At 62.6% G+C, this 56,213-nt stretch carries 53 protein-coding genes (1 of these 53 running past the window's edge); 24 read left to right on the forward strand and 29 right to left on the reverse strand.

Going from position 1 to position 56,213, the window contains the following annotated elements:
* Positions 1-206 precede the first annotated feature (206 nt).
* A complete protein-coding gene (locus tag AC07OP_RS15720; RefSeq protein WP_098479831.1) occupies positions 207-983 on the reverse strand; it encodes an ABC transporter substrate-binding protein in 777 nt (258 codons plus the stop codon).
* A 264-nt stretch (positions 984-1,247) separates the two neighbouring features.
* Between AC07OP_RS15720 and AC07OP_RS15725 the strand changes: the two genes are divergently transcribed.
* Positions 1,248-2,930 (forward strand): AMP-binding protein, encoded by a 1,683-nt coding sequence (locus AC07OP_RS15725; RefSeq protein ID WP_495101947.1) that lies wholly within the window; start codon positions 1,248-1,250, stop codon positions 2,928-2,930.
* Between the two features lie 54 nt (positions 2,931-2,984).
* On the opposite strand, the gene AC07OP_RS15730 is transcribed toward AC07OP_RS15725, so the two are convergent.
* Both AC07OP_RS15730 and AC07OP_RS15735 read right to left on the reverse strand, forming a co-directional pair.
* Positions 2,985-4,259: a glucarate dehydratase family protein gene (locus AC07OP_RS15730; protein WP_115489155.1), complete on the reverse strand. Its 1,275-nt coding sequence runs from the start codon at positions 4,257-4,259 to the stop codon at positions 2,985-2,987.
* Positions 4,256-5,620 carry an MFS transporter gene (locus AC07OP_RS15735; RefSeq protein ID WP_495101946.1) on the reverse strand — a complete coding sequence of 455 codons (1,365 nt, stop codon included), beginning with the start codon at positions 5,618-5,620 and terminating at the stop codon, positions 4,256-4,258. The genes AC07OP_RS15730 and AC07OP_RS15735 overlap by 4 nt, the downstream gene beginning before the upstream one ends.
* Positions 5,621-5,726: 106 nt before the next feature.
* Here AC07OP_RS15735 and AC07OP_RS15740 point away from each other — a divergent pair, with 106 nt between their 5' ends.
* Positions 5,727-6,629 carry a LysR family transcriptional regulator gene (locus tag AC07OP_RS15740; protein WP_495101945.1) on the forward strand — a complete coding sequence of 301 codons (903 nt, stop codon included), beginning with the start codon at positions 5,727-5,729 and terminating at the stop codon, positions 6,627-6,629.
* A gap of 152 nt (positions 6,630-6,781) precedes the next feature.
* On the opposite strand, the gene AC07OP_RS15745 is transcribed toward AC07OP_RS15740, so the two are convergent.
* The gene (locus AC07OP_RS15745) at positions 6,782-8,689 is read right to left on the reverse strand and encodes a methyl-accepting chemotaxis protein (RefSeq protein WP_495101949.1); all 1,908 of its coding nucleotides are present in this window, start codon (positions 8,687-8,689) and stop codon (positions 6,782-6,784) included.
* Positions 8,690-9,100: 411 nt separating this feature from the next.
* Between AC07OP_RS15745 and AC07OP_RS15750 the strand changes: the two genes are divergently transcribed.
* The 4 genes from AC07OP_RS15750 to AC07OP_RS15765 all read left to right on the forward strand — a co-directional run bounded on the left by AC07OP_RS15750 (position 9,101) and on the right by AC07OP_RS15765 (position 13,726).
* Complete coding sequence (locus tag AC07OP_RS15750; protein ID WP_495101944.1) at positions 9,101-9,559, forward strand: (2Fe-2S)-binding protein; 459 nt, start codon at positions 9,101-9,103, stop codon at positions 9,557-9,559.
* Positions 9,559-11,790, forward strand: a complete 2,232-nt coding sequence (locus AC07OP_RS15755) for a xanthine dehydrogenase family protein molybdopterin-binding subunit (RefSeq protein ID WP_495101943.1) — start codon at positions 9,559-9,561, stop codon at positions 11,788-11,790. Before AC07OP_RS15750 ends, AC07OP_RS15755 begins: the two co-directional genes overlap by 1 nt.
* Before the next feature lie 16 nt (positions 11,791-11,806).
* A complete protein-coding gene (locus AC07OP_RS15760; RefSeq protein ID WP_495101942.1) occupies positions 11,807-13,147 on the forward strand; it encodes a c-type cytochrome in 1,341 nt (446 codons plus the stop codon).
* Between the two features lie 327 nt (positions 13,148-13,474).
* On the forward strand, positions 13,475-13,726 hold the full coding sequence (locus tag AC07OP_RS15765) for a hypothetical protein (protein WP_053139889.1): 252 nt from the start codon (positions 13,475-13,477) through the stop codon (positions 13,724-13,726).
* Positions 13,727-13,799: 73 nt separating this feature from the next.
* Here the strand turns inward: AC07OP_RS15765 and AC07OP_RS15770 are convergent, their stop codons facing one another.
* From AC07OP_RS15770 to pstS, 6 genes are all read right to left on the reverse strand, one after another.
* Positions 13,800-14,408, reverse strand: a complete 609-nt coding sequence (locus AC07OP_RS15770) for a hypothetical protein (RefSeq protein ID WP_495101941.1) — start codon at positions 14,406-14,408, stop codon at positions 13,800-13,802.
* A complete protein-coding gene (locus AC07OP_RS15775; RefSeq protein ID WP_065939674.1) occupies positions 14,408-15,106 on the reverse strand; it encodes a hypothetical protein in 699 nt (232 codons plus the stop codon). The genes AC07OP_RS15770 and AC07OP_RS15775 overlap by 1 nt, the downstream gene beginning before the upstream one ends.
* Positions 15,107-15,161: 55 nt before the next feature.
* Complete coding sequence (gene pstB, locus AC07OP_RS15780) at positions 15,162-15,923, reverse strand: phosphate ABC transporter ATP-binding protein PstB (protein ID WP_010210300.1); 762 nt, start codon at positions 15,921-15,923, stop codon at positions 15,162-15,164.
* A gap of 76 nt (positions 15,924-15,999) precedes the next feature.
* Entirely contained in the window at positions 16,000-16,911 is a 912-nt protein-coding gene (gene pstA / locus AC07OP_RS15785; protein ID WP_027603518.1) for a phosphate ABC transporter permease PstA, read from the reverse strand.
* Positions 16,911-17,876 carry a phosphate ABC transporter permease subunit PstC gene (gene pstC / locus AC07OP_RS15790; RefSeq protein WP_027603517.1) on the reverse strand — a complete coding sequence of 322 codons (966 nt, stop codon included), beginning with the start codon at positions 17,874-17,876 and terminating at the stop codon, positions 16,911-16,913. The genes pstA and pstC overlap by 1 nt, the downstream gene beginning before the upstream one ends.
* A 74-nt stretch (positions 17,877-17,950) precedes the next feature.
* Positions 17,951-18,979, reverse strand: a complete 1,029-nt coding sequence (pstS, locus tag AC07OP_RS15795; protein WP_027603516.1) for a phosphate ABC transporter substrate-binding protein PstS — start codon at positions 18,977-18,979, stop codon at positions 17,951-17,953.
* 189 nt (positions 18,980-19,168) lie between these two features.
* Here pstS and ppk2 point away from each other — a divergent pair, with 189 nt between their 5' ends.
* Entirely contained in the window at positions 19,169-20,086 is a 918-nt protein-coding gene (ppk2, locus tag AC07OP_RS15800; RefSeq protein WP_065939673.1) for a polyphosphate kinase 2, read from the forward strand.
* A gap of 208 nt (positions 20,087-20,294) precedes the next feature.
* Here ppk2 and AC07OP_RS15805 read toward each other — a convergent pair whose 3' ends face one another.
* From AC07OP_RS15805 to AC07OP_RS15845, 9 genes are all read right to left on the reverse strand, one after another.
* A complete protein-coding gene (locus tag AC07OP_RS15805) occupies positions 20,295-22,094 on the reverse strand; it encodes a glycosyl hydrolase family 28 protein (RefSeq protein WP_495101940.1) in 1,800 nt (599 codons plus the stop codon).
* A 191-nt stretch (positions 22,095-22,285) separates the two neighbouring features.
* The gene (gene kdgD / locus AC07OP_RS15810; protein WP_065923974.1) at positions 22,286-23,197 is read right to left on the reverse strand and encodes a 5-dehydro-4-deoxyglucarate dehydratase; all 912 of its coding nucleotides are present in this window, start codon (positions 23,195-23,197) and stop codon (positions 22,286-22,288) included.
* Between the two features lie 198 nt (positions 23,198-23,395).
* The gene (locus tag AC07OP_RS15815) at positions 23,396-24,172 is read right to left on the reverse strand and encodes an ABC transporter ATP-binding protein (protein WP_141157340.1); all 777 of its coding nucleotides are present in this window, start codon (positions 24,170-24,172) and stop codon (positions 23,396-23,398) included.
* An 11-nt stretch (positions 24,173-24,183) separates the two neighbouring features.
* A complete protein-coding gene (locus AC07OP_RS15820; protein WP_065923972.1) occupies positions 24,184-25,023 on the reverse strand; it encodes an ABC transporter ATP-binding protein in 840 nt (279 codons plus the stop codon).
* 14 nt (positions 25,024-25,037) lie between these two features.
* A complete protein-coding gene (locus AC07OP_RS15825; RefSeq protein WP_027603510.1) occupies positions 25,038-25,955 on the reverse strand; it encodes an ABC transporter permease in 918 nt (305 codons plus the stop codon).
* A 42-nt stretch (positions 25,956-25,997) separates the two neighbouring features.
* Entirely contained in the window at positions 25,998-27,608 is a 1,611-nt protein-coding gene (locus AC07OP_RS15830) for an ABC transporter substrate-binding protein (protein WP_495101939.1), read from the reverse strand.
* A 45-nt stretch (positions 27,609-27,653) separates the two neighbouring features.
* The gene (locus tag AC07OP_RS15835) at positions 27,654-28,691 is read right to left on the reverse strand and encodes an ABC transporter permease (RefSeq protein ID WP_065923970.1); all 1,038 of its coding nucleotides are present in this window, start codon (positions 28,689-28,691) and stop codon (positions 27,654-27,656) included.
* A gap of 20 nt (positions 28,692-28,711) precedes the next feature.
* The gene (locus tag AC07OP_RS15840; protein ID WP_495101938.1) at positions 28,712-30,322 is read right to left on the reverse strand and encodes an ABC transporter substrate-binding protein; all 1,611 of its coding nucleotides are present in this window, start codon (positions 30,320-30,322) and stop codon (positions 28,712-28,714) included.
* 72 nt (positions 30,323-30,394) lie between these two features.
* Positions 30,395-31,549, reverse strand: a complete 1,155-nt coding sequence (locus AC07OP_RS15845; protein WP_495101937.1) for a mandelate racemase family protein — start codon at positions 31,547-31,549, stop codon at positions 30,395-30,397.
* Between the two features lie 359 nt (positions 31,550-31,908).
* On the opposite strand from AC07OP_RS15845, the gene AC07OP_RS15850 reads away from it, so the two are divergent.
* Together AC07OP_RS15850 and AC07OP_RS15855 are read left to right on the forward strand one after the other, a co-directional pair.
* Positions 31,909-32,634, forward strand: coding sequence for an oligogalacturonate-specific porin KdgM family protein (locus AC07OP_RS15850; protein ID WP_092359640.1), 726 nt, complete (start codon positions 31,909-31,911; stop codon positions 32,632-32,634).
* Between the two features lie 81 nt (positions 32,635-32,715).
* Positions 32,716-33,549, forward strand: a complete 834-nt coding sequence (locus AC07OP_RS15855) for an NAD-dependent epimerase/dehydratase family protein (RefSeq protein ID WP_027603504.1) — start codon at positions 32,716-32,718, stop codon at positions 33,547-33,549.
* On the opposite strand, the gene AC07OP_RS15860 is transcribed toward AC07OP_RS15855, so the two are convergent.
* The gene (locus AC07OP_RS15860) at positions 33,489-34,268 is read right to left on the reverse strand and encodes a FadR/GntR family transcriptional regulator (protein WP_027603503.1); all 780 of its coding nucleotides are present in this window, start codon (positions 34,266-34,268) and stop codon (positions 33,489-33,491) included. The two genes, AC07OP_RS15855 and AC07OP_RS15860, sit on opposite strands and share 61 nt — an antisense overlap.
* A 221-nt stretch (positions 34,269-34,489) precedes the next feature.
* Between AC07OP_RS15860 and AC07OP_RS15865 the strand changes: the two genes are divergently transcribed.
* Positions 34,490-35,353: a sensor domain-containing diguanylate cyclase gene (locus AC07OP_RS15865; RefSeq protein ID WP_098480011.1), complete on the forward strand. Its 864-nt coding sequence runs from the start codon at positions 34,490-34,492 to the stop codon at positions 35,351-35,353.
* Between the two features lie 62 nt (positions 35,354-35,415).
* Here AC07OP_RS15865 and AC07OP_RS15870 read toward each other — a convergent pair whose 3' ends face one another.
* The 6 genes from AC07OP_RS15870 to hpaA all read right to left on the reverse strand — a co-directional run bounded on the left by AC07OP_RS15870 (position 35,416) and on the right by hpaA (position 41,774).
* The gene (locus tag AC07OP_RS15870; RefSeq protein ID WP_495101936.1) at positions 35,416-36,864 is read right to left on the reverse strand and encodes an amidase; all 1,449 of its coding nucleotides are present in this window, start codon (positions 36,862-36,864) and stop codon (positions 35,416-35,418) included.
* A gap of 16 nt (positions 36,865-36,880) precedes the next feature.
* On the reverse strand, positions 36,881-38,113 hold the full coding sequence (locus AC07OP_RS15875; RefSeq protein ID WP_495101935.1) for an MFS transporter: 1,233 nt from the start codon (positions 38,111-38,113) through the stop codon (positions 36,881-36,883).
* Between the two features lie 10 nt (positions 38,114-38,123).
* The gene (locus AC07OP_RS15880) at positions 38,124-39,056 is read right to left on the reverse strand and encodes a SphA family protein (protein ID WP_175472343.1); all 933 of its coding nucleotides are present in this window, start codon (positions 39,054-39,056) and stop codon (positions 38,124-38,126) included.
* Positions 39,057-39,124: 68 nt separating this feature from the next.
* Positions 39,125-40,105, reverse strand: a complete 981-nt coding sequence (locus tag AC07OP_RS15885; RefSeq protein ID WP_065939661.1) for a helix-turn-helix domain-containing protein — start codon at positions 40,103-40,105, stop codon at positions 39,125-39,127.
* A gap of 167 nt (positions 40,106-40,272) precedes the next feature.
* The gene (gene hpaR, locus AC07OP_RS15890) at positions 40,273-40,695 is read right to left on the reverse strand and encodes a homoprotocatechuate degradation operon regulator HpaR (protein ID WP_027603497.1); all 423 of its coding nucleotides are present in this window, start codon (positions 40,693-40,695) and stop codon (positions 40,273-40,275) included.
* 173 nt (positions 40,696-40,868) lie between these two features.
* Positions 40,869-41,774: a 4-hydroxyphenylacetate catabolism regulatory protein HpaA gene (hpaA, locus tag AC07OP_RS15895; protein ID WP_495101934.1), complete on the reverse strand. Its 906-nt coding sequence runs from the start codon at positions 41,772-41,774 to the stop codon at positions 40,869-40,871.
* Positions 41,775-41,935: 161 nt separating this feature from the next.
* Between hpaA and AC07OP_RS15900 the strand changes: the two genes are divergently transcribed.
* From AC07OP_RS15900 to hpaI, 8 genes are all read left to right on the forward strand, one after another.
* A complete protein-coding gene (locus AC07OP_RS15900; RefSeq protein WP_065939659.1) occupies positions 41,936-42,604 on the forward strand; it encodes a fumarylacetoacetate hydrolase family protein in 669 nt (222 codons plus the stop codon).
* Positions 42,601-43,371 carry a fumarylacetoacetate hydrolase family protein gene (locus tag AC07OP_RS15905; protein ID WP_027603494.1) on the forward strand — a complete coding sequence of 257 codons (771 nt, stop codon included), beginning with the start codon at positions 42,601-42,603 and terminating at the stop codon, positions 43,369-43,371. The genes AC07OP_RS15900 and AC07OP_RS15905 overlap by 4 nt, the downstream gene beginning before the upstream one ends.
* Positions 43,372-43,376: 5 nt before the next feature.
* The gene (hpaE, locus tag AC07OP_RS15910) at positions 43,377-44,837 is read left to right on the forward strand and encodes a 5-carboxymethyl-2-hydroxymuconate semialdehyde dehydrogenase (protein WP_053139653.1); all 1,461 of its coding nucleotides are present in this window, start codon (positions 43,377-43,379) and stop codon (positions 44,835-44,837) included.
* Between the two features lie 148 nt (positions 44,838-44,985).
* The gene (gene hpaD, locus AC07OP_RS15915; RefSeq protein ID WP_074845900.1) at positions 44,986-45,843 is read left to right on the forward strand and encodes a 3,4-dihydroxyphenylacetate 2,3-dioxygenase; all 858 of its coding nucleotides are present in this window, start codon (positions 44,986-44,988) and stop codon (positions 45,841-45,843) included.
* A 45-nt stretch (positions 45,844-45,888) separates the two neighbouring features.
* Positions 45,889-46,281 carry a tautomerase family protein gene (locus AC07OP_RS15920; protein ID WP_495101933.1) on the forward strand — a complete coding sequence of 131 codons (393 nt, stop codon included), beginning with the start codon at positions 45,889-45,891 and terminating at the stop codon, positions 46,279-46,281.
* Positions 46,282-46,332: 51 nt separating this feature from the next.
* Positions 46,333-47,637, forward strand: a complete 1,305-nt coding sequence (locus AC07OP_RS15925; RefSeq protein WP_495101932.1) for an MFS transporter — start codon at positions 46,333-46,335, stop codon at positions 47,635-47,637.
* 12 nt (positions 47,638-47,649) lie between these two features.
* Complete coding sequence (gene hpaH / locus AC07OP_RS15930; protein ID WP_053139661.1) at positions 47,650-48,453, forward strand: 2-oxo-hept-4-ene-1,7-dioate hydratase; 804 nt, start codon at positions 47,650-47,652, stop codon at positions 48,451-48,453.
* A 13-nt stretch (positions 48,454-48,466) separates the two neighbouring features.
* Entirely contained in the window at positions 48,467-49,270 is an 804-nt protein-coding gene (gene hpaI, locus AC07OP_RS15935) for a 4-hydroxy-2-oxoheptanedioate aldolase (protein ID WP_027603488.1), read from the forward strand.
* 41 nt (positions 49,271-49,311) lie between these two features.
* Here hpaI and hpaR (AC07OP_RS15940) read toward each other — a convergent pair whose 3' ends face one another.
* Entirely contained in the window at positions 49,312-49,734 is a 423-nt protein-coding gene (gene hpaR, locus AC07OP_RS15940) for a homoprotocatechuate degradation operon regulator HpaR (RefSeq protein ID WP_027603487.1), read from the reverse strand.
* Between the two features lie 239 nt (positions 49,735-49,973).
* On the opposite strand from hpaR (AC07OP_RS15940), the gene AC07OP_RS15945 reads away from it, so the two are divergent.
* The 6 genes from AC07OP_RS15945 to AC07OP_RS15970 all read left to right on the forward strand — a co-directional run bounded on the left by AC07OP_RS15945 (position 49,974) and on the right by AC07OP_RS15970 (position 54,849).
* The gene (locus AC07OP_RS15945; protein ID WP_027603486.1) at positions 49,974-51,272 is read left to right on the forward strand and encodes an NAD(P)/FAD-dependent oxidoreductase; all 1,299 of its coding nucleotides are present in this window, start codon (positions 49,974-49,976) and stop codon (positions 51,270-51,272) included.
* Between the two features lie 31 nt (positions 51,273-51,303).
* A complete protein-coding gene (locus AC07OP_RS15950) occupies positions 51,304-51,669 on the forward strand; it encodes a cupin domain-containing protein (RefSeq protein WP_141606040.1) in 366 nt (121 codons plus the stop codon).
* Between the two features lie 57 nt (positions 51,670-51,726).
* Positions 51,727-52,386: a response regulator transcription factor gene (locus AC07OP_RS15955; RefSeq protein WP_495101931.1), complete on the forward strand. Its 660-nt coding sequence runs from the start codon at positions 51,727-51,729 to the stop codon at positions 52,384-52,386.
* A gap of 85 nt (positions 52,387-52,471) precedes the next feature.
* Positions 52,472-53,293, forward strand: a complete 822-nt coding sequence (locus tag AC07OP_RS15960) for a molybdenum cofactor biosynthesis F family protein (protein WP_495101930.1) — start codon at positions 52,472-52,474, stop codon at positions 53,291-53,293.
* Positions 53,286-54,086 carry an SDR family NAD(P)-dependent oxidoreductase gene (locus tag AC07OP_RS15965; RefSeq protein WP_495101929.1) on the forward strand — a complete coding sequence of 267 codons (801 nt, stop codon included), beginning with the start codon at positions 53,286-53,288 and terminating at the stop codon, positions 54,084-54,086. Before AC07OP_RS15960 ends, AC07OP_RS15965 begins: the two co-directional genes overlap by 8 nt.
* Positions 54,079-54,849 (forward strand): SDR family oxidoreductase, encoded by a 771-nt coding sequence (locus tag AC07OP_RS15970; protein WP_495101928.1) that lies wholly within the window; start codon positions 54,079-54,081, stop codon positions 54,847-54,849. The genes AC07OP_RS15965 and AC07OP_RS15970 overlap by 8 nt, the downstream gene beginning before the upstream one ends.
* 23 nt (positions 54,850-54,872) lie before the next feature.
* On the opposite strand, the gene AC07OP_RS15975 is transcribed toward AC07OP_RS15970, so the two are convergent.
* Both AC07OP_RS15975 and feaR read right to left on the reverse strand, forming a co-directional pair.
* On the reverse strand, positions 54,873-55,502 hold the full coding sequence (locus AC07OP_RS15975; RefSeq protein ID WP_495101927.1) for a TetR/AcrR family transcriptional regulator: 630 nt from the start codon (positions 55,500-55,502) through the stop codon (positions 54,873-54,875).
* Between the two features lie 15 nt (positions 55,503-55,517).
* Positions 55,518-56,213: the 3' portion of a transcriptional regulator FeaR gene (gene feaR, locus AC07OP_RS15980; protein ID WP_065939648.1), read on the reverse strand. It continues 267 nt past the right edge of the window; the window shows 696 of its 963 coding nt (coding positions 268-963); its start codon lies beyond the right edge, outside the window — the gene reads right to left on this strand; it ends in the stop codon at positions 55,518-55,520.

Below are 56,213 nucleotides of genomic sequence, written 5' to 3' on the forward strand. Positions count from 1 at the left end.
GAATAAAAAGGCGCGTTCAGGCAAGGAAAATCAGACACCCGGTGGGGAGGGGCGTCTAGCTGTCAGAATTGACAGTGGCGATGAGTGGTTGCCGGCGTTGACCTGCAGGAGCCTGCACGCTTGTGCGCGTGCAGGCAACGTCGGCAGGTGTAACTGACCCACCGCCATCGGGGTGCCCCCTCCCATATTGTGCCCGCGCAGGATGCTCAATCGCCGTAGATGTCGGCCTTGAAGTACTGCTGTGAAATCTTCTGGTATTCCCCACTGGCGCGAATGCCGTCGATGGCGCTGTTCAGTTCGCTGACCAGTGCGGTATTGCCCTTGCGCACCGCGATCCCGGCGCCCTCGCCCACGTATTTCGGGTCCTTGAGTTCCGGGCCGACAAACCCATAGCCCTTGCCCCGAGGCATCTGCAAAAAGTCATTCAAGGGAATGGTGTCGGCAAAGATTGCATCCAGCCGGCCTGCCGCCAGGTCCATGTAGATCTCTTCGTTATTGCTGTAGCGCTTGACGTTGATGCCCTTGGGTTCGAACACCTCGGTGGCGTAACGGTCGGTGGTGGTGGCGCGCTGCACACCCACGGTCTTGCCCTTGAGGCTGGCGTACTGGTCGTCCACCACGGCACCGTCCTTCATCACCAGGCGCGACGAGGTGAAGTAGTACTTGTGGGAGAAATCCACCGACTTCTTGCGATCGTCATTGATGGTCATGGACGACAACGCCATGTCGATTTTCTTCACCTTGAGGGAAGGAATCAGGCCGTCGAATTCACCTTCGACCCACACACACTTGACCTTCATCTGCGCACACAGCGCATTGCCGATGTCGTAGTCGAAGCCGACGATCTTGCCCTCTTCGGTCTTGGACGCAAACGGTGGGTAAGCCGCTTCGATGCCGATACGCAGGGTTTTCTCGGCGGCCAGCAGCTGGCTGGAGGCGATCAGGCCCAAGGCCAGGGCGGTGATGAGGGGGAGTTTCTTCATGGTCGTGTCTCGCGAGTTGTTATTGGTTTTGGCAAGCGTGAAGAAAAAGCTGGAGCGGGATTTTTTGTACTTATAATTCCATACTGGACTTTTACGTATCACCCGTCAATCACCCCTCGCCAGCCCTTATCGCCCATGACTTTTTTGCACAACGCTCCGGTGTTTTTGAGCGTTTTGCTCTTATTTATGCGTGCCTATACTCGGTCCAGCCTCTCGGTGCACCCGAGGGGGTCAGTCCCACAACAATAATTAAGGACACCGACCATGACCCAGTCCTTCCTGGCTGCCCGGGATTTCCTGCTCGCGCACCGCACCGACTACGCCACCGCCGCCCGCGACTTCCGCTGGCCGCAACTGGACGCCTTCAACTGGGCCATGGATTACTTCGATGCCATGGCCGAGGGCAATGCCGCCGACGCGCTGTGGATCGTCGAAGAGGACGGCAGCGAGCAGCGCTACAGCTTCCAGCAACTGGCCGCGCGTTCCAACCAGGTGGCCAACCACCTGCGCGCCCTCGGCGTGAAGCGTGGCGAGCGCGTGCTGCTGATGCTCGGCAACGATGTGGCGCTGTGGGAAACCATGCTGGCGGCCTTCAAGCTCGGCGCGGTGGTGATACCCGCCACCGCCCTGCTCAACCCCGTCGACCTGCACGACCGCATCGAGCGAGGCCAGGTCCGCCACCTGGTGGTCGGCGCGGCGCATGTCGGCAAGTTCGAGGGCCTGGGCGAAGGTTGCAGCCGCGTCTGCGTGGGGACGGCGCCGACTGGCTGGGTCGCGCACAGCGCCGCCTTCGAATACCCCGAGCGGTTCGAGGTCGAGGGCCGTACCTTGGCCACCGATCCGATGCTGCTGTATTTCACCTCCGGTACCACTTCAAAGCCGAAGATGGTGCTGCACAGCCACCAGAGCTACCCGGTCGGCCATCTGTCGACCATGTACTGGATCGGCCTGCAACCCGGCGACCTGCACCTGAACATCTCCTCGCCAGGCTGGGCCAAGCATGCCTGGAGCTGCCTGTTCGCACCGTGGAATGCCGGCGCCTGCATCTTTATCCATAACGTCGCGCGGTTCAGTGCCCATGCATTGCTCGGCGCGCTGGAGCAGTACCGGGTGACCAGCCTGTGCGCCCCGCCCACGGTGTGGCGCATGCTGATCCAGGAAGACCTGGCCAGCTACAAATCGCGCCTGAACCTGCGCGAACTGGTGGGTGCCGGTGAACCGCTGAACCCGGAGATCATCGAGCAGATCCAACAGGCCTGGGGCCTGCCGCTGCGCGACGGCTTCGGCCAGTCGGAAACCACCGCCCTGGTCGGCAACACGCCGGGCCAGTTGCTCAAGCCAGGCTCCATGGGCCGCCCATTGCCGGGCTACCAGGTGGCTCTGCTGGACGCCGACGGCGTGCCGGGCACCGAGGGTGAAGTCGCCCTGCCCCTGGATATACGCCCACTGGGCCTGATGCTCGGCTACGAAGACAGCCCGGAGAAAACCGCCGAGGTGATGCGCGACGGTTACTACCGCACCGGCGACACCGCGCAGATCGACGCCGACGGCTACATCACCTTTGTCGGGCGCGCCGACGACGTGTTCAAGGCCTCCGACTACCGCATCAGCCCCTTCGAGCTGGAAAGCGCACTGATCGAACACCCGGCGGTGATGGAAGTGGCCGTGGTACCCAGCCCCGATCCGTTGCGCCTGGCGGTGCCCAAGGCGTTCCTGATCCTGGCCCACGACGCCCCTGGCAGTGCCGAGCTGGCACGCCACATCCTTGAGTTCGCCCGCGAGCACCTGGCGCCCTACAAGCGGGTGCGGCGGATCGAGTTTGTCAGCGAATTGCCCAAAACCATTTCCGGCAAGATTCGCCGGGTGGAGTTGCGGCAGATGGAGGTGGTGCGACGCCAGGGCGATACGCGGGGTGAACAGGAACACTTCGAAGAAGATTTCAGCTGAAAAAAAGCCCGGCGGCCGCTAAAGGTTCCACCGGGCAAAACGAAGCGACCAGCTTCAGAAACGCGGTTTGACGGTCTTCCAATCCGGTTGATAGCGCTGCATCTGCTTCACGTCGTCGCGCTGGCGAATGCCGCAGCTGAGGTATTGGTCATGCAGCTTGCCCAGTTGATCAGGGTCCAGTTCCAGGCCCAGCCCCGGTGCGCGGGTGATCTTCACGCAGCCGTCGACAATCGGCAGTTTGCCGCCCTTGATCACTTCTTCGTCCGGTTCTTGCCAGGGGTAGTGGGTGTCACAGGCGTAGTCGAGGTTGGGCACCGACGCGGCCACGTGGGCCATGGCCATCAGGCTGATGCCCAGGTGTGAGTTGGAGTGCATCGACACGCCCAGGCCAAAGGTCTGGCACATCTTCGCCAATACCTGGGTGTCGCGCAGGCCGCCCCAGTAATGATGGTCGGCGAGCACGATCTGCACGCTGTCCAGGGCCACGCTGCGGCGGAACTCGTCGAAATCGGTGACCACCATGTTGGTCGCCAGGGGCAAGCCGGTGCGTGTGTGCAACTCGGCCATGCCTTCCAGGCCGGGGGTCGGGTCTTCGTAATACTGCAGGTCATCGCCGAGCAGTTCGGCCATGCGGATCGAGGTTTCCAGGGACCAATTGCCATTCGGATCGATGCGCAGCGGCACGCCGGGAAAGGCCTTTTTCAAGGCCTTGATGCACGCCACTTCATGCTCAGGGTCCAGCGCACCGGCCTTGAGCTTGATGCTTTTGAAGCCATAGGTGTCGATCATCCGCCGCGCCTGGGCGACGATCTGTACTTCGTTGAGGGCTTCGCCCCAGCTGTCGGGTTTATAGGGCGAATCGATGTGCTCGGCGTACTTGAAGAACAGGTAGGCGCTGAACGGGATCCGGTCGCGGATCGCGCCGCCCAGCAGGTCCACCAGCGGCACATTCAATGAGTGCGCCTGCAGGTCGAGAAACGCCACCTCAAACGCCGAATAGGCATTGCTCACTGCCTTGCTCGCATGGGAACCGGGGGCCAGTTCGGCGCCGGCAATGCTTGCGGGTTTGTGCGCCGCCACGGTGGCCTGCACGATGGCGCGCAGGTGGTTGAGGTTGAACGGGTCGAGGCCGATCAGTTGGTCCTTGACCTGTTGCTGGATCGCCAGCGCCGGGGCATCGCCGTAGCTCTCGCCAAGGCCGATGTAGCCGGTGTCGCTCTCGATTTCGATGATCGAGCGCAGCGCGAAGGCTTCGTGGATACCGCTGGCGTTGAGCAGCGGCGGGTCGCGAAACGCGATGGGGGTGACGGTGACGCGGACGATTTTCAAGAGGCGGCTCCCTGTGGGCCTGGACGCAAGGCGTGATGATGAGTCGGTTTGGAGGTGGGCGGCACACCGGGCCGTGGTGCGGTACGCGCAAAGAACACCACCACCGCGGCCACCAGCGAAGTCGCGGCCAGGCCGTACAGCCCGCCTTCAATCGAACCGGTGGTCTGCTCCAGCAGGCCGAAGGTGGTGGGGGCAACAAAACCGCCGAGGTTGCCGACCGAATTGATCAAGGCAATCACCGCTGCGGCGATGCGCGCATCCAGGTAACCCTGGGGAATCGGCCAGAACAGCGCCGAGGCGGCCTTGAAGCCAATCGCGGCAAAACAGATGGCGACAAACGCAAACACCGGCCCGCCGGTGGTGGACATGAACATGCCGACGGCGGCGATCACCAGCATCAGCGCCACCCACGCCTGCTGGTGTTTCCACTTGCTCGCCAGGGCAGCGAACCCATACATGGCGACGATGGAAATCAACCACGGGATCGAGTTGAACAACCCCACCTGGAAGTCGCCCAGGTTGCCCATTTTCTTGATCATGCTCGGCAGCCAGAACGTGGCGCCGTAGATGGTCAGGGCGATGGAAAAGTAGATAAAGCAGAACAGCGCGATCTGTTTGTCGGCCAGCAGCTTGAACACCGACGGCCGCACGCTTTGGGTGGCTTCGCGGGCCGTTTGCTCAAGCGCGATGGCCGTCACCAACGCGTGTTTTTCTTCGTCGCTGAGCCACCTGGCCTGATGGGGGTGAGACTGCAACCAGAACCACACAAACCCGCACAACACGATGGAAGCAAAGCCCTCGATCAGGAACATCCACTGCCAGCCATGCAGGCTCAAGCCGCTGACGTTGAGCAACGCCCCCGACACCGGCCCGGAAATCACCGAGGCGACGGCCGAACCGCTGAGGAAAATCGCCATCGCCTTGCCGCGCTCGGCGGCCGGCAACCATTGGGTGAAGTAGTAGATGATGCCGGGGAAAAAACCGGCTTCGGCAGCGCCGAGCACGAAGCGCAGGATATAAAAGCTGGTTTCGCCTTGGACAAAGGCCATGGCCATCGCAGCCGCGCCCCAGGTGAACATGATGCGCGTCAACCAGGCCCGTGCGCCGTAGCGCTGCAGCAGCAGGTTGGACGGCACTTCGAAGATCGCGTAACCGATGAAAAACAACCCGGCACCCAGGCCATAGGCGGCGGCGCCAATGCCCAGGTCGGTCTCCATATGACTGCGCACGAAGCCGATATTGACCCGGTCGATGTAATTGACGATGAACATCACCACGAACAACGGCAGTACATGGCGCTTGACCTTGGCGGCTGCGCGGGCGAGCACGCTCGGGTCGGGCGGATTCTGGACGGTATCCAAGGGCAACTCCCACTCATTGTTTTTTTAGGGACGCACCGATGATGGACGCCGAGGATTGTTCCCGTCTAATCTAACTTGGCATTCGATTGATACCTGGATTAGATCAATGTTCGAACTGACGCAACTGCGCTGCTTCACCACCGTGGCCACCGAGCTGAATTTTCGCCGCGCCGCTGAACGCCTGAACATGACCCAGCCGCCCCTCAGCCGGCAGATCCAATTACTCGAACATCATCTGGGCGTGGAGCTGTTTGCCCGCACCACCCGCAGCGTGGCCCTCACCGCCGCCGGGCGCGCGTTTTTCATCGAGGCGCAGAACCTGCTGGAGCGCGCCCAGCAGGCAGCCGTGACCGCACGGCGCTTTGCCGAGGGCGATATCGGCACGGTGAATATCAGCTTCGTCGGCAGCGCGGTGTATGAGTTTTTGCCCAGGGTCATCGCCGAGGCACGGCTCAAGCAGCCCCAGGTCAAGATCGACCTCTCGGAGATGAACACCTACCAGCAATACGAAGCCCTGCGTGCGCGCCGCATCGACCTGGGCATCGTCCGCGCGCCCCTGCTGGAACCCGGTTATGCCACCGAATGCCTGGTGCGCGAGCCCTTCGTGCTGGCGGTGCCGAGCAGCCATCGACTGGCCAGCGCAGAAAGCGTCAGCGTCCACGACCTCGACGCCCAGCCCTTCCTGATGTATGCCCATGCGGCCTACCCGCCGTTCAACGAACTGCTCACCGGCCTGCTGCGCTCGGCCCGTGTCGCCCCCGAATATGTGCAGTGGCTGGGCTCGTCCCTGACCATCCTGGCCCTGGTCAACGCCGGCATGGGCTTGGCGTTGGTACCGCGTTGCGCCAGCAGCGTGGTGTTCAAGAACGTGGTGTTTCGCGATATCGACCTGGGCGAAGGCGCCCAGAGTGAACTGCACCTGATCTGGCGCGAGAACAATGACAACCCGGCATTTGCGATGTTGCTGGAGGGGATTCGTAGTGCGGTGCGTGACGGGTGGGCGGACTGACTGCAGGAGCAGGCTTGGACGACATCAAGGCCTTGCTGCCATCCACCCATCGCCACCAAACAACTGTGGCAGGGGGCTTGCTCCCGATAGCGGAGTGTCAGTCACTGTAGAGGTCGACTGACCCACCGCCATCGGAGCAGGCCGCCCTCGCCTCACGCCACCTTGAACCGATTGACCAGCCGCTGCTGGTGCTCGGCCAGGCGCGCCAGTTCCTGGCTGGTGATTGCGGTTTGCTCGGCGCCGGCACTGACCTGGATGACCAGGTCGTTGATCTCGTTGACGTTACGGTTGATGTCTTCTGAAACCGCACTCTGCTCTTCGGCCGCCGAAGCAATCTGCAGGTTGCGATCACTGATACTGGCCACGCCTTCGGCGATCTCCAACAACAATTCACCTGCACGTTCGACCTTGCGCGCGCCGTCCTGGGCCTTGCCCAGAGTCTCCTGCATGGACGAGCTCGCCCGATCCGAACCACTTTGCAGGTTGCTGATCATCTGCTGAATGTTCCCGGTGGACTCCTGGGTCTTCTGCGCAAGTACCCGCACCTCGGACGCCACCACGGCAAATCCGCGCCCATGATCCCCCGCCCGCGCCGCTTCGATGGCCGCGTTCAAGGCCAGCAGGTTGGTTTGCTCGGCAATGCCGCGAATGACGTCGAGCACGGAGGAAATCCCATCGCTTTCCTGCTTGAGTTCGCCAATGATCAGCGCGGTGTCCTCGGCCTGCCCCGAGAGCTGGCGGATCAGGGTGATGGTGCCTTCTATCTCGGTGCGCCCTTGGGTGGTGCTGGTATTGACCCGCTGCGACAGTTGCGCCGCATCGTTGGTGCTGTGCGCCACCTCGCGCACGGTGGCGCTCATCTGGTTGATCGCCGTGGCCACCAGCTCGGTGCTTTGACGCTGTTGCTCGACGCTCTGGCTGGTCTGCATCGTCACCGTGGAAGACTCCTCCGCCGCCGTTGCAACCTGTGCGGTGGCGTTGCCGATTTCCTGCACCACGCCACTGATCTCTTGCGCCATGCGGTTAAGGTTGCGCGAGATCTGACCGAATTCATCCTTGCTGTCATAAGTCGCCCGCGCACTGAGATCGCGCTGCGCCAGGTCATTGAGCACACGGTTGAGGTCGCGCACCGCCGAATCGATCATGCGGATGATCAGCCAGGACAACACCGCCACCGCCAGCAGGGACACGATCACTGCGCCAACGGTCAGCCACAGGGCGCGGCGGGCGTCATCCCGCTCGTGCATCGCCAGGCTGCTGACACTTTGGCCCAGGGCTTCCTCCACTTGGCTCATCAGGTCAATGCGTTGGGTAGAGGTTTCAAACCAGGCTTCGGGTTTGATCCCCAGCGCCTGCCCCATCGGCACCTCAAACGCCAGGCGCTGCAACTTGGCGACTTCGACAGCGGCAGGTTGCTGCATTTGCGTATCGAACTGCGCCAGCGAGGCCGCGGGTGCTTTGCGTCGGAACGCATCGTAGTAGGCGCCGAACTCGCCCAGGTTGCGGCTGAAGCGCGACAACAGCGCTTCATCGAAATGCTCCTGGGCGAAGACCAGGCCCAGCACCACGCGCTCACGCCCGGCCCGCTCTTTCATTTCGATAAATTGATTCAGTGCGCCGAGTGCGTAAACGATGGTCGCGTTGTTGACGCTCGCTTCCAGGGAATGGGTGTAACCGGTCAGCACTTGAATGATCTCGGTATACCGCGCGCCGGATTCGGTGCTGTCGATACTCAGTTTATCGACCTGCCCACGCATCGCCGGCAACTGGTCCAGGGCCCGCAGGACGTTGTCCAGGTTCGCACCGCCGGAAGTGGACAAACCGCGCACCACCTCGACCGCCGCGCTGGAGTCCCTGCGCATCTGCACCATCCGCTCGCCCATGGACTTGCCGCCACTGCCGAGGAACACGCCACTGGCACCGCGCTCGCGCTGCAGCGTGGTAATCAATTGGCTCAACTTCTGGGCGGTGGCGCTGGCCATCACCGTGGTGTTCATGTCACGCAGCGTTTTGTAATTGTCCACCACAAACACGCCGGCCAGGGTCAGGAACCCGAGCATGGGCAGCAGCAGAATCAACAACAGTTTCAGACGCAGCGGAGCGTTCTTAAGCATTTCCCTAAAGCCTCATGTCCATGGATCAGACTGGCGCCTGTCACGCCAAGATAGTGGCGCCATAATATCACCCATAAAAACGGCGCTACCGCTCTCGGACGGTCATCTGGAGCCAATAGGGGATTGTACTGACCCAGATCAATAAACCCTCACAAACCAATCGGCTGCCGGCCCCTGTGTTGATCAACCACCTTGATTGACTGACTCAATCCTCTCGAATACTTGCCTGATCCTCCGAATGTTCGGTTTTTTCGTAGATGGCCCTTGTGCCCTGATCTAGAGTTCGACAATGGGCGCCCGTCGCCTTTCTTATAAGAAACACGCCATCCCGACCGATGATCAGCAGGTGAGCCAGCCATGGAATTACGCATCAACCAAAAGACCTATCAGGTCGACGCCGACGCCGACACGCCGCTGCTGTGGGTGATCCGCGATGACCTCGGGCTGACCGGCACCAAGTACGGCTGCGGCCTGGCCCAATGCGGCGCCTGCTCGGTGCTGGTGGACGGCAATGTCGTGCGTTCGTGCGTCACGCCGGTGGCCGGGGTGGTCGGGCGTGAGATCACCACCATCGAGGCCATCGAAGCCGATGCAGTCGGCAAGCGGGTGGTCAGTGCCTGGGTCGAGCATCAGGTGGCGCAATGCGGTTACTGCCAGTCCGGGCAGGTGGTGGCGGCCACCGCGCTGCTCAAGCACACCCCCGCGCCGACCACTGCGCAAATCGACGCGGCCATGGTCAACCTGTGCCGCTGCGGTACCTACAACGCCATCCATGCCGCCATGCATGACCTGGCCGCCGGGAAGGAGAACGCCTGATGAACACGCCTGACGTCATCCCCGGCCTCACCCTGGGCGAGCCGATCAACCTGTCGCGTCGACGCTTCCTCGCCAGCACGGCCGTAGGGGCGCTGGTTATCGGTTTCGGCCTGCCGCTGGGCTCGGCCCGAGTGCAGGCCGCCAGCACCACAGAACGCGGCACCCAGGTACCGGCATTCCTGGAGATTCGCCCGGACGGTACGGTGCGCCTGCTCAGCCCCTTTATGGAAGGCGGCCAAGGCACCCACACCGCCATGGCGCAGATCGTCGGCGAAGAGCTGGATGCCGACCCCGCCACCTTTATCGTCGAAGCCGCACCACCCGGTGAGGCCTACGTGGTGATGGAGAACGGCATGCGCATCACCGGCGGCAGCATGTCGGTACGCATGAGTTACCCGGTCATGCGCCGCCTGGGCGCCCTCGCCCGCGCCATGCTGTTGCAGGCCGGCGCCGAGCAGCTCGGTGTGCCGGTGGCCCAACTGACCACCCAACCCGGCCGCGTGGTGCACACCGCCTCCGGCCGTTCCCTGGGCTACGGCGAGTTGGCCGGCCGCGCCCTGGACATGCCGGTGCCCGACCCGGCCAGCATCACCCTGCGCGACCCGAGCCAGTTCCGCTGGATCGGCAAACCGGTCAAACGCCTGGATGCCTACGACAAATCCACCGGCAAGGCGCAGTACAGCATCGACATCAAGGTCGACGGCATGCTCCACGCCGCCGTACAACATGCGCCGCGCCTGGGCATGACCGTGGGCAGCCTTCGTAACCAATCCCAGGTCGAAACCATGAAAGGCGTGCACTCAGTGCATGTGCTGCCCGGTGCGGTAGCCGTGGTGGCCGAACGCTGGTGGCACGCCAAGCGTGCGGTGGAGGCGATTCAGGTCGACTGGCAGGAACCGGCGGCCGACTCAAAGGTGCGCGGCATGCCCGCTGATTTTTCCAGCGACGGCTTTCGCGATTTCCTCGCGGCCCAGCAAGGCCCGGCCCGTGACGACGAGAACGAAGGCGATGTGGCCGGCGCGTTGAAAAACGCCAAGACCCAGGTCGAAGCCACCTACCACAACCAGTACCTCAACCATGGGCAACTGGAGCCACCGTCAGCCCTGGCGCGCTTCAACCCCGACGGTTCGTTGGAGATCTGGCTGCCCAACCAGGCACCCGATCTGTTCCGCGCCGACATCGCCAAGCGCGCCGGGCTCGACCCCGCGCAGGTGACCCTGCACTCGCCGCTGCTGGGCGGTTTTTTCGGCCGGCACTTCCTGTATGACTCGGCCAGCCCCTACCCCCAGGCGATTGCATTGGCCAAGGCGGTGGGCCGTCCGGTCAAGCTGATCTGGAGCCGTGAGGAAGAGTTCCTGCGCGACGTGCTGCGCCCGGTGGCGGTGGTCAAGTTCCGCGCCGCGCTGGACGCTGACGGCCTGCCGGTGGCGATCGAAGCGGTGAGCGCCACCGAAGGCCCTACCGAGGCCATCGCCGGCAAGCAGGGCGAAAAACTCGACCCCACCGCCCTTGAAGGCCTGTCGGGCAAGAGCTACGCCATCCCCAACAAACGCATCGCGCAGATCTACGTCAAGGGCCCGGCCATGCTCGGCTACTGGCGTTCGGTGGGCAATTCGTTGAATGACTTTTTCTACGAAGCCTTCCTCGATGAGCTGGCGGACAAAGGCGGCCGCGATCCCTATGAGCTGCGCCTGCACCTGCTGCGCGACAACCCACGGCTGACCACCCTGCTCAAGGCCGTGGGCGAGTTGTCCGGTGGCTGGAAACGGGGCCCCTACACTGCCGAAGACGGCACCCGGCGCGCACGCGGCGTGGCCATGGCCTCGCCGTTCGGCTCCCACGCGGCGGTGATCGCCGAAGTGTCGCTTGAAAACGGCCAGGTCAAGGTGCACCACATCTGGGAAGCCATCGACCCCGGCAGCATCGTCAACCCGGCGATTGTGCAAGCCCAGGTCAATGGCGCGGTGGCCTTGGGCTTATCGCAGACATTGCTGGAGGAAGCGGTGTACGTGGACGGTAAGCCACGGGCACGCAACTACGACCTTTACCCGATCCTGCCGCCCTCACGGATGGCGCAGGTGCACGTAAAGATCGTCGAGAGTGGCGAGAAGATGGGCGGCATCGGTGAGCCTCCGCTCCCCGCTGTGGCGCCAGCCGTGGTCAATGCGGTAGCGCAGTTGACCGGCCAGCGTGTTCGCAGCCTGCCATTAAGCCGACACACCTTCAGCTAACCGAGCGAGACCGCCCATGAACAACCGTCGATTCGCAAGAACCGCAGGCTGGCTGGTGCTGCCCTGCCTGGTCGCCGCCGGCCTGCTGGCCTGGTATGTCACCCGCCAGCCCGCCACACCGTTTGAGCAGGAACAGGCCGCCAGCGTCGACCCGGCACAGGTCAGTCGCGGCGAGTATGTCGCCCGCCTCAGTGACTGCGTCGCCTGCCACAGCCTGCCGGGCAAGGCGCCCTTCGCCGGGGGCCTGGAAATGGCCACGCCGCTGGGCGCCATTCACGCCACCAACATCACCCCGGACCGCACCCACGGCATCGGCACCTACAGCCTCGCCGACTTCGACCGTGCAGTGCGCCACGGCGTGGCACCGGGCGGCCGCCGGCTCTACCCGGCGATGCCCTACCCGTCTTACGCCAAGCTCAGCGACGACGATATCCGCGCGATGTATGCGTTCTTCATGCAAAGCGTACAACCGGCCAACGAGCCCAACATCCCCAGCGATATTCCCTGGCCGCTCAATCTGCGCTGGCCCATCGCCTTGTGGAACGGCCTCTTCGCGCCGACCGCCACTTACGCGGCCAAACCCAATCAGGACGCGCTATGGAACCGTGGCGCCTACATCGTCCAAGGCCCTGGCCACTGCGGCAGCTGCCACACGCCGCGCGGCCTGGCCTTCAACGAAAAAGCCCTGGACGAATCCGGCAAGCCGTTCCTCGCCGGCGCCCTGCTCGACGGCTGGTACGCACCGAGCCTGCGCCAGGACCCCAACACCGGCCTGGGGCGCTGGAGCGAGCCGCAGATCGTGCAATTCCTCAAGACCGGGCGCAACGCCCATGCGGTGGTCTACGGTTCGATGACCGAAGCCTTCAACAACTCCACGCAGTTCATGGACGACGACGACCTGGCCGCCATCGCCCGTTACCTCAAGTCACTGCCCGGCGACCCACAGCGTGACGGCACGCCCTGGCAGTACGTAGCCGCCGATACACCCCAGGACGTCCCCGGCGCCCACACCTACGCGACCCGCTGTGCCTCCTGCCATGGCCCGGACGGCAAGGGCCAGCCCGAATGGATGCCACCCCTGGCCGGCGCCACCTCGGCATTGGCCAAGGAAAGCGCCTCGGCGATCAACATCACCCTCAACGGCTCACAGCGGGTAGTCGCCGCCGGCGTACCGGACGCCTACCGCATGCCGGCGTTTCGTGAGCAACTGTCCGATGAGGAAATCGCCCAGGTGCTGACCTACGTGCGCAGCACCTGGGGCAACCACGGGGAGGCGGTCGACGCCACGGCAGTCGGCAAGCTGCGCGGGCATACCGACCCGGCCAGCAGCAGTCCGATTATTTTGCATATGCGTTGAACAGGTGCACTGAGGCCTACCCCCACTCCCGCTTGAGTTGTTCAAGGTCCAGTGCCCTATCCCTTCGGGCAAGAGTGGTTGAAGATGCATTTTCCGTTGCCAACCCCTAACGGACTCAGCGCTCGGCAACTGTTACGGGGGCGCGGAAATAGTGAGGCAGTGCCCCCCGAACTAATTTGAACGAACCCCCACGTTTATCCATCAACATTGAAGGACCTATCAGACACGAGAACGGCTTGTGTCGCTCCTACGCGAGCAACGAACCCGGCGGCCTCGACCAGGCCCCTGCTCTCTTCGCTCGCACATGACGACCTTGGGGTGAAGGCCATGGCAGCGAATAGGCGTGAAGCGTCGAAACAAACCGGCTGGGAAGCAGAGCTGGCCAGGAACACCGAACTGTTCTACGAGGCCGACCGCCTGGAAACACAGGCCTACGCCATCATAGGCAGCAGCCTGGCCGACGCCGGTGACTGGCTGCGCTTTACCGAAGCGAAACAGATAGCCGATGCAAAGCGCACCGAGGCGTATCAGGACCTGATGCGGATCCGGCGCGGCATGGAGGCTGCGCGTTCCGACTGAGGTCGCTCGGGGCGGCTGCGGCAAGATAAAAAAACCACTCGTTCGAGTGGCTTTTCTGGATTTTTACAGCGCCTCAGGAAGAAAAAACCTCCGCGCGCTGCCTTGTTGACTTTTTGTACCGGAGCGGCTGCTGCCAGGCCAACTGCGCCTGAACCTGCGCGACCGCATCCAACACCCGCTGCGCCCAGTTTTCGTCTTGAGGGTCCACCACTACCACGCGAAAACCGTGGTCATGGCCTTCACTGCGCACGCCTTCGGAGTCATCCACATGCAGGTCGATGTCGAAAGCCGGCGGGAATTTCGAGGGTGCGTTCGACAGCCCGCGTGCCGTCAGGGCATGGTTGTGCAGCACGCTATTGACCACGCCGTCGATGCGGATACCGTAGAGCATCAGCCAGCGGCGGATATACGACGGCGTGCGACCGGACGAGGTGTAGACCCAGATGCTGCAGCCCTGGCGGCGTAGCTCGCGGGTCAGGGAGCGCGTGCCGATACGCAAGGGCTCACCCAGCCAACGGTGCACGCAGGCCGGCAGCCGGCTCGGCTCGACGTCGCAGTGGTGGAGCTGGCAGGCCAGGGTGTCGTCGATATCGAAGGAAATACGGATACGCGGGCGCTGCTGCATCGGCAGGAGGCGCTGGAGGACCCGCCCTGCCCTGGCGAATACCGGAGAACCGCTCATCAATGGCCCCCTTGAGAAACGGGCTGCCGCGGGTCCTTGAGAAAAAACTTGTGCGGATCCGGCGCCTGTTCTTCCAGGAATGCGGCGTATTTTTTCTTGATCTTGGGCAATTCGTACAACGCCTTGACTCCATGTTTGGCTGAGTTGCGGATCACCGACGAAGGGTTGAAGTAGCCCTCGGCGTTCTCCAGCGTCAGCACGAACGGCGGCAGTCCTGCACGCATCAGCAAGTAGCTGACGATCAGCGAACCGCTGCGGTTGTTGCCTTCAATGAACAGCTGCGGCTTGCTGAGGATGCGTACATACACCCCGGCGGCGCGCTTCCAGACTGATTCACTGCGGTACGCGCAGTACCAGTTGTACAAGTCCTTGATGCCACCTTCGACATTGTTGAAGAAGTGTTCTTCGGTCGCCGCCAGGTGGTGGGCGTATTCCAGGCGCCGTGCCGGGTCGCTGCCACAGAGCACGGTGGCGTTGATCTCCAGCATCAGGTCCAGCTGCTGCAGGTCGAACAGGTCGACGCCCCGCGCCACATAGTCGTCAATCAGCGCGTAGCCTTCAAGCACGTTGTGCAGCACTTCGTCGGTCAACGGGTCGCGCGGCTCGGTAAAGTCCCGGCTGAGCTCGGCAAAGCGCTGTTGCACCTCACGCAGTGCGCGTTCAATCGCGGGCAAATCAAGGCGTCGTGTTGCAGGCATCGGCATTCCCATAAGCAGTGGAAAATACGGGAGCATCCCAGCTCCCGCAGGGGCATCAGCTGAACTTGCCGCTGATGTAGTCCCCGGTCATTTGTTCACGCGGGTTCTCGAAGATCTGCGCCGTCGGGCCCATCTCCACCAGGTAGCCGGTGCGCGTGCCCTGGGAAATATCCACCGAGAAAAACGCCGTGGTGTCGGCCACGCGGATGGCCTGCTGCATGTTGTGGGTCACCAGGGCGATGGTGTAGTCCTTCTTCAACTCGACCATCAATTCCTCGACGCGACGGGTGGCGATCGGGTCCAGCGCCGAGCACGGCTCGTCGAGCAACAACACTTCCGGCTCGGTGGCGATGGCGCGGGCGATGCACAGGCGTTGCTGCTGGCCACCGGACAGCGACAGGCCGCTGACCTTGAGCTTGTCCTTGACCTCATCCCACAGCGCGGCGCCTTGCAGGGCGTGCTTGACGCGGTCGCCCAGGTCGCCCTTGTAGCGGTTCAGGCGCAGGCCGAAGGCGACGTTGTCGAAGATGCTCATCGAGAACGGGTTCGGCTGCTGGAACACCATGCCGATGTAGCGGCGCACGACCACCGGGTCCACGCCCTTGCCGTAGACGTCCTGGCCGAGGAAGTGCACGTGGCCCTCGAAACGGAAGCCCTTGACCAGGTCGTTCATGCGGTTGAGGCTACGCAGCACGGTACTTTTACCGCAGCCGGAAGGGCCGATGAAGCCGGTGATCTTGTTCTTTTCGATCGGCACATGGCTGTCACGCACGGCCATGAAGTTGCCGTAGAAGATCTTGTCCAGCTTGCAGTCCATGACCACAGGCGCCTGGGTGACAAACGGAGCGGCTATTTGCGCAGTTGATACGTTCAAGATTCAGATGCTCCCGTTTTCAATACTTTGGCTTGCCGAAGATACGGCTCACGATATTCACGACCAGCACGATCATTACCAGTACCAGCGACGCCGCCCATGCGAGTTCAAGCTGGTTGTCGAAGGGCATGCCGGAGAAGTTGTAGATCAGCACGGCCAGGGAGGCCGTCGGGTTCATCACCGCCAGGCTGCCGTCGTGGTAGATCCAGTAGTTGCTGAACAGCGCGGTAAACAACAGCGGCGCGGTTTCGCCGGCGGCGCGGGCCACGGCGAGCATCACGCCGGTGAGGATTGCCGGCAGGCCGGTGGGCAGGACGATTTTCCAGATCACCTGGGAGCGGGTACAACCCATGCCGTAGGCGGCGTCCTTCATGATCTTGGGCACCATGCGCATCGACTCTTCAGCCGTCAGCACCACGATCGGCAGCATCAGCACCGCCAGTGCCACGCCACCGGCCGGGGCCGAGTAGGTGCCGGTGGTCATCACCACCAGGGCGTAGGCAAACACACCGGCCAGAATCGACGGCAGGCCGGTGAGCATCTTCGCGGCAAAACGCGCGGCGTTCGCCAGCTTGCTGTCCGGGCCCAGTTCGGCGAGGAAGATCGCCGCCATGATGCCGACCGGCACGGCGATGGCAGCGGCAATGCCGACCATCACGAAGGTACCGGCCATCGCGTTGCCGAAACCGCCGCCGGTCTCGAAACCGGTGGGTGGCAGCTCGGTGAACACTTCAAGGCTCAGGCGCGCACCGCCGCGGGTGATGAGCATGTAGAGCACGGAAATCAGCGGTACGCTGGCCAGCAGCGCGCCCGCCCAGACCAGGGTGGTCAACACCAGGCTGCGCAGGGCACGGCCTTCGAACCGGCGCTGGAGGCTGGGCATTGCGCCTGCGGGGGACGTCAGGTCGGTTGCAGCAGTGAGGTCAGTCATCACTTATTACCCCGTTGGGCGTACATCATGATCATGGAGCCGAAGATGTTGACGATCAGCGTGATCAACATCAGCACCAGTGCGGCGTACATCAATACTTCGATCTCGTTCGGCCCGGCTTCGGGGAAGTTCAGCGCCAGCAAGGCCGCCAGGGTGTTGGCCGGTGCGAACAGCGACAGCGAGATGTTGTTGGCGTTGCCCACCAGCATGGCCAGGGCCATGGTTTCACCGAGTGCGCGGCCCAGGCCCAAGACCAGGGAACCGAAGATGCCGGTGGCGGCGGACGGCACCATCACCTTGAGAATCGCTTCCCAGTGGGTGGTCCCCATGCCGTAAGCGGCTTGCTTGGTTTTCATCGGCACGGCGGTGAGCGCATCCTGCGACACGGCGGCGATGGTCGGCAAAATCATGATGGCCAGTACCAGCGCCGCCGGGAGCAACCCCGGCCCGCTCAGGGACGTGCCGAAAAAGGGGATCCAACCAAGTTCAGTGTTCAACCATGCGGTCAACGGCCGGATCGCCGGGATGACCACGTAAATGCCCCAGAGGCCGTAAACGACGCTGGGGATGGCCGCGAGCAGTTCGACGATGGTACGAAACACCGCCGCCAGCTTCGCCGGCAAAAAATCCTGGGTGAGGAAAATCGCCATGCTGACGCCGAAAACACCTGCGATCAGCAACGCGATAAAGGCACTGTAGAGCGTGCCCCAGATGGCCGGCAGAATGCCGTACTTGCCTTGGTTGACATCCCAGACGCTGCCCAGCAGCACGTCAAACCCATGCTTTTCCATGCCTGGAAGGGCCTTGCGCCCGACTTCGAACACCAGGGCAAACACCAACGCCAGCACCAGAACCACGCCTATTCGTGCAAGCGCACGGAAGGTGCGATCAACCAGGAAATCCTTCGCAGAAGGTGGCTGGCAGGCAGAATCCGGGTTACCCGGTACGACAAACGGTGTGTTCATTGGCTAATTCCGGAACAGGGGGGTAACCCTCCCGGCCGGGCTGACAGCGCCCGCCGAGAGAGGCCTCACAAGCGTTACTGGATGTTGGCGGACGCTTTACGAACCTGATCGACCACCGACTTCGGCAGCGGGATATAGCCCATCGAATCGGCGATTTTCTGCCCTTCGGTCAGGCTGTACTCGACCATTTCACGCATGGCCTTGGCCTTGGCCGGGTTGCCGTTGTCCTTGCGGAAGATCATCCAGGTGTAGGACGTGATCGGGTAGGACTTGGCGCCGTCCGGGTCCGGCAGCCAGGCCACCAGGCTTTCCGGCATTTTCACTGCCGCCAGGGCTTCGGCACCGCTTTCGGCGTTAGGTACCACGTACTTGCCGGCCTTGTTCTGCAACTGGGCAAAGTCAACCTTGGCCAGCTTGGCGAAGCCGTATTCGATGTAGCCAATCGCGCCTGGGGTCTGGCGTACGGTGGCGGTCACACCATCGTTCTTCGGCGACTTGATGAATTTGTCGCTGGCTGGCCAGTTGACGGTGTTGCCTTCACCCAAGTCCTTCTGGAACTGCGGGTTGATGGCCGCCAAGTGCTTGGTGAATACGGCTGTGGTGCCGCTGGAGTCTGCACGCACGACCACGGTGATCGGCATGTCCGGCAGTTTCAGGCCAGGGTTGGCGGCGACGATCTGCGGATCGTTCCACTTGGTGATCTTGCCCAGGAAGATGTTGGAGTACACATCCCGTGGCAACTTAAGTTCTTTAGGATTGCCCGGCAGGTTGAACGCCAGGACGATTTCGCCTGCGGTCATCGGCAGCAACTGCACGCCTTCGGCGACCTTGGCGATGTCTTCGTCCTTCATGGCCGAGTCACTGGCGGCGAAGTCCACGGTTTTGTTCAGGAAGTCCTGTACACCCGCGCCACTGCCTTTGGACTGGTAGTCAACCGTGACGCCTTCGGTCTTCTTGCTGAAATCCTTGAACCAGGTGAGGTAGATCGGCGCTGGGAAACTGGCGCCAGAACCTGTCAGACGGACGTTCTCGGCAGCAAATACCGAGGTGGCACTTAGAGAAACCGCAACGGCGAGTGCAGCTGACTTCATCAGACGTTTCATTCAGGGAAATCCTTGTGATTACGGGCTCCCGGAACTTTGCAGCAGCTTTGTTACGCTTTTATGAAAATTGGGTGGCAAACCGCTATTTCGTCCCGTCTTTCCGCCGCAGCCACGTATTTCGATGTAATTGGTTGGTAACAAAATGCGACTAAGACTTTGCCATCTCCCCCCACGACGCGAGTGCCTCCCATGTCTGCAGTAGACGACGCCTTGATCCAGCGCATCCACCGAGAGCTGCTGGATCACAGTGACGAAGAGCTGGAACTGGAATTATCCGAAGACGGGCACGATCTCAACGCACTGTTCGACGAGCACGTCGAGGAAAGCCCCGAGAAGGCCGCGCGCAGGATTTACTTCAGCGAACTGTTCCGCCTGCAAGGTGAACTGGTGAAGCTGCAAAGCTGGGTAGTCAAGACCGGCGCCAAGGTGGTGATCCTGTTCGAAGGGCGTGATGCCGCCGGCAAAGGCGGTGTGATCAAGCGCATTACCCAGCGCCTCAACCCGCGGGTCTGCCGCGTCGCCGCCCTGCCCGCGCCCAACGACCGCGAACAGACGCAGTGGTACTTCCAGCGGTATGTCTCGCACCTGCCAGCCGCGGGTGAAATCGTGCTGTTCGACCGCAGCTGGTACAACCGCGCGGGTGTCGAACAAGTCATGGGCTTTTGCAACGAAGACCAGTACGAGGAATTCTTCCGCACCGTGCCGGAGTTCGAACGCATGCTCGCCCGCTCCGGCATCCAGTTGATCAAATACTGGTTCTCCATTTCCGATCAGGAACAGCACCTGCGCTTTCTCAGCCGCATTCACGATCCGCTCAAACAGTGGAAACTCAGCCCCATGGACCTAGAGTCGCGCCGGCGCTGGGAGGCGTACACCAAGGCCAAGGAAGTCATGCTCGAGCGCACCCACATCGCCGAAGCGCCATGGTGGGTGGTGCAGGCCGACGACAAAAAGAAAGCCCGCCTCAACTGCATCCACCACCTGCTCGGGCAAATGCCTTATGAGGAAGTGGAACTGCCGGTGATCGAGCTGCCGCAACGGGTCAGGCAGGAGGACTACTCGCGCAATCCGACACCGGTGGACATCATCGTGCCTCAGGTCTATTAACGCAGGACGCAATAGATTCCCCAGGGGTAGTTAAGCGCGAACACCGTATGTGGTGAGCGGGCTTGCCCCGCGCTGGGCTGCGTAGCAGCCCCAATAAGAACGCTGCAGTGTGCCAGACAGTTCCGGGGCTGTGTTTTGGGGCTGCTGCGCAGCCCAGCGCGGGGCAAGCCCGCTCACTACAAGGGTCCATTCGCCATAACGTTTGCGCTTACGGTGACGGCTGCACATCCTTGAACACGAGCCCTTGGCTATCGCTGACCTGCCATGGGTTGGCAGCGCCGGTCTGGCTGAAGACCACGTGGTCGAAGCGTGAGTCTTTCAGTCCATCGATACGCGCCTTGGCCGCGCCGCGAAAGCGCACGCGCTCGAACACCAGGCCCTGATGGTAGGCGTTGTGCAAGGCATCACCCTTGACCTCGATCGCCGCTCCCTGGGCATTCTCGACGCTCACGTCGCTCACCCGGATGTCCTTGAACTGCCCCGCGATGGTTGAGCGCTGATAGTCGAGCTTGGCGTTCGGGTCGTTGTAGTCGAGGGTAAAAATGAACGCCTGCTTGACGGTATTGCGGATCGCCGAGTCGCGGAATGTGACGTTGCGCGCGCCGCCGCCCATGAAGTTGGTGCTCTTCATGCGCAGCCCGGCATCGGTACCGTCCGACACGTTGTCTTCGGCCAGGATGTTCTGGATCCAGGCGCCGGTGTGGCTGCCGGCGACCACCATGCCATGACCCTTGCGGAAGTAGTTGTTGAAGATCCACGCGTCTTCCTGCGGCGGCTGGTGCACGGCATCGGCACCGGTGCCGGCCGCGAAATTCACGCAGTCATCGCCGGTGTCGAAGAAGTTGTTGAACACCATCGCGCCCTTGCTGTTGGCGAACTCGATGCCGTCGCCGTTGTTGGCGTCGTAGGTCGTGTGGGTGGTGTTGGCCAGCACCACGTTTTCGGTCTCCAGGTTCATGATGCCGTGGAACGCCGGGTTCACCACGGTGAAGCCGCCGTAGAACACATTCTTCACATTGCGCAGGGTGATCAGCGAGGAGCGCATCTGCCCGTAGGCATCCTTGACGTTCATGCCGCGCGCCACGGCCTGTTCCACCTGCGCCTTGGCGAGGATGCCGTCCCGGGCATAGCGGGTATTGTCGCTGGGCAGGTAGAACGGCAGTGCCTGGCCACGTTCGTCGACGACATCGGCGTTGCGCTTCCAGCCATTGCCATCGAGGGTGCCCTGGCCGACGATGCGGATGTTTTCGAATGACTGATGCTGGCGCGGATCACGGGGCAACGCGTTGATCAGCGAGGCCGGGCGCACAGTGGTGGAATACGGATACTGGATGTAGCCGGCCAGCGGGTAATCTTCGGCGCGCTCGGAGCCGAGCAGGGTCGCGCCTTCGGCGATCTCCAGGGTCATGTTGCTCTTGAGGTAGAGCGCGCCGCTTTTGTAGGTGCCTTCAGGCAACAAGACTTTGCAACCGACGGTGCAGGCATCGATGGCGTTCTGGATCGCCTGGGTATCGAGGTGACTGCCGTCGCCTTTGGCGCCGTACTTTTTCACGTCAAATACCGCCGCAACCGGGGTGGTGCGTTGCAGCACCGGGGCGCTGTCCGCGGATTCCTTGCCGTTGCCGTCCACCGAACGCACGGTGAAACGGTACGCCGTGTCGGGCTTCAAGCCTCGGGCAGTAAAGCTGTGAATGCCGATGCGATGGTGGAAGTTGGCGGTGTCTTGCCGATAAAACTGGTCGATATAGGGTTTGGCCGGTGACACCTGGTCATTATTGGCATTGGCGCTGCCCAGCAGCGTGCCGTTGGCGTAGACCCGGTAATCCTTGATGCCGGCATGCTCGGCAGGTTTTTCCCACACCAGGATGATTTGCCGGTCATCAAAGGCCAGGGTCGGTACTTGCAGTTTTGACGGGGCTTGCAGCGCCCATGACAGCGGGCTGCAACCGAGGACCACCAGGGCCAGCGCGCAACGCACCGGTCTTTTTTCCGAGGGTTGATACGGCATGTTGTTCTCCTTGTTTTTGCCGGTATTCACACCGAGGGGCGCTACATCTGCCGCCCGGTTTTTTCGAGGTAGTTGATAAGGCGGTTGCAGGAGCGGGCTTGCCCGCGAAACGCGTCAACGAACACACGCGTTACCGGGTGGCCCGAGTCGTCTGTGGTTTTTTCGCGAGCAAGCTCGCTCCTACAAGGGGCTTACTGGGCGCCCAGCGCCTTGATCAGCACGTCCAACTGCTCCACTTCTTCAGGCAGCAAGTCGGTCAACGGCGCGCGCACCGGGCCGGCGTCATGACCGACCAGGCGTGCACCGGCCTTGACGATACTCACGCCATAGCCTTCGCAGCGGTTGCGGATCGCCAGGTACGGCAGGAAGAAATCATCGATCAAGCGGCCCACGGTGGCGTGGTCGTCGGCGGCCACGGCACGGTAGAAATCCATCGCGGTTTTCGGGATGAAGTTGAACACCGCCGAGGAATACACCGGCACGCCCAGGGCCTTGTAGGCCGCAGCATAGACTTCGGCGGTCGGCAGCCCGCCGAGGTAGGTCAGGCGGTCGCCGAGGCGACGACGGATCGACACCATGGATTCGACTTCACCAATGCCATCCTTGAAGCCGATCAGGTTCGGGCAGCGCTCGGCCAGCTGCTCGAGGCTGTCGGCATTGAGACGGCACAGGTTGCGATTGTACACCACCACGCCGAAATCCACCGAATTGCACACCTGCTCAACATGGGCCACCAGGCCTTTCTGGCTGGCTTCGGTGAGGTAGTGAGGCATCAGCAGAATACCGGCGGCACCGAGGCGCTCGGCCTCCTGGGCATAGGCGATGGCCTGGCGTGTCGGGCCCCCTGCCCCGGCGAGGATGGGCACCTGGCCCCTGCAGGTGTCCACCGCAGTCTTGATGATCTGCGTGTATTCCTTGGCTTCCAGGGAGAAGAATTCCCCGGTGCCCCCGGCCGCGAACAACGCGCTGGCGCCGTAGGGTGCCAGCCATTCCAGGCGGCGGGCATAGGTGTCGGCACGGAAGTCACCGGCCGCGTCAAAGTCGGTAACCGGGAACGAGAGCAAGCCGGAAGACAGGACTGTTTTTAGTTCTTGTGGCGTCATGTTCGCAAACCTCAAATCAAAAAATAAAGGGATACCTTAAGAGGTACGTCATCGTACAACTATAAATGATTGTTAGCTAGCCCTAAGTGCCTTAGTTCGCACCTTTAAGATTTAATTCAATAAAAACAGCACATTAATCGCAATCCATAGGAATTAGCGCATTACCATTCAAGCATAGTCATACGATGACTACAGAAATCAGCCGACCCGCCGTCGCTCAGACTCCTGGCTGAAGTCACGACTGGCCTGCACCAGCATGCGCGTGTAGTCGTGCACGGCCTGGTCCTGGCTCAAAGCCTGGCAGTCGAGCAATTCGACGATCCGGCCGTGCTGCATCACCGCCACCCGGTCGCACAAGTGAGTGACCACACCCAGGTCATGGGTGACCAGCAGATAGGTGAGTTTCTCGCGCTGGCGCAGGTCCGCCAGCAAGTTGAGGATCTCGGCCTGGACCGACACATCCAGGGCCGAGGTCGGTTCATCCAGCAACAGCACGCGGGGCTCAAGGATCAACGCGCGCGCAATCGCCACCCGTTGGCGCTGCCCACCGGACAACTGATGGGGATAGCGAAAGCGGAAGCTGTCGTTGAGGCCGACCTTGAGCAGGATCTCCTTGATCCGGTCGTCCTTGTCCCCTACCCCGTGAATAATCAGCGGTTCGCGCAGGGCGGTGTCGATGGTGTGCCTGGGGTGCAGGGAGCCGTAGGGGTCCTGGAAGACCATCTGCACTTTGCGAAAGTGCTCCTTGGGAATCTTGTGCTGCAACGGCGCGCCGGCGATGCTCAGCTCGCCATTCCAATGCCGGTATTGCCCGGCCAGGCAGCGCAGCACGGTGGTCTTGCCCGAACCGGACTCCCCCACCAGGCCGAACGATTCGCCGTCGGCGACACTCAGGCTCACATCGTGCAGCACCTGGTTGATGGCAGCGCCGGTGCCGAAACTCAGGTTCAAGGCGTGCGCTTGGATCATGGGCATGGTCAGGTTCCTTATTGAGTCAGCCAGAGTGGATCGCGCTTGAGCACCGGCAGGTGCACGCGACGGTTATCCATGCTCGGCAGCGCGGCCAGCAGGCCACGGGTGTAGGGATGCTCGGCGTATTGCAGGTCGCAGGCAGCCAGGGATTCGACGACGCGCCCGGCGTACATCACCAGCACGCGGTCACAGTAGTTGCGCACCAGGTTGAGGTCGTGACTGACAAAAATCAGCCCCATCTGCTGCTGGTCGACCAGTTCTTCCAGTACGTTGAGCACTTGCTGGCGCACCGAGACATCCAGGGCCGAGGTGGGCTCATCGGCAATGATCACTTCCGGACGCGTGATCACCATCATCGCGATCATGATGCGCTGGCCCATACCGCCGGACACTTCGTGGGGGTACAGGTTGTAGACCCGCTTCGGATCGCGGATATGCACCTGCTCGAGCATCTGCATGACTCGTTCGCGCGCATCACTGCGACTGGCCTTGTGGTGGGCCAGGTAGGCTTCGGCAATCTGGTCGCCCACCTTGACCACCGGGTTCAGCGAGTACTTGGGGTCTTGCATGATCATCGAGATACGCTGGCCGCGAATCTTCTGCATCGCCTTTTCACTGGCCGAGAGCAGGTCGACCTCGCCAAACGCCATGGCCTTGGCGGTGATTCTGGCGCTGGGCGGATGCAGCTTGAGCAGGCTGCGCCCGACGGTGGACTTGCCTGAGCCGGACTCACCGACAATCGCCAGTTTCTCCCGCCCCAAGGTAAAGGACACATCACGCACGGCGTGGGTTTCTTTCTGGCCACTGACGAAGCGCACATTCAGCCCTTCCACATTCAGCTTGATGGCAGACATAAGGTGTTCTCCGATTATTCGCTGCGCGGATCAAGGATGTCCCGCAGGCCATCGCCCAACAGGTTGAAGGCCAGGCTGACCAACATGATCGCCGCCCCGGGAACCGCCACCAGCCACCAGCACTCGAGCATGTAGCGGCGCCCGGTGGAAATCATCGCGCCCCACTCCGGCAGCGGCGCCTGGGCACCCAGGCCGAGAAAGCCCAACGCGGCGGCGGTGAGGATGATCCCGGCCATGTTCATGGTCAGGCGGATGATCACCGAGGACAGGCACATCGGCACGATATGGCGCAGGATAATCCGCGCCGGCGACGCGCCTTGCAGTTCCACGGCGACAACAAAGTCGGCGTTGCGCAGGGACAGGGTTTCAGCCCGCGCGAGCCGCGCAATCGGTGGCCATGAGGTCAAGGCAATCGCCACCACCGCATGCTCCAGGCCAGGGCCCAGGGCGGCGATAAAGGCCAGTGCCAGGACCAGGCTGGGGAAGGAAATAAAGATATCGGTCAGGCGCATGAACACGGTGTCGACCGCCCCGCCGAAGTAGCCCGAGACGGTGCCGATAAACAGCCCGATGGGACCGACGATCACGGTTACCAAGGCAATGATGTACAGCGTGATCCGCGAGCCATAGACCAGCCGACTGAAAATATCCCGACCGTATTCGTCGGTGCCGAACCAGTGCGCCGAGCCCGGCGCTTGCAAGGCTGTGGCGAGGTTTTGCGCGACCGGGTCGTGGGTGGCGATCCACGGCGCAAAGGCCGCGACCACCACCAAGAGCAGCGCAACCAGCAGGCCCGCCAGGGTCATGGGGTTGCGTAACAGGTGACGGAGCACCCGCAGGCCGCTCTTGCAGAAGGCATCGAAACTGGAGCCCGGCGAGCGATCCACCGGCCGCTTCGCCGCCGTGTCGATGGAAGACAGATTGGCATTCATAAGCATCTTCTCTGTGTGAATTCTGAAGGGCCGCAGCCCCACTCAACGCTGCTTGTAGACACCCAGGTAACGGGTGGCCTCGGCATCGTCACCACTGAAACCCTTGACGTCGGCCGCGCTGACCACGGTGTCGGTCATCTGCGAGATCATCAGGATCGGCCCCACCTGCTGGTCATAGAGCGTCTGCGCCTGGTGATACAGGCTGACCCGCTGTGCCGAATCGCGCGTCACGCCCGCCTGGTCGATCAGGCTGTTGAGTTGCGGATTGAAGAATGAAGCGCGCCAGCCCTGGAAGTTCGGCAAGCCGGCGTCATCGCTGTTGTCGGGGTTGTAGGCGAAGGTGCGCAGGCTGAAATACGGATGGGGATAGCGCTCGGCGCCACGGGCCACGATGATCTCGAAATTGCGCGCGCGCATGGCGCCGTAGACCTGGTTGCCGGTGCCGGTGACGATGCTGGCCTTGATCCCGCCTTCGGCCAGGGTCGCCTGCAGGCGCGCGGCGATGTCAATGAACGGCGGCTCCGACAGCGTGCGAATGGTGGTGTTGAAACCGTCGGGGTAACCCGCCTCGGCCAGCAGCTTTTTCGCCTTGGCTACGTCCATGTGATAACCCGGATCCGGCAAGCGCGCTTCCAGCCCCAACTGCATCGGCTGCTGATTGAGCTTGCCGTAATACGGCATCACCTGTTCATCCAGGCCCTTGTAGTCGATCAGGTTGCGCACGGCTTCACGCACCTGAGTCTTGGCAAACTCGGGTTGCTTCATGCTCATCGCCACGTAGTACATGGTGCCGCGCGGCAATGATTGCACCTGGATCTTGTCCGAGCCGTCGATGGCGCGAATGTCCGGCGCCGCCATGCCGTAGGCCAGGTCGAGGTCGCCGCGTTCGAGCATCAGGCGCAAGGATTGGGATTCGGTCATGTGGCGCACCACCACGCGCTTGAGCTTCGCCGCGCCGCCCCAGTAGCCGTCGAAACGGGTCAGCAGCAGCGAATCGTTGGCGCTCCACTTGGTCAGCACGAAGGGGCCACTGCCGGCCTCGTTGGTCACCAGCCAGCCGGCGCCGAGGTCGCCGTTTTTCTCATGGGCCAGGGCCGTCTTGCGGTCCACTACCACAGCGCTCGGCGAGATCGCCAGGGAGTCCACCAGCAGCAGCGGGTCCATGGTCTGCGGCAGGTCGATGACCAGGGTGTGGGCGTCCGTGGCGCGGATCAGCGATTGGATATTCTCGACGCTGTAGCCGTAGGCCTTCCAGGTGGTGGCCAGGCCGAAATTGAGCTTCATCACCCGGTACAGCGACCACGCCACGTCCTCGGCGGTCAGCGGGTTGCCCGAATGGAATTTCACATCCTGGCGCAGGTGAAAGGTCACCTGCTTGCCGTCTTCGCTGATGTCCCAGCGCTCGGCCAATTGCGGCAGGTGTTTTTCCGGGTTGCCCTGGTCACGCTTGATCAGGGTGTCGTAGAGGTTGGCGTTGACGCCGGAGGCATCCAGGCCAGGCGCATTGGCCGGGTCGATGGAGAACAGGTTGACCATGCTCATGCCGACGATCAATTGATCGGCGGGGGTCTTGGCGCTGGCCGTTGTCATCGGCCCAAGGGCGAGCATCGCCGTCAACAGGCCAAGGTGCAGTGTTGAAAATACCGTCTTCATGCAAAATTCCTTCTTTTTATAGTTTTATCGGTACGGCGCAGTGCGTTAACGGGTACGGGGGTCGAACACCTTGTACAAGGCGTCGCTGATCAGGTTGAGCGCGACGAAAATCAAGCCGATCACCAACACGCAGCCCATCACCGCGTTCATGTCGCCGAGCATCAGGCTGCTGGTCAGGTACTGGCCGAACCCCGGCCAGGCAAACACGGTTTCGATCAGCACCGCGCCCTCCAGCAACGAGCCGTAGGCCAGCGCAACCACCGTCAGCAACTGCACGAGGATGTTGCGAAACGCATGCCCCCACACCACCTGGCGCCGGGACAGGCCCTTGACCCGCGCGGTGATGATGTACTCCTGGGACAGCTGCTCGAGCATGAAGCTGCGGGTCATGCGGCTGATATACGCCACCGAGTTCAGGCCGAGGATCAGCGCCGGCAACACGATGTGGCGCAGGGCGCTGGCGAAGGCCTCCCAGTCACGTGCCAGGGTCGAGTCGATCAGCAGCAGGCCGGTGACCTCGGGCACCATGCCGTCATAGGCCAGGTCGATGCGCCCCGCTCCACCGGCCCAGCCGAGCCAGGCGTAGAACACGAGCAACCCCATCATGCCCAGCCAGAAAATCGGCGTGGAGTAGCCGAACAAGGTGATCACCCGCGCCACGTGATCGCCGAGGCGCCCCTGGTTGCTGGCGGCACAGACGCCCAGGGGCAAACCGATCAGCACGCCGAACAGAATCGCCAGGGTGGCCAGTTCAATCGTCGCGGGAAAGACGCGCAGGATATCGTCCAGTACCGGGTGGCCGGTCAACAGCGCATTGCCGAAGTCACCGTGGAGCAGGTCATTGAGGTAAAGACCGAATTGGGTCCAGATCGGCTTGTCCAGGCCCATCGACCGGTACACCTGATCATAGGTGGAACTGTCGGCATCCGGCCCGACTACCGCCAGCACGGGGTCGAGCGGCATGACCCGGCCGATGATGAACGTCAGGGCCAGCAGGCCGAGCAAGGTCACCAGCACCGTACCCGCGCGCCGGGCCGTGTTGGACGCGCGAGCGCCCATGACAGAGGCAGTCATAACAAACATAGTGAGCTCCTGATAATCGGTCAGCGCTTCTTGTAGACGTCTTTGTAGCGCGTGGTCGCGGCGGTATGGCCCTGGAAGTCGGCCACGTCTTCGTACACCACCACGGTGTCGGTCATTTGCGAGACCGGCAAAATGGCCCCGACCTGCCGGTCGACCTGCTCCTGGATGTCGCGGTATTGGGCCAGTTGCTTGCCTGTGTCAGGCTCGACTTCCGCGCGCTCGATCAGCTGGTTCAGCTCGGGGCTGTAGAAGGATGTGCGCCAGCCCTGGAAGTTGGTGAGCTTGGCCTCATCGCGGTTATCCGGGTTGTACACCAGCGTACGCAGGCTGGAGTGCGGATGCCGTTCGGCCCCGCCACCGCCGCGGCCGACGATGATGTCGAAGCTGCGCTCACGCATTGCGCCGTAGATCTGGTTGCCCGTGCCGGTGATGATGCTGGCGTCGATACCGGCCTGGGCCAGGGTCGACTGCAGGTTGGAGGCAATGTTGATAAACGGCGGTTCGGCGAGCACGCGAATGGTGGTCTTGAAACCGTTCGGGTAACCGGCCTCGGCCAGCCAGGCCTTGGCCTGCTCGACGTTGAGCGTGTAGCCGGGATCCGGCAGGCGCGCGGCCAGGCCCAGGGGCAGCGGCCGTTGATTGATCACGCCGTAATGGGGCATGACGGTCTGGTTGATGCCCTGGTAATCGATCAGCGCACGCACGGCCTTGCGCACACGCGCATCGGCGAACATCGGTTGCTTCACACTCAGGGCGACGTAGTACAGGGTGCCGCGCTGCAAGGTCTGGGTGCGGACCTTGGCGCTTTTCTGCAGGGCTTCGATGTCCGGCGCAGACATGCCTTTGGCGATGTCCAGGTCGCCGCGCTCGATCATCAGGCGCAACGACTGCGACTCGGTCATGTTGCGCATGACGATGCGCTTGAGCTTGGCCGGGCCGCCCCAGTACCCGTCGAAACGGGTCATCAGGATCACGTCGTTGGCGCGCCAGTCATTGAGCACGAACGCACCGCTGCCGGCGGCGTGAGTCACCAGCCAGGCGGCGCCCATGTCGTTGTTTTTCTGGTGTTCGAGGACTTTCTTGCGATCGAGGACAAAGGCGCTCGGCGAGGTCGCCAGGGTGTTGAGCACCAGCAGCGGGTCGGTGGGCCGGGGCAGCTCGATCACAAAGGTCGCGGCATCCGTGGCACGCATGTAGCGCTCGACGTTCTCGGCGGTAAAGCCGTAGGCCTTCCAGGTGGAGGCCAGTGCGAGGTTGAGCTTGAGCACGCGCTGCAACGACCAGGCAACGTCTTCGGCACTCAGGTCATTGCCGGACTGGAATTTCACGCCGGTGCGCAGGTTGAAGGTCAGGGTCTTGCGGTCGTCACTGACCTGCCAGCGCTCGGCCAGCGCCGGTACCAGGCGATCCGGCTGGGCGACGTCCTGCACCAGCAACATGTCATAGAGGTTGGCGTTGATCTCCGACACGTCCAGGCCGGTGGCCGCCGCCGGGTCGAGGGACAGCAGGTTGATCATGCTCATGCCGACGATCAATTGATCGGCCGGGGTTTTTGCGAAGCTTGCAGGTACAGCGGTGACAGCCAGCGCGGCGACGAACACCCGCGCCCACAGCGAAGGGAAAATGCTCATAACAAGAGTGCCTTTTTTATATTTATAGGGCTCTTGATCAGCCCGACTGATGCCGGGCTGACCCTGTACACGTCAGAAGCTTTTAAGCGTATGGGTCTCGATGAAGTTGAAATCGATGTCTTCACCCAGGCCCGGCAAGTCGGACAGGTGCACAAAACCGTCGTTGTCCATCGGGTCTACCAGACGCTTGAGGTAGGCCGGTACTTCGTCGTAATCCAAGTACGGGTGCAACAGGCCACGCTCATACCAGGTGCAGTTCTTGATCGCGCCGACCACGGCCAGGTTGGCCGCACCGTTGCCATGAATCTCGCAATCCATGCCGAAGGATTCAGCCAGGTGCGCAACCTTCAGGCACGGCGCAATGCCGCCGACGCCCGCCACACCGGCGCGCAAGATATCGCACACATCGTGCTTGACCCAACTGGCACGGGCGAGGTGTTTGCCGGACAGGGTTTCCGGGCCCAGCACCGGAATGTCCAACTGCCCCGCCAGCCAGGCATAGGACTCGGCGGACTCTTCCATCATCGGCTCTTCGAACCAGGCGAAGTCGAGCTTCTCCAGCTCACGCCCGATGTACAGCGCTTCGGTGCGGCTGTACCAGTGATAACCGTCCAGCATCAGGGCGATGTCCGGGCCGACCGCTTCGCGTACCGCCGCACAAGCCTGCACGTCGATGCGCGGGCTCGGGGCGAAGGACACCGGCGGCATCCAGGTGTGCAGCTTGATAGCCTTGTAGCCGCGCTGCACCAGGGTCTCGGCAAAACGCCCGTAGTCTTCCGGGGTCGCCAGGCCTCCGGGCAGTTCGTCGCCACACATGGTGGAGCCGTAGGCCGGCACCTTATCGCGGAAACCGCCAATCAACTTGTGCACCGGCACACCCAGTTTGCGCCCGGCCCAATCCCACAGGGCCTGCTCCACCAGCGCCAGGGCGCGGTCGGTCAACTGGCTGGCACTGCCGCGCTGCCAGTGCGCGAGGTCGTGCCAGATCTTTTCGCGATCAAAAGCGTTCTGCCCCACCAGCACTTTGCGCACGAAACCATCGAGCACATACGGGCGAATCAGTTCAGGGGCGCCGAAGGCATAACCCTCCTGGCCGTCTTCGGTCTGGATGCGCAGCAAAGCCATCTGCGCCTGGGTGACATCACCCGGGTGCGCATGGCCGGCACTGTCCACTGCGCGGCGGGTCGGGTAGGAAAACACCTGGACGTTGACTGCTGTGATTCTCATGGACGTCGTAAGCCTTCTTATTGGATTTGTGACGGAAGTGTCGTCTGTTGCGACCGATCATAGGTCATCGTACAACACTTGAAAAGACCCAATAACCCGCCCCTCTTCTGCATGCATTTTCAGTAAATCCCGGCAAAACCCTTATTTTTAAAGACAACCAAGGAATAACTAGGATTGCTGTAAAGCCCTATTCACTGGGCACATATATTTCAAGATGTTTCAAAACCACCGATAACCCATAGACGAGTCATCTTGTCGTACGATAACGTATATCGACACCTTAGATGAGAGCCATACGCAACAACCCACTGCCGTAGCAACCGTCAAACGACCCTAACAAAAACAAAAAAGAAGACCGTATGAACACCACCCTACGCACGCTCGTTACTGCCCTGACCCTCGGCCTGCCGCTGTATGTCAGCGCTGACTCTGCCAGCATCAACTACCGCCACCAGTTCACCGAGGAGGACAGCGCCCACGCTGACCGAATCAAGCTCAACTACCGCCTGGACAGTGGCCTGGGATTTGAAGCGGAAATGAAATACCGCACCGCCGGCGACCGTGAAGACGTCGCCTACGACAACATGGTCAACAACGGGCACGAGTTCACCGTGAGCTACAACTACAAACTCAGCGCGCAATCGACGTTGACCCCGGCGTTCCAGATGGACAGCTCGAAAGACTCGACCACCTACAAGTTCGGCCTCAAGTACAACTACAAGATCAACGACGCCTTCTACGCCGCCACGCGCTATCGCCTGGACGCCAAGAAGCTGGACCGCGACCAGGTCAACGAGGACTTGCCCGACCACATCAAGGATGACCAGACCACCCATCGTTTCGAGGGCTGGCTCGGCTACACGCCGGCCAGTAAGTGGGCGTATGAATATCAGTTCATCTACTTCAAGACTGACTACATCCGCTACGACAACAAGAAGAGCGATTACGAACAGAACCTGATCGTCAAATACAAGCTCAACAAGGAATGGGCCCCGTTCATGGAGATTGGTGATGTGAAGGTCAACGCCACGTCCGAAGATCGCCAGGCGCGGTGGCGCCTGGGCATCCAGTACAACTTCATGTAAAGCCCCCACGACTTGCCTGGCGAGTGCGCATCGCTCGACAGGCAAGCCACCTGCATTCAGCGTTCAATGGAAGACCTGACCATGACCACACCACCCAAACCCTTCACGCGCATCTTGCTCACCGGCGCCGCCGGCGGCCTGGGGCAAATCCTGCGGAACACCTTGCAGGCCCATGCCGACATCGTCCGCGTCTCGGACATCAGCCCCATGGCCCCCAGCCGTGGTGAGCACGACGAAGTGATCACCTGCAACCTGGCCGACAAGGCCGCCGTGGCGGCACTGGTCACCGGCGTCGACGCCATCGTTCACCTGGGCGGGATTTCCGTGGAGCGGCCGTTCGAGGAGATTCTCGACGCCAATATTCGCGGCACATTCCACATTTACGAGGCGGCGCGACAGCAGGGGGTCAAGCGGATTGTGTTTGCCAGTTCCAACCACGTCACCGGTTTTTATCTCCAGGACGTTGAACTGGACGTGCACTCACCGCGCCGTCCGGATGGCTACTACGCCCTCTCCAAGGCTTACGGCGAAGACCTGGCGGCGTTCTACTTTCACCGCTATGGGATTGAAACCGTGAGCTTGCGCATCGGCTCGTCGTTCCCCGAGCCGCGCAACCGGCGGATGCTGTCGACCTGGCTGAGCTACACCGACCTGGACCACCTGGTGGCGCGCGCCCTGCTGGCCAAGGATGTGGGACACAGTGTGGTGTATGGCGTCTCGGCCAATCGCGATCGCTGGTGGAGCACCCGGCACACCGAGCACCTGGGCTTTGCGCCCAAGGACAGTTCGGAAGCGTTTCGCGCCAAGGTCGAGCAACAACCGCCAGCGCCGGCCGATGAACCGGGCAGCCGGCTTCAGGGCGGCGCGTTCACCGCGGCCGGGCCGTTCGACAACTCGGCGGCGGCGGCTTCATAGGCCCGGCGCATGCGCTCGCGGCTGTTGGACAGGTGCAGGCGCATCGCCGCCCGAGCCGCATCGGCGTCACGGCGCAGGATGGCTTTGTAGATGTCCTCATGCTCACGGCTCAAGCGCTCCAGGAAGGGCTCCTTGTTGGCGTTGGCCAGGCGTTTGGAGTGCAGGCGTGTACGCGGCAGGATGTTGAGCCCCAGGTGCAACATGATGTCGGTGAAGTAACGATTGCCCGTGGCCAACGCGATTTGCTGGTGGAACTGAAAGTCTGCCGACACCGCGTAGTCGGCACTCACCGCCCGCGAGTTGAGCGCATCCAGCGAGTCGCGCATCACCTGCAATTGCTCGTCGGTCCGCCCCACGCACGCCAGGCCGGCAGCCTCCACCTCCAGGCTGATGCGCAACTCCAGCACGGCCAGCACATCCTGCAAGGTCACGATGCTGTCCGGGTCGATGCGAAACCCGCTGGGGCTCGGGATATCCTTCACAAAGGTGCCGACGCCGTGCCGGGTTTCCACCAGGCCCGAGGCCTGCAGGCGCGAAATGGCCTCGCGCACCACCGTGCGGCTCACCCCATGTTCGGCCATCACTTCGGATTCGGTGGGCAGCTTGGTGGCACGCGGCAGCTCACCGGAACAGATGCGCCGGGAAAGCTCGGTGACCAGTTCTTCGGCCAGGCTGCGGTGCCGGCGGCGAACGGTGGGCTGGACGTTCGGGTTGTCCATCAAGAACGGGTATCTCGGTTGGCGGAGGAACGCGCATCATAGCGCATTCGGTTGTACGACAACTCTCCCTGTGGCTCCCAGCGCGTCCCACAACGCGAAAAGCCCCTGCCAGACCGCCCTCGGCAACTGCCGAGCGGACTAAAAAATGTGCAGGATTGCTCGACGCCCCAGCTCATGATCGGGCTATGATCGACCGATATGAACCGGACGCCCGATGCCCCATGCCCGTTGACCTGCAAGCGCTGTACCCGAAACTGATCCACCTGATGCTGGATACGGTATTTGTCGTCGACGGCGACAGCCAGATTGTCTTCGTCAGCGATGGCTGCGAGGCCCTGCTCGGCTACCGTGCCGACGAACTGGTCGGCACCCTGATCACCCACTACATGCACCCGGAAGACCTGGCGCGCACTCGGGCCTCGATTGTGCGGGTCATGAATGGCCACTCCCATGTCGACTTCCGCAACCGCTATCTACGCAAGGACGGCAGCGTGGTGCACATCCTGTGGGCGGCCTTCTGGTCCAAAGAGGTGGGCGCGCGCATCGGCGTCGCACGGGACGTGACGGCGCTCACCCAGGCCGAAGAAGAACTGCGCTTCCTTGCCCACCATGATCCGCTGACGGGCCTGACCAACCGCTCACTGTTCAATGATCGGCTGGACCAGGCCCTGCACAGTGCGCAGTCCCACAACCGCGGCCTGGCGTTGCTGTTCCTGGACATCAATGACTTCAAGGGCATCAACGATGTGCATGGCCATGCCATGGGCGATCGCGTGCTGTGTGCGATTGCCCGACGCCTGGAACGCTGCGTACTCGACAGCGACCTGGTGGCGCGGATGGGCGGTGATGAGTTCACGGTGCTGTTGACCGACATCCCGTCGCGGGAGGCTATTTCTGCCAGGGTGGTGCAGATACTCGCGGTCATGGCCGAGCCGCTGGGGCCCGAGTTTGGTGGGGTGAAGATGCCGTCCTGCAGCATCGGCGTGGCGGTTTATCCCCAGGACGGGGAAGATGCCGATACCCTGCTCAGCCATGCGGACGGTGATATGTACCGGATAAAAAGGCAGCGATTCGCGGCCGAGTGACCAGAAGGCGGTTTGCATCAGGCAGGTCGGTCCACCCGCCCGATGCAGAAGCCCTCAGAGGCTCACAACCGACAGGCGTTGACCGGCGGAACCCGGCCGCGCCAGGGCTGGGCCCGCTCCAGCTGCCCCGCAAGGGCCAGCAGGGTACTTTCTTCGCCAAAGCGAGCGGCGAAGTGGGCGCCCACCGGCAGGCCGGCAGCGCTCCAGTGCAACGGCACCGACATCGCCGGTTGCCCGCTGGCATTGAACAGCGCCGTGAACGGTGAGTAGCTGTGGAACCGTTCGATCAGTTCCTCCAGGCTCAAGCGGTCGTCTTGCAGGTCCAGCTCCCCGATCGGCACCGGCTCGCGGGCCAGGGTCGGCGTGAGGATCAGGTCGTAATCCTGCATGAACACTGCCAACTGCCGGCCCAAGGCATGAATCCATTCCACGGCACCGGCGTACTGCGCACCGCTGACGGCCCCTTTGCAGCGCAGGATAATGCGGGTGCGGGCTTCCAGCTCCTCGGGCTGCACGGCGGAACCGCGCATCTGCCCCAACACATCGACATAGTGGCGCGTGCTTGCACCGATGATGGTGAAGACCTGATCGAGAAACGCCGGCAGCGCCACCGGCAAATTGACCGGTTCAACGCGGTGCCCCAGGGATTCGCACAACCTGGCGGCCTGGCGTACGGCTTGCACACTTTCGCCGGAGGTCGGCCAAGGCCCGAGCTGCTCGACCAGGGCGATCCGCAGCGGCCGAGGGTCCTGCTGCAGCGCGGTGACATAGGGCTGCGCCTGCAGCGGCGCGGCATAAGGTGCGCCCAGGTCGATCCCGGCCGTGGCATCCAGCAGCGCGGCGCTGTCACGTACCGACAAGGTAATCGCATGGGGGCTGCCCATCCCGGCCCAGCCCTCGCCGATCATCGGCCCGGAAGGCAGCAGCCCGCGGCTGGGCTTGAGGCCGAACACCCCACAGCAGGACGCCGGCACACGCAAGGAACCGCCGCCATCGTTGCCATGGGCAAACGGTACGACGCGCGCCGCCACCAAGGCTGCCGCGCCGCCGCTGGAACCGCCGGCACTGTGGCCGATATTCCAGGGGTTGCGGGTGGCGCCAAAGCGGTTGGACTCGGTGGAATACGAGGTGCCGAATTCGGGTGAGGTGCTGGTACCGACAATCACACACCCGGCACGGCGGATACGGCTGACGTGTTCGGCTTCAACGTCAGCGCGAGCGCCTCCTAACGCCTGCGAGCCATTGGTCATCGCCGCGCCGTTGACCGGTGAAAACAGGTCCTTGATCAACGTCGGCACCCCGGCAAACACAGCGTGGCCGGGGCGCGATGTGCGTGCCCACTGCCGCGCCGACTCGTAAAGCCGCTCGGCGACCGCATTCAGCTGCGGTTCGACCCGTTCGATACGCTCGATCACCGCTTCCAGCAGCTCGCCGGGCTGCACTTCACCGCGCCTGACCCATTCGGCCAAACCGGTGGCGTCCTCGCTGTCCAGCAGGTTGTGGATGTCCATGTTCGTCTCCTATTGATTATGAATGACTTGATCCGAATGCCTGGGTCAGCGCTTTGCGCCGTGCTTGCAGGCCTGCCAGTGCCCAGGCCAGGGCCGAGGCAAAACTGGCACAGGCCAACCACAGGATTGAACGACGTACGTCACCCGAGTAAACGCTGAGCAAGGCCACCACCAGCGGGCTGACAAATTGACCGAAATACAGAAACGCCGTGAACCCACCCAAGCCGCGCCCACGGGTTTTCGCGCTCAGGGCATTCATCACCGGCGCCATCGCGTTGGGCACCAGCAGCCCGGCGCCCAGGCCATGGATCAGCACTGCCACCAGCACCATGCTGTAGCTCGGTGCGCGCATCAGCAGCCACAATCCCAGGCCCAACAGGCTCAGCAACAGCGCATTGCAGCCGGGGATACCGATGCGCCGGCGCAGCAGCGGCCAGGCTAACGAACCGCCCAGGGTCGCCAGCAGACTGCCCCCCGCCGACAGCCCGATCATCGTGCTTGAAGTAATGCCGAGGCTGACGAGTAAAACCGGCGCCTGGATCGGCACGATAAAACTCAGCACCATCCCACTGAGGATCAGCAGATAACCGAGCACCAGCGGCAGCACGGCCACCCTGCCCTGTTCAGCCACCTCGGCGGGCTGGCGAGCGGCGGCGGGCTCCCACAGCACCTTGATCATCATCGGTATCAACAGCAGTGGCAGCAGGTACAGCAGGAATGGCAGGCGCCAGGAGTGTTCGCCCAACGCGCCGCCCACGACATAGAACAGCGAGCCGACCAAACCGATGGTGACCACCTGCCGGTTGATGTAGCGCAACCGCTCCTCGCCCTGCCAATAGTCGGCAATCAGCGTGGCGCAACAGGTCATCACCGCCGCCTCCGCCGCGCCGAACAGCAGGCGTACACCGACGATGGCGGGCAAGTTATCCAGCAGCGCCGGGATGGCCCCGAGCACGGCATACAACAGCGTGGCGATCACCAGCAACGCCTTGCGCCCGACCCGGTCGGCCAACCAGCCGGCCAGCGGCGCGCACAGCGCAATCGCCAGTGCCGGCCCGGTGACCGCCAAGGGCACCAGCAGGTCGGCGCGCGGTTCCAGTGCACCGAACTCGGCGCCCAGCTTGGGCAGGATCGGCGCGACCATGGCTGCGCCCATGATGGTCAGGCTGCTGCCCAACATCAGCACCAGCCCTTCACGGCGCCCGGTGGCTTGCCGCGGCGAGGGGGAATCGGAATGTGATGAGTTCATGGCCAGCCCCTTAGAAACTTTGAGAAATGCGCAGTGCCACGGTGTAACCCTCGGCACGGTTGCGGGCATCGGTTTCCTTGTAGGCGTGCAGCCAAATGGGCGGCAGGCCGGGCTTGAAGTAACTCACGGCCGGCCCGACAGCCAGCACCCGCGCGCGGTTGCCCGATTGCAGCCCCGGCGCATCGTCATCGCTGAACTGACGGTAGTAGTAGCCGCCCAGGCCCAGGGTCCACGGCCCTACATGCTGGCCCACGGCAAATTCGTGGCGGTATTCGACACCGTTCTTGTAGTCGGTCGCGGGGTTGCGGGTATTGACGTCCACCTCAACGCTTGAGGAAACCTCGAAGCCACTGTCGGTGATGTAGGTGGCGTTGACGATCGGCGAGAACGTCCAGTGATTGAGCCCTGGGGAGATCAGACGATTCTTGTCGTAGTCACCGGTGGGCGCCTGGATCTGCAGTTGCGTGTTGATAAACAGGTTCGGCGACAGGTTCCATTGCAGGATCACCGGCAGAAACTGCATGTCGGCCATTCGAAACGGATCGGCCTCCAGGCTCAGCGGGCCGGCCGGGGTCGGTACCTTGACGGAAGCGTCCATCTTGAAGAACGGTACCACCACGCCGAAACCATAGTTGGCGCCCAGCACCGTGTGATCGGTCATGCGCATGTAGGCGACGCCGATGGACAACACATCCAGTGAGAAGTGGTTGTCGACGGAGCGACCGTTACGGTCCTTCTGCACATTGGCCGAGTAAAACGCCGTGCGCAGCCCTACGGTCCCGAACGGCGTGGCCGGCGGCATCATCCCCGCGCCGAAATCGTAAACGCCGACAGCGGTGGTCGGCGCACCGTTCTCGGTGGCCTGGACACTGGCGCAGCAACCCAGCAGCCCCAGGGTGAACAGCGTCATGCGTGTGGCGCTTGCATTATTGTGGTGAATCATCGAATGCCCCTCCCATCAAGTGGTGTGGGCCATCCTAGTAACGCGCAGAGTGCGGCGGTTATCCGTTTTCAGCAGAGTTGCGTGCGACGCAGGGTCTGGGAAGGGCTTTCGCCGAACATGGTGCGGTAATCGCTTGCGAACCGGCTCAAATGCCAGAAGCCCCAGCGCGCTGCGACTTCCTGTACGCCGTGGGCTTGGGTGCTGGTTCGCAGTTCGCGGCGCACCGCATTGAGGCGCAGTGCCCGCAGATAGGCCACCGGGTTGATGCCCAGGGTCTCCTGAAAACAGTACTGGAGTTTGCGCCGGCTGGCGCCGATGTGGTTGCACAGGTCGAGGATCGACAGCGGCTCGTCGAGGTGACTCAACGCATATTCGCGGGCGCGATCGACCATCCTTTTGCGCGCCGTGGGGTTGAGGGGTGGCGCCTGGTCCGGGGCGATCAACTCCAGCATATGCAGCATCACCGCATCGCGGATGCCGCGGCGGATCGAGTCATGCCCGAGCACGGCATCACAGCCCGCCAGCTCGTCGAACAACGCCGCGAGGTCACGTTGCACGGATGAATCACCCAAACGGTAACACCTGGGAAGATCGGTAATTCGAAACTGAATGCCCTGGCACTCCAGCACATGTTCCAGGGCGTGCTCTTCGATGGCCACGCCGAGCAGGTCCAGGTGCTGTGGAGTGTGCAGCTCGGGCAGGTTTTCACCGTGGGCCACCAACAGGCTGGGCTCGTGGATCGGATGCCCCGAGCAATACACCGGGCCGTCGGCACTCAAGGGAATGCTGAAGGTGATCGCACCTTTCCAGGCCACACCACTCTTGACCATGGCCTGATTAGAGCGGTCGCGCACCAGTTGCATCCAGTCCGAGCGGAACTCCAGCAACTCACCGGCAAAGGAGCCGGGTGACAACTGATCGTAGCGAACCTGCCAGCCGCCCATGTTACGAGCGTGCTCGTCGATGTCGCTGGTCAGGAAACGCTGGAGGGGTAACGCCGGTGGAAGCACCACCGAGGCCGCAGGCATCTGCACATTATTATTGTTCATTGACCTAACCTTTTTCAGTTGCAAGGCTTACAGGTCGTATCGCACGCAAGTTCCATTCCGAACCCGGGGCAGCGCGTGCATGTGTGCCGAAAATGGATAGTGAGGATGTGCGCACGCGATGCCAGCCTCGGGCAAACACGTTCACCTGTTAATGAATTTTTTCACCTTCAAGGCTTGATGTTTTTCAGCTCATTGAGCAAGTCCAGCAGCTGCTGCATTTTCTCCGCGCCAAACTGCGCTTCGATTTTCTGGTAGTTGCTTTCCATGCCCTCGCTCATGGAGACGAAACACTGCTGGCCGCGCTCGGTGAGGCCCACGAACACCCGGCGCTGATCCTGGCTGGACTTCTGCCGGCGCACCAGGCCGTCGCGCTCCAGGCGCGTCAACACTCCGGTCATGCTCGGTTTCAGGATGCAGGCCTGCTGGGCGAGTTGATGGCTTTCGAGTTCGCCCTGCTGGCGCAGGATCCGAATGACCCGCCACTGTTGCTCGGTCAGTGCATGCTTGTTCAGCGCCGGGCGGAAGAACGCCATTGCGGCTTCACGGGCTTGCAGCAGGGTCAGGGTCAGCGAAGGTCTGGGGTTGGCCATATCGGCACCAATTGGATGGGCGAGTCGGCAGCTTAGTGTCGCCGGCCAACCGCTGCAAGCAGCCTGGGGGCTGTGAAAAGTACAATCGGTTCGGCGTAAAAGCCATTCTGTTGCACCGCGGCGATGCTCATGATGATCCGCACAAGATCAACAAGACCTATCTTATGCCTGGCTCAACGCAATCCCGATTGGCGCTGGCGGTACTCCCCCGGAGTGAGCTGGGCGTAACGCTGGAAAAAACGACTGAAATAGGCCGGGTCCTTGAACCCCAGCTGATAGCAGATCTCGTTGGCCGAGCTGCCGGTAAACAGCAGCAGGCGCTTGGCTTCCTGCATCAGGCGCTCCAGGATCAGGCGCTTGGACGGCAAGTCGGCAATGCGCCGGCACACATCATTGAGCCGTGCTTCTGTCACCCCAATGCCCTGGGCATACCGCGACAACGGCCAGTGTTGCTGGTAGTGCGCTTCGATCAGCTCGTTGAAGCGGTGGAAGATTTTCAAGTCTTCGTGGCGGGCGGGCGTGGCTTTCAACGAGTTCGAACACAGCCGCAACAGGCTGATCATGATCAACCGCGTCAGGCTGTCCAGAGCTGCGCTGCGCCCGGAACGCTGGGCTTTTACCTCTTCGCGCAGTTCCTCGAACAGATAATCCAGGCGGCGGATATCGCCCGCGTATTGCGGCGCCAACTTCGTCAGGGCGACACACGCGGCCGGCAATTGCACACCGGCGGGCGCCAGGCTGGCGTCGGCTTCGATCAGTTGCCACACCAGTTGCTGACGCACCGTCAGCACATGCCCGTCACTGTCGGCCTCGGTCACAAACGAGTGCGGCACCGTGGGTGGCGTGAGGAAGAACATCGGCCCGGATTCGACGTATTGCTGGTCGTCCAGGTACACGCGCACGGTGCCGCTTTTTACGTAGTGAACCTGGAAGAACCGGTCATGCCGGTGAACGGGCATGTTGCGCCCGAAGAAATCCGCCAGGTTGGCCAGCTTGTCGTAATGGACTTCGGCGTCGCTGTAGCGCTGGTCGTACACCTGGCCAATGTTGATGTTCGGGATGGGTTGACGGTCGCTCATCGCACGCTACTCGTTTTTATTGTGATTGCCCTGATGCAGCGGTGCTCACCCTGCAAGCACCCCGTGGACAGTCTACACCCTTGACGATAGTTAACATCTTAATTATAACTGTTAACACATTAACTAAATGCAAGGCCGCCATGGCCCTGCCAGGAGAACCCATGAGCCGTGCCTTGCATGACATCGCGACCGGCACCCTTTTCGGTGTCGCGCTGAACTACCAGGGGTTGCTCAAGCAGCGCCTCGCCGAATTCGAACAGCCGCCGTACCAGAAACCGCCGGTCAAGCCGGTGCTGTTCATCAAGACGCCCAACACCCGCAACCAGCACGGCGCCGAGGTGGTGCATCCCGGCCAGGGCGAACGCCTGCAACCTGGGCCGGCATTAGGGGTGGTGATGGGCAAGAGCGCCAGTCGCGTCAGCGCGGCCGAAGCCCTCGACTACGTGGCCGGCTACACCCTGGTCAATGAGTTCAGCCTGCCGGAAGACAGCTACTACCGCCCCGCCGTCAAAGCCAAATGCCGCGATGGGTTCTGCGCCATCGGGCCCGAGCTGATCCCCACCGCACAGGTGTCGAACCCGCACAATCTCGCGATCACGCTGTACGTCAACGGCGAGGTTCGCCAGCACAACACCACGGCCAACTTCGTGCGCAATATTCCATTGCTGATCGCCGAGATCAGCGAATTCATGACCCTGCACGCGGGCGATGTGCTGATCACCGGCACGCCCGAAGGCCGGGTGGATGTGCAGCCAGGCGACACCGTGGAGGTCGAGATCAGTGGCCTCGGCCGCCTGGTCAACCACATCAAGGCAGAGGAGCTCCCATGAAACACGCCCGTATTCGCTTTGAAGGTGAAGTCCATTCGGTACAGGTCGAAGCTGAAAACGCCGTGCGCCTGGCCGACGGCCGCCTGCTGGCCGAAGACCAGGTGCAATGGCTGCCACCGGCCACCGGCAGCATGTTCGCCCTGGGCCTGAACTATGCCGACCACGCCGCTGAACTGGCGTTCAAGCCGCCGACCGAACCCCTGGCCTTCATCAAGTCCGTGGGCACCTACACCGGCCACAACCAGGTGACCTGGCGCCCGGATAACGTCGCCTACATGCACTACGAGTGCGAGCTGGTGGCCGTCATCGGCAAGCCGGCGCGCAACGTCAAGCGCGAAGACGCCCTGGATTACCTGGCGGGCTACACGGTGTGCAACGACTACGCGATTCGCGACTACCTGGAAAACTACTACCGGCCCAACCTGCGCGTGAAGAACCGTGACGCCACCACGCCCGTCGGCCCATGGATCGTCGATGTGGCCGATGTGCCGGACCCGAGCAACCTGAAACTGCGCACCTGGATCAACGGCGAGTTGCGCCAGGAAGGCAGCACCAGGGACATGATTTTCGACATTCCCTACCTGATCGAATACCTGTCCAGCTTCATGACCCTGCAACCCGGCGACATGATCGCCACCGGCACGCCCGAAGGCCTGGCGGACGTCGTGCCGGGCGATGAAGTGATTGTGGAAGTCGAAGGCGTAGGCCGCCTGGTTAACCGAATTGTCAGCGAAGCGGCGTTCTTCAGCGCCCGTAAAGAGGCTTGAGCAGCATGATCAAACATTGGATCAACGGCCGTGAGGTCGAAAGCAAAGACGTGTTCGTCAACTACAACCCGGCCACCGGCGAAGCCATCGGAGAAGTCGCCAGCGGCGGCGCCGAGGAAGTCGCGCAAGCCGTGGCGGCGGCCAAGGAAGCCTTCCCGAAATGGGCCGGCACCCCGGCCAAGGAACGGGCGCGCTTGATGCGCAAGCTCGGCGAACTGATCGAACAGAACGTGCCGCACCTGGCCGAACTGGAAACCCTCGACACCGGCCTGCCGATTCACCAGACCAAAAACGTGTTGATTCCCCGCGCCTCGCACAACTTCGATTTTTTCGCCGAAGTCTGCACGCGCATGGACGGCCACAGCTACCCGGTCGATGACCAGATGCTCAACTACACCCTGTATCAGCCGGTGGGTGTCTGCGCGCTGGTGTCGCCGTGGAACGTGCCGTTCATGACCGCCACCTGGAAAACCGCGCCGTGCCTGGCCCTGGGCAATACCGCGGTGCTGAAAATGTCCGAGCTGTCGCCGCTGACCGCCAACGAACTGGGGCGCCTGGCGGTGGAGGCCGGGATTCCAAAAGGCGTGCTCAATGTCATCCAGGGTTACGGCGCGACCGCCGGCGATGCCCTGGTGCGTCACCCCGATGTCCGCGCGATTTCCTTCACCGGCGGCACTGCCACCGGCAAGAAAATCATGCAGACCGCCGGGCTGAAGAAGTACTCCATGGAACTGGGCGGCAAGTCGCCGGTGCTGATCTTCGAAGATGCCGACCTGGAACGCGCCCTCGACGCCGCGCTGTTCACCATCTTCTCGCTCAACGGCGAACGCTGCACCGCCGGCAGCCGGATCTTTATCCAGGAAAGCGTGTACCCGCAGTTCGTCGCCGAGTTTGCCGCGCGCGCCAAACGCCTGATCGTCGGCGACCCGCAAGACCCGAAGACCCAGGTCGGCTCGATGATCACTCAGGCCCACTACGACAAGGTCACCGGCTACATCAAGATCGGTCTCGAAGAAGGCGCCACTCTCCTCGCCGGTGGCCTCGAGCGCCCGGCCAACCTGGCGGCGCATCTGAGCAAAGGCCAGTTCATCCAGCCCACGGTGTTCGCTGACGTGAACAACAATATGCGTATCGCCCAGGAAGAAATCTTCGGTCCGGTGGTGTGCCTGATTCCGTTCAAGGACGAAGCCGAAGCCTTGCAACTGGCCAACGCCACCGAGTACGGCCTGGCGTCTTACATCTGGACCCAGGACATCGGCAAGGCGCATCGTCTGGCCTATGGCATCGAAGCGGGCATGGTGTTCATCAACAGCCAGAACGTGCGCGACCTGCGCCAACCGTTCGGCGGCGTGAAGGGCTCCGGCACCGGCCGTGAAGGCGGCCAGTACAGCTTCGAAGTGTTCGCCGAGATCAAGAACGTGTGCATTTCCATGGGAAGTCATCACATCCCGCGCTGGGGCGTGTAACCCGGACATAACAACGCGTCCTGTAGGAGCGAGCTTGCTCGCGAAGAATCCGCAGGCGCCGCCGGCTAACGGAAATGCTGCGTTATCGTTGATGTTTTTCGCGAGCAAGCTCGCTCCTACAAAAGAATAAATACTCAGGAGAATGATCATGGGCGAAGTAGTTCTGGCAGCAAAGATCTGCCACGTACCCTCGATGTATTTATCGGAGCTGCCTGGCAAGCACCACGGCTGCCGCGAAGCGGCGATTGCCGGGCACAAGGAAATCGGTCGGCGCGCCCGCGAGCTGGGCGCCGATACCGCCGTGGTGTTCGACGTGCACTGGCTGGTCAACAGCGCCTATCACGTCAACAGCGGCGAGCACTTCAAGGGCATCTACACCAGTAACGAACTGCCGCACTTCATCAAGAACATGGCCTACGAATATCCCGGCTGCCCGGAGCTGGGCGAACTGATCGCCGCCGAGGCCAACGCCGCCGACGTGCGCACCCTGGCCCATAACATCCCGAGCCTGGAGCTGGAATACGGCACCCTGGTGCCGATGCGCTATATGCATATGGGCGTACCGGACGAGCAGACCTTCAACGTCGTTTCGATTGCCGCCTGGTGTGCCTGGCATCGCCTGCAAGACAGCTTCACCTTCGGCGCCGCCGTGCGCCGGGCCATCGAGAAGAGCGACCGCAAAGTCGTGGTGCTGGCCTCGGGGTCGCTGTCGCACCGCTTCTCCGACGACCGCAATGCCGAAGCCAATATCCATAACTGGACCCGTGAATTCGACAAACAGGTCGACCTGCATGTGGTGGAACTGTGGCGCCAGGGCCGCTGGAAAGAGTTCTGCGCCATGCTCCCGGACTACGCCGAGCATTGCTTTGGCGAAGGCAAGATGCACGACACCGCCATGCTTCTCGGTTTGCTCGGCGGGCCGGACTACGACAAGCCGGCCGAGATCATCACCGAACCCTTCGGCAGCTCGGGCACCGGGCAGATCAACGCCATTTTCCCTGTTTGACCGCATGGCCGCGCGGCATCCCCGTGCGGCCTGAAGGAGCCGTTCATGCCCCACTTCATCGCTGAATACACCGACAACATCGAACAGCAGGCAGACCTGCCGGGCCTGTTTGAAAAAGTCCACGCCAGCCTGGACGCCAGCGGCGTGTTTCCCCTGGGCGGCATCCGCAGCCGTGGCGTGCGCCTGGACACCTGGCGCATGGCCGACGGCAAGCATGACTACGCCTTCGTGCACATGACGTTGAAGGTCGGCCATGGCCGCGACCTGGCCACTCGCCAGCAAGTCGCCGAGCGCCTGTTCGAGGTCATCACCCAGCACTTCGCCGCGCTTCAGGCCCAGCGCCTGCTGGCCTTGTCGTTTGAAATGCTCGAACTGCACGAACAGCTCAACTTCAAGCAGAACAACGTGCATGCGTTCCTCAAGGCGCAGGTCGGTTAAGGCGCCCTGCCCGTTCACACCCTCGGCCTCTCAGATAAAAAGTATAAAACCATGAGCACAGCCCATACCGCCGACAACCTCGGCCAGGTCGCAAGCGACCGTACTCACAGCACCATCACCTGGCGGCTGATGCCGTTGTTGCTGATCTGCTACCTCTTCGCCCATCTCGACCGCATCAACATCGGCTTCGCCAAGATGCAGATGAGCGCGGACTTGAACTTCAGCGACACGGTCTATGGCTTCGGCGCCGGCCTGTTCTTCGTGGCCTACGCGCTGTTCGGCGTCCCCAGCAACATGGCCCTGGACCGAGTGGGCCCAAGGCGGTGGATTGCCACGCTGATGGTGGTGTGGGGCGTGCTGTCGACCTGCATGTTCCTGATCGACAGCGCCATGGGCTTCTATGTGCTGCGCTTTTTGCTGGGGGTGGCCGAGGCCGGTTTCTTCCCGGGCATCCTGGTGTTTCTGAACCGCTGGTACCCGGCCGGGCGTCGCGCGCAAGTCACCGCCTTGTTTGCCATCGCGGTGCCGATGGCCGGGGTGATCGGCGGCCCGCTGTCCGGCGGCATCCTTGAACACTTCCACGACCTGGGCGGCCTGCGCGGCTGGCAATGGATGTTCGTCATCGAAGGCGCCCCCGTGATTCTGCTCGGGCTGGTGGTGCTCAAGTGCCTGCCGGACAGCTTCGAGACGGTCAAGTGGCTGGCGCCGGAGCAGAAGCAACACCTGCGCGAGCAACTGCACCGGGAAGAACACCGCAAATCCATCACCTCGTTTTCCGCCATTCTCAGCAACCCACAGGTGTGGCTGCTGGTGGCGGTGTACTTCGCGGTGATGCTGGCGGTCAACACCCTGGCGTTCTGGATGCCGACGCTGATCCACGGCGCCGGCATCGGCAGCGACGGCAAGGTCGGCCTGCTCAGTGCGGTGCCGTACCTGGCCGGGTGTTTTTTCATGATCGGCTGCGGGCGCTCGTCCGACCGCCAGCGTGAACGCCGCTGGCACCTGTGCGTGCCCTTGCTGATGTCGGCCGCCGGCATTGCCATCGCCGGGCTCGCCCCCGCCAACCCGGCCGTGGTGCTGGGCGGCCTGATCGTCGCCGGCATGGGCGCCAGCGCGGCGTTGCCGATGTTCTGGCAACTGCCCCCGGCGTTCCTGTCCAACAGCACCCAGGCCGCCGGGATCGCCCTGATCAGCTCGTTCGGCAGCATCGCGTCATTCTTCGCGCCCTACCTGATCGGCTGGATGCGCGACACCACCCAGAGCGCCAGCCTGGCCCTGTACGTCCTGGCGCTGCTGATTACTCTCGGTGGCCTGCTGGTGCTGCGCACCCGCGCAGCCATCGTCAACCCTCAATAAGAGACTCTTGCCATGCTTGATCAATCGCTCATTTTGCAAGCCGCCGCGCGCCTCGACCAGGCCGAACGCTCACGCGAACAGGTGCGTCAGTTTTCCCTCGATCACCCGGCGATCACCCTCGACGACGCCTATGCCATCCAGCGCGCCTGGGTCGCGCAAAAAATCAAGGACGGGCGCAAGCTGGTCGGCCACAAGATCGGCCTGACCTCCCGGGCCATGCAGGTCTCGTCCAATATCACCGAGCCGGATTACGGCGCGTTGCTGGACGACATGTTCTTCGATGAAGGCACCGACATCCCCTTCGAGCGCTTTATCGTGCCGCGCGTCGAGGTGGAGCTGGCGTTTATCCTGGGCAAACCGCTGAAAGGCCCGAACGTGACGGTGTTCGACGTGCTCGACGCCACTGAATGGGTGATCCCCGCGCTGGAGATCATCGATGCGCGCATCCAGCAGGTCGACCCACACACCAAGGCGACCCGCAAGGTGTTCGACACCATCTCAGACAACGCCGCCAACGCCGGCGTGGTCATGGGCGGGCGGGCCGTGCGGCCCACCGAGATCGACTTGCGCAAGGTGCCGGCGGTGCTCTACCGCAATGGCGTGATCGAAGAGTCCGGCGTCTCCGCCGCCGTGCTCAATCACCCGGCCAAGGGCGTGGCCTGGCTCGCGAATAAACTGGCCGCCTATGACGTCACCCTGCAACCCGGACAAATCATCCTGGGTGGCTCCTTCACCCGCCCGGTGGCGGCCAACCCTGGCGATACCTTCCATGTCGACTACGACATGCTGGGGTCGATTGCCTGCCGATTCGTTTAACGGGAGAGTGCTCATGGACATGCCTATCAACACCTTCAAACGTCGCCTGCGCAGCGGTGAAGCCCAGATCGGCCTATGGCTGGGTCTGGCCGATGCCTATTGCGCGGAACTGGCCGCCAATGCCGGTTTCGATTGGCTGCTGATCGACGGCGAACATGCGCCCAACGACCTGCGCGGCCTGCTCGGCCAGCTCCAGGCCGTGGCGCCCTACCCCAGCCAGCCGGTGATTCGCCCGGTGATCGGCGACACCGCGTTGATCAAGCAAGTGCTCGACATTGGCGTACAGACCTTGCTGGTGCCCATGGTGGAGAGCGCAGAACAGGCGCGTACGCTGGTGAACGCCATCCACTATCCGCCCAAGGGCGTGCGCGGCGTCGGCAGTGCGCTGGCCAGGGCTTCACGCTGGAACAGCATTGCCGGTTACCTCGACCACGCCGATGAGCAGATGTGCCTGCTGGTGCAGATCGAAAACCGCGAGGGCCTGGCCAACCTGGAGGCGATTGCGGCGGTGGAAGGCGTCGACGGGGTGTTTATCGGGCCGGCGGACCTGAGCGCCTCGATGGGCCATCGCGGCAACCCCGGCCACCCTGAGGTGCAGGCGGCAATCGAAGACGCCATCGCGCGCATCCGCAACGCCGGCAAAGCCGCCGGCATTCTCAGCGCCGACCAGGCACTGGCGCGGCGCTACATCGAACTGGGCGCGGCGTTCGTGGCGGTGGGCGTGGACACCACGGTGCTGATGCGCGGGCTGCAAAGCCTGGCGGCGGCCTTCAAGGACTCACCGGCGCCTGCCGTCACAGCCGGCGGCGTCTACTGACGCAGCCTCGCTTGCGCTCGGCAGCTGTGGGGCTAGCTCAACTAGCGCTTGAGGGTTTTCAGTTCGTTGAGCAAGGTCAGCAAGGTCTGCAACTTCTCTTCGCCAAACCCCGCCTGCAAGCGCTGGTAATTGGCTTCCATGCTCTGGCTCATGGAGTCGAAACAGGCTTGGCCCTTCTCGGCCAGCCGCACCAGCACGCGGCGTTGGTCCTGTTGCGCCTTGCGCCGCTCCACCATGCCTGCCGCTTCCATGCGCACCAGCACCCCGGTCATGCTCGGCTTGAGGATGCACGCCAGCTCGGCCAGGCGGTTGATCTCAAGCTCCTCATGCTGGCTGAGGATCCGAATGACCCGCCATTGCTGCTCGGTCAGCCCGTGTTGATTGAGCGAAGGGCGAAAAAACCCCATGGCGGCTTCACGCGCATGGAGCAAAGTGAGGGTCAGGGATTGGCGCGGTTTGGACATGGATGGCGGCGTCGCAATTAGTTAACAGATTAATAACATTCTAGCATTGGCGATTGTTGCCCGTGTGCGGCTTTACCGCGCGGCCGGATTCAGGGTGGATGATTGGCAGCCACGGTCAAGAGCGGCGGCACACAGAATCAAGACACCTACCGCGCGGAAGGCACCTAATACACCCCAACAGGCACAGAGCTTCGTGTCGGCTCTGCAGTGAGTTTCCCTTCACTTTTCCAGGCTGCGCCATGATCAATATCGAAACGCCGACCTACTACTCGGCAACCAAGAAATACAACCTCAGTTTCCCCACCCTCGAACAGGACGTGGAAGCCGATGTGGTGGTGATTGGCGGCGGTTTCTCCGGCATCAACACCGCATTGGAACTGGCCGAAAAAGGCATCACCAACATTGTGGTGCTCGAAGCGCGCTACCTGGGTTTCGGCGGCACGGGTCGCAATGGCGGGCAGATCATGGCGGGGATCGGCCATGACCTGGAGAAAATCAAGAACCAGGTCGGCGACGAAGGCCTGCGCCAGATCTTTGAAATCAGCGAGCTGGGCGCCGGCATCATCAAGGATCGCATCGCCAAGTACGCGATCGACGCCGACTTCTGCCACGGCTACGGCTACATGGGCTTCAACGCCCGCCAGGAAAAAACCCTGCGCGCCTGGGAGAAGGACTTCAAGTCGATCAACACCAAGGACGAAATCCGCTTTATGGCGGGCTCCGAGGTCAAGCAGATCATTGGTTCCGACGCCTATACCAGCGCGCTGCTGCACATGGGCGGCGGGCACGTGCACTCGCTGAACCTGCTGCTGGGCGAAGCCAAGGCCCTGGCCGGCCACGGCGTGCGCATCTTTGAGCACAGCCCGGCCCTGGAAGTCAGTTATGGCGAACGCATCACCGTGCGCACCGGCCGAGGCTCGGTCAAGGCCTCCAAGTTGCTGTGGGCCTGCGACAGTTTTCTCAACAAGCTGGAACCGGAACTGCACAAGACCACGGTCAATACCTATGCCTTCCAGTTAATGACCGAACCGCTATCCGACGAGCTGATCAACCGCATCAGCCCGATACGCGGCGCCTACAGCGATATCCGCCCGGTGATCGACTACTACCGGGTCACCAATGAAAACCGCTTGCTGTTCGGTGCCGCCACGCCTTTCGTCGAGCACATCCCGCTGGACCTCAAGGCCTGGAACCGCAACCTGATGCTGAAGATTTTCCCCTACCTCAAGGACGTGAAGATCGACCTGGCGTGGGGCGGGCCGATGGCGACCGGGGCCAACCTGTTCCCGCAGATCGGCACGCTCAGCGGGCGCCCGAATGCCTTTTATGTGCAGGGCTACGCCGGCTTCGGGGTCACGCCCAGCCACATCATCTGCAAGGTCCTGGCCGAAGGCATGAGCGAAGGCTCGTCGCGCTACGACCTGATCAGCGCGGTCAAGCATGCGCAGATCCTGGGCAAGGACCATATCCGCCCGCTGCTGCTCACGGCCGGCAAAAGCCTTCATCAACTTTCGGGCTACTTCAACGGTCGCCGTTGAGCCCCGCTGTTTCATTCACAGGAGAACTGCCATGCCCGTTACCCCCCTGAAGAAAGACATCCAACTATCGGACCTCGATGCCTGGGGCACCGTTGCCGACCTCGGCTCCGAGATCCTCGAGGGCGAAGTCAAAGCCTTTGGCAAAATGACCTTCGGCGCCCCGACCGACGCCGTCAGCAGCGCCTATTTCGGCACCACCCAAGGCAAGTTCCGCATGGTCTACCCGTTCGCCGAACAGGCCACGGTGGTCACCGGCGAAGTGGTGCTGACCGACGAAAGCAGCGGCCAGAGCACCCGTTACAAGGCGGGCGACAGCTGGTTCGTGACCCAGGGCACGCCGGTGCTGTGGGAGGTGGTAAGCGAGAGTTTTGTGAAGCACTATTTCGCGGTAGTCTGATCGCTCCCCTCTGCCGGCTTCGGCCGGCAGCGTTTGTTCCGGCGCAGGTGACTGACCATGCTCGCCATCCCCGCTCAGGAAGTCGCCGGCCATTGCCTGCAGGCTTTCACTCAACTGGTGCCCGCCAGCCAGGCAGCGTTCTATTGTGTCGACCGCCAGTTGCAGGCCCGTGATTTCAGGCTGCAAGGCATGAGCGGTGAGATGCACCGCGACTACCTCGACAACTACCGCCAATTCGACCCGTTGCAACCGCGCAATTGCCTGTCCAGCGGGCTGGCGGTGGTGCCGCTGGGGTTCGCCATGGCCCGCCAGCCCCTGCGTGACAGCCGCCGCTATCAAGACTTCCTGCAACGCTATGGTGTGGTCGATGTGGTGGAGATCGTCGCCCATCGCGCCGACCAGCCCCAGGCGGCCATCTCCTTGCTGCGCACGGCGGAGCAAGGGGTGTTTACCCCCGACCAACTGGCTCAGCTCAATGCCTTGCAGGCGTTGCTGCAAATGGCCGTGGCCAATATGCAGCCCTGCGACGATGCATTGGCCGGGCTCACGCCCAAAGAGCGCGAGATTGCCTGGTTATTACGCCAGGGTGCGAGCAACAAGCAACTGGCCCTGGAGCTGGATGTCGGCCTGCCGACCATCAAGACCCACCTGATCCACCTGTTCCGCAAGATGGGTGTCAGCAGCCGTACCGAGTTGGTCGCCGCGCTGTTTCTGTAAGCCGCCTCAACCCTTTGGTTGATAGGCGCGCCAGGTTGCCAACCGCATGATCCGGGGTGTCCATTCCCTCAACCGGAGCCATGCAATGACCACTTCATCCGACTGGATCACCGTAGGCGCCCTCGCCGACGGGTTTGCCCCCGACGCGTTTATCCTGCCCAACCTTGCCGACCTCAACGGCAAGGCCTTCACCCTGCACTTCGCCAACGGCTGGCAGATCGAGCATCGCTTCGACACCGAGCAGTTGCACTGGCACGCCGCCGACGGTCACTCCAGCGGTTCGGCCGCCTACCGCGCCACCTCGGTCCGCCCGGGCCTGTACCTGGTCGACTTCATCAAGCATGAAGCCGGCCAGGCCTGGTCCATCAGCCTGGTGCTGGACACCACCACATCGTCGTTCACCGCCGTGATCGGGCGCATGCCGGACCGCGAACAAACCGAGCAAGGCCTCTACAGCCGCGCCCTGGCCGGCAAGGCCCTGACCTCGGTGGACGTGGACTTCCTGCACGGCAGCCTGGATCAACCCTGGCAGCTGGGCCAATGCCCGCACGCGCCCACCCAGGAACTGACCGGCCTGCGCAACCTGTATCGCTACAGCCCCAGCGAAGTCTACGAGCACATCTACCTGAACGATCAGTTCTATGCCTGGCAATGCCTCAAGGGCGTGGAGCAAGGCCTGTGCGATACCGACCGCTGCCACTACTACAAGATCGCCGATCAGCTGTACCTGTTCGTCTGGCGCGAAAAAATCATCCCGACCCTCGGCCTGGTGCTGATCGACCTGCAACAGCACCGCAGCGACGGCAAGATCTTCGGCTATGCCGGCGCGTCGTTCGATGAGCTGTCGAACTTTCCGGTCAGCTCCTACTGCCAAGTGCTCAACCGCACGGAGTATCCCGATGCCTGATCCACGCACCGTTGTCATCACCGGTGCCGGCACGGGCATCGGTGCCGCCTGCGCGCGCTTATACGCCGCCGAAGGGGCCAACCTGGTGCTCATCGGCCGTCGCCGCGAGCCGCTGGAGCAGGTTGCACAGGACACCGGCGGCCTGGTGCTGGTCGGCGATGCGGCCTGCCCGGCCACCTGGGAGGGTTTCGTTGCGCAGATCGGTCAGCGCTACGGCCGCCTCGATGTGCTGCTGGCCTGCGCCGGCGGGCATGGCGTGGGCAGCGCCACCCAGACCAGCCCACACACTTGGGAGGCGGCCTTGCGCAGCAACCTGGACAGCGCGTTCTACAGCGCTCGCGCCTGCCTGCCGCTGCTGATCGAAAGCGCCGGCAATATCGTGCTGCTCGGCTCCATCGCCTCGCTGGCCGCCGGGCCCGACGTATGCGGCTACACCACCGCCAAGCATGCGCTGCTCGGGCTCAATCGCTCCCTGGCACGGGATTACGGCCCACGCGGCGTGCGCGTGAACGCGGTGTGCCCCGGTTGGGTTACCACACCGATGGCCGACGAGGAAATGCAGCCGCTGATGAGCTTCCACGGCGACACCCTGCAGCAAGCCTATGCCCGCGTATGCGCCGACGTGCCGTTGCGGCGCCCCGCCAGCGCCGAGGAAATCGCCAAGGTATGCCGCTTCCTGGCCGGCCCGGATGCCGCGATCATCACCGGCGCCAGCGTGGTCGCCGATGGCGGTTCGAGCATTGTCGATGTACCCACGCTGGCTTACGTCCATATGGAGCGTGCACATGCCTGAAGACTTGGATTTCAGCGGCAAGACCGTGCTGGTCACCGGCGGCGCCCAGGGTATCGGCCAGGCCATCGTCGAGGCGTTCGCCTGGCGTGGCGCCCGCGTCATGATCGCCGACCTGCGCCTGGCACAAGCCCAGGCATTGGCCGAGGGCTTGCGTGCGCGCGGCTGCCGGGTCGAGGCCATCGCGCTGGACCTGGCCGAGGCGACGGCGGTATTCGAAGGCATCAAGGCTATAGAACAGGACTGGGGCCGCCTGGATATCCTGGTGCACAACGCCGGCTACTTTCCGCTGACAGCGTTCGAGCAGATCACCCCGGCCGTTCTTGAACGCACGCTGGCGGTGAATCTCTCGGCCCTGTTCTGGCTGACCCAGGCCGCCTTGCCGATGTTTCAACGCCAGGGCGGTGGCTGCGTGCTGGTCACCTCATCGGTCACCGGGCCACGGGTCGCCTATGCGGGACTCAGCCACTACGCGGCGTCCAAGGCCGGGGTCAACGGTTTTATCCGCAATGCCGCACTGGAGCTGGCGCCTTACCAGGTGCGCGTCAACGGCGTCGAGCCAGGGATGATTGCCACGCCGGCCATGGATAACCTGGGCGACAGCCAGGTCAATGCCGACATCGCCAGCCGCGTGCCCCTGGGACGCCTCGGCGCCGCTCAGGATATTGCCGGGGCCATGCTGTTCCTGGCCTCCGACCTGGCGACCTACATCACCGGGCAGACCATCGTGGTGGACGGCGGGTCGACGCTGCCTGAGGTGAAATGACCTCTGTCGGGATGTAAACCGGTTCAAATCTGGAAGGGGCGGTGTATCCGTTGAATAGCGCTCGCCCCTTCAAGCAGCGACAGTGAATCACTGAACACCCGCGACAACGCTGCAAGCCGCTTGACGTAACCCTGGGGCGTCGAATAGATCAGCTCCACATGCAGGCTGTCGACGATACCCAGGTAAGCGTCACAAAACACCTCGAGCGCCTCGGGCCGTACCATCCGGTACCGCCCTTGCGCGGCACGCTGGAAATCCTCGCGAATGCTCGCCAGGTACCCCTCAAATCCTGCCGTAATGACGCTGCGAATATCCGCCGGCGGAAAGTAGGCCGTGCGCAACAGGAAGCGCAGGTGCGCCGAGCCTGCATAGCGCCCGCGCAATCGCTCAAGGTGTAATTGCCCAGGCACGCCGGGGTGCCCGGCCTCTTCCTTGAAGCACTGCGCGATGTACTGGTGTTCATGGGCCAGGGCAATCTCGAAGACTGTCTGAAACAGCGCGTCCTTACTGACAAAGTGCGCGTACAGCGAGGCCTTGCGCATGCCCGCCCCGACCGCGATTTCGTTCAGCGATGAAGCGTCATAGCCATGGGCGGCAAAGTGTTCGACCGCGACTGCGCAAATGTTATGGGCCGACAGGGTGAGCGGTTTCATTGATCCATCGATACCCTACGCCGCACCGACCGCTTGCTGCAGATGAGTGGAACGAAAATCCTTGGGCGACAGTTCGAATTGCTTCTTGAACGAGCGGCTGAAGTGCGCGGAATCGGTGAAGCCCCACTTGTAGGCAATCGAGGTGATCGACTCGCTCTTGAGGAACGGGTTGGTCAGATCGTCCGCGCTGCGCTTAAGCCGCGCACGCTGGATGTAGCGGCAGACGCTGTCGTCCTGCTCTTCAAACAAACGGTACAAATGCCGCACCGAGATGTTCAAGCGGCTGGCCAGGCCCACCGGGCTCAGGCCGGGTTGGGTCAGGGACTCGTCGATGACTTTCTGTACATAACTGCGCAGGTTACTGCCGTGCAAGGATGTGGCGCTGTCGCCTGGAGCGTCATGCAGTTCAAAGGCTGAACCGAGCAGGGAAACAAACGCCGCTTGCAGCGCCTCGGCCTCTTCAATCGAATCCTGACCCTCCAGGCCCTCGCGGCACAGCTGGTCCATCAACACGTGGAGCATGCGCCCGCAGGCCTTGCTCGAAGAGATCTTGCCGAAGGTTTTCGAGGCGCTGCCCAGCTGCTTGCACACTTCGTTGCGCGAGAGTGACAGCGAGGCATGTTCGATAAGGCCAAAGGGGCTGATCTCGATCGAACCCGTGGAGTCCATCAGCAACATATCGCCGGGGGCCAATTGAATGACCTGGCCGTT

The sequence above is a fragment of the Pseudomonas sp. GW821-FHT09D08 genome (assembly GCF_059416305.1).

Excerpts from the sequence above, each read along its gene's own strand:
- AC07OP_RS15720 (WP_098479831.1), bottom strand. The coding sequence starts at position 983 with ATGAAGAAACTCCCCCTCATCACCGCCCTGGCCTTGGGCCTGATCGCC.
- AC07OP_RS15725 (WP_495101947.1), top strand. The coding sequence starts at position 1,248 with ATGACCCAGTCCTTCCTGGCTGCCCGGGATTTCCTGCTCGCGCACCGC.
- AC07OP_RS15740 (WP_495101945.1), top strand. The coding sequence starts at position 5,727 with ATGTTCGAACTGACGCAACTGCGCTGCTTCACCACCGTGGCCACCGAG.
- AC07OP_RS15745 (WP_495101949.1), bottom strand. The coding sequence starts at position 8,689 with ATGCTCGGGTTCCTGACCCTGGCCGGCGTGTTTGTGGTGGACAATTAC.
- AC07OP_RS15750 (WP_495101944.1), top strand. The coding sequence starts at position 9,101 with ATGGAATTACGCATCAACCAAAAGACCTATCAGGTCGACGCCGACGCC.
- AC07OP_RS15755 (WP_495101943.1), top strand. The coding sequence starts at position 9,559 with ATGAACACGCCTGACGTCATCCCCGGCCTCACCCTGGGCGAGCCGATC.
- AC07OP_RS15760 (WP_495101942.1), top strand. The coding sequence starts at position 11,807 with ATGAACAACCGTCGATTCGCAAGAACCGCAGGCTGGCTGGTGCTGCCC.
- AC07OP_RS15765 (WP_053139889.1), top strand. The coding sequence starts at position 13,475 with ATGGCAGCGAATAGGCGTGAAGCGTCGAAACAAACCGGCTGGGAAGCA.
- AC07OP_RS15770 (WP_495101941.1), bottom strand. The coding sequence starts at position 14,408 with ATGAGCGGTTCTCCGGTATTCGCCAGGGCAGGGCGGGTCCTCCAGCGC.
- AC07OP_RS15775 (WP_065939674.1), bottom strand. The coding sequence starts at position 15,106 with ATGCCTGCAACACGACGCCTTGATTTGCCCGCGATTGAACGCGCACTG.
- pstB (WP_010210300.1), bottom strand. The coding sequence starts at position 15,923 with ATGGACTGCAAGCTGGACAAGATCTTCTACGGCAACTTCATGGCCGTG.
- pstA (WP_027603518.1), bottom strand. The coding sequence starts at position 16,911 with ATGACTGACCTCACTGCTGCAACCGACCTGACGTCCCCCGCAGGCGCA.
- pstC (WP_027603517.1), bottom strand. The coding sequence starts at position 17,876 with ATGAACACACCGTTTGTCGTACCGGGTAACCCGGATTCTGCCTGCCAG.
- pstS (WP_027603516.1), bottom strand. The coding sequence starts at position 18,979 with ATGAAACGTCTGATGAAGTCAGCTGCACTCGCCGTTGCGGTTTCTCTA.
- ppk2 (WP_065939673.1), top strand. The coding sequence starts at position 19,169 with ATGTCTGCAGTAGACGACGCCTTGATCCAGCGCATCCACCGAGAGCTG.
- AC07OP_RS15805 (WP_495101940.1), bottom strand. The coding sequence starts at position 22,094 with ATGCCGTATCAACCCTCGGAAAAAAGACCGGTGCGTTGCGCGCTGGCC.
- kdgD (WP_065923974.1), bottom strand. The coding sequence starts at position 23,197 with ATGACGCCACAAGAACTAAAAACAGTCCTGTCTTCCGGCTTGCTCTCG.
- AC07OP_RS15815 (WP_141157340.1), bottom strand. The coding sequence starts at position 24,172 with ATGCCCATGATCCAAGCGCACGCCTTGAACCTGAGTTTCGGCACCGGC.
- AC07OP_RS15820 (WP_065923972.1), bottom strand. The coding sequence starts at position 25,023 with ATGTCTGCCATCAAGCTGAATGTGGAAGGGCTGAATGTGCGCTTCGTC.
- AC07OP_RS15825 (WP_027603510.1), bottom strand. The coding sequence starts at position 25,955 with ATGAATGCCAATCTGTCTTCCATCGACACGGCGGCGAAGCGGCCGGTG.
- AC07OP_RS15830 (WP_495101939.1), bottom strand. The coding sequence starts at position 27,608 with ATGAAGACGGTATTTTCAACACTGCACCTTGGCCTGTTGACGGCGATG.
- AC07OP_RS15835 (WP_065923970.1), bottom strand. The coding sequence starts at position 28,691 with ATGTTTGTTATGACTGCCTCTGTCATGGGCGCTCGCGCGTCCAACACG.
- AC07OP_RS15840 (WP_495101938.1), bottom strand. The coding sequence starts at position 30,322 with ATGAGCATTTTCCCTTCGCTGTGGGCGCGGGTGTTCGTCGCCGCGCTG.
- AC07OP_RS15845 (WP_495101937.1), bottom strand. The coding sequence starts at position 31,549 with ATGAGAATCACAGCAGTCAACGTCCAGGTGTTTTCCTACCCGACCCGC.
- AC07OP_RS15850 (WP_092359640.1), top strand. The coding sequence starts at position 31,909 with ATGAACACCACCCTACGCACGCTCGTTACTGCCCTGACCCTCGGCCTG.
- AC07OP_RS15855 (WP_027603504.1), top strand. The coding sequence starts at position 32,716 with ATGACCACACCACCCAAACCCTTCACGCGCATCTTGCTCACCGGCGCC.
- AC07OP_RS15860 (WP_027603503.1), bottom strand. The coding sequence starts at position 34,268 with ATGGACAACCCGAACGTCCAGCCCACCGTTCGCCGCCGGCACCGCAGC.
- AC07OP_RS15865 (WP_098480011.1), top strand. The coding sequence starts at position 34,490 with ATGCCCGTTGACCTGCAAGCGCTGTACCCGAAACTGATCCACCTGATG.
- AC07OP_RS15870 (WP_495101936.1), bottom strand. The coding sequence starts at position 36,864 with ATGGACATCCACAACCTGCTGGACAGCGAGGACGCCACCGGTTTGGCC.
- AC07OP_RS15875 (WP_495101935.1), bottom strand. The coding sequence starts at position 38,113 with ATGAACTCATCACATTCCGATTCCCCCTCGCCGCGGCAAGCCACCGGG.
- AC07OP_RS15880 (WP_175472343.1), bottom strand. The coding sequence starts at position 39,056 with ATGATTCACCACAATAATGCAAGCGCCACACGCATGACGCTGTTCACC.
- AC07OP_RS15885 (WP_065939661.1), bottom strand. The coding sequence starts at position 40,105 with ATGAACAATAATAATGTGCAGATGCCTGCGGCCTCGGTGGTGCTTCCA.
- hpaR (WP_027603497.1), bottom strand. The coding sequence starts at position 40,695 with ATGGCCAACCCCAGACCTTCGCTGACCCTGACCCTGCTGCAAGCCCGT.
- hpaA (WP_495101934.1), bottom strand. The coding sequence starts at position 41,774 with ATGAGCGACCGTCAACCCATCCCGAACATCAACATTGGCCAGGTGTAC.
- AC07OP_RS15900 (WP_065939659.1), top strand. The coding sequence starts at position 41,936 with ATGAGCCGTGCCTTGCATGACATCGCGACCGGCACCCTTTTCGGTGTC.
- AC07OP_RS15905 (WP_027603494.1), top strand. The coding sequence starts at position 42,601 with ATGAAACACGCCCGTATTCGCTTTGAAGGTGAAGTCCATTCGGTACAG.
- hpaE (WP_053139653.1), top strand. The coding sequence starts at position 43,377 with ATGATCAAACATTGGATCAACGGCCGTGAGGTCGAAAGCAAAGACGTG.
- hpaD (WP_074845900.1), top strand. The coding sequence starts at position 44,986 with ATGGGCGAAGTAGTTCTGGCAGCAAAGATCTGCCACGTACCCTCGATG.
- AC07OP_RS15920 (WP_495101933.1), top strand. The coding sequence starts at position 45,889 with ATGCCCCACTTCATCGCTGAATACACCGACAACATCGAACAGCAGGCA.
- AC07OP_RS15925 (WP_495101932.1), top strand. The coding sequence starts at position 46,333 with ATGAGCACAGCCCATACCGCCGACAACCTCGGCCAGGTCGCAAGCGAC.
- hpaH (WP_053139661.1), top strand. The coding sequence starts at position 47,650 with ATGCTTGATCAATCGCTCATTTTGCAAGCCGCCGCGCGCCTCGACCAG.
- hpaI (WP_027603488.1), top strand. The coding sequence starts at position 48,467 with ATGGACATGCCTATCAACACCTTCAAACGTCGCCTGCGCAGCGGTGAA.
- hpaR (WP_027603487.1), bottom strand. The coding sequence starts at position 49,734 with ATGTCCAAACCGCGCCAATCCCTGACCCTCACTTTGCTCCATGCGCGT.
- AC07OP_RS15945 (WP_027603486.1), top strand. The coding sequence starts at position 49,974 with ATGATCAATATCGAAACGCCGACCTACTACTCGGCAACCAAGAAATAC.
- AC07OP_RS15950 (WP_141606040.1), top strand. The coding sequence starts at position 51,304 with ATGCCCGTTACCCCCCTGAAGAAAGACATCCAACTATCGGACCTCGAT.
- AC07OP_RS15955 (WP_495101931.1), top strand. The coding sequence starts at position 51,727 with ATGCTCGCCATCCCCGCTCAGGAAGTCGCCGGCCATTGCCTGCAGGCT.
- AC07OP_RS15960 (WP_495101930.1), top strand. The coding sequence starts at position 52,472 with ATGACCACTTCATCCGACTGGATCACCGTAGGCGCCCTCGCCGACGGG.
- AC07OP_RS15965 (WP_495101929.1), top strand. The coding sequence starts at position 53,286 with ATGCCTGATCCACGCACCGTTGTCATCACCGGTGCCGGCACGGGCATC.
- AC07OP_RS15970 (WP_495101928.1), top strand. The coding sequence starts at position 54,079 with ATGCCTGAAGACTTGGATTTCAGCGGCAAGACCGTGCTGGTCACCGGC.
- AC07OP_RS15975 (WP_495101927.1), bottom strand. The coding sequence starts at position 55,502 with ATGAAACCGCTCACCCTGTCGGCCCATAACATTTGCGCAGTCGCGGTC.